40 protein-coding genes are annotated in these 52,516 nt (G+C 46.6%); 29 read left to right on the top strand and 11 right to left on the bottom strand.

The window, feature by feature from the left end:
• The first annotated feature begins 255 nt into the window (after positions 1 to 255).
• From HXW94_RS08560 to HXW94_RS08505, 12 genes are all read left to right on the top strand, one after another.
• The gene (locus HXW94_RS08560; protein ID WP_246293805.1) at positions 256 to 1,671 is read left to right on the top strand and encodes a TonB-dependent receptor plug domain-containing protein; all 1,416 of its coding nucleotides are present in this window, start codon (positions 256 to 258) and stop codon (positions 1,669 to 1,671) included.
• 38 nt (positions 1,672 to 1,709) lie between these two features.
• Positions 1,710 to 2,300 carry a YfiR family protein gene (locus HXW94_RS08555; RefSeq protein ID WP_178366478.1) on the top strand — a complete coding sequence of 197 codons (591 nt, stop codon included), beginning with the start codon at positions 1,710 to 1,712 and terminating at the stop codon, positions 2,298 to 2,300.
• Positions 2,297 to 4,366, top strand: a complete 2,070-nt coding sequence (locus tag HXW94_RS08550; protein WP_178366477.1) for an ATP-binding protein — start codon at positions 2,297 to 2,299, stop codon at positions 4,364 to 4,366. The genes HXW94_RS08555 and HXW94_RS08550 overlap by 4 nt, the downstream gene beginning before the upstream one ends.
• A gap of 223 nt (positions 4,367 to 4,589) precedes the next feature.
• Positions 4,590 to 5,078 (top strand): NIL domain-containing protein, encoded by a 489-nt coding sequence (locus tag HXW94_RS08545; protein ID WP_343054563.1) that lies wholly within the window; start codon positions 4,590 to 4,592, stop codon positions 5,076 to 5,078.
• Positions 5,078 to 6,124 (top strand): tRNA 2-thiouridine(34) synthase MnmA, encoded by a 1,047-nt coding sequence (gene mnmA / locus HXW94_RS08540; protein WP_178366475.1) that lies wholly within the window; start codon positions 5,078 to 5,080, stop codon positions 6,122 to 6,124. Before HXW94_RS08545 ends, mnmA begins: the two co-directional genes overlap by 1 nt.
• 4 nt (positions 6,125 to 6,128) lie before the next feature.
• Complete coding sequence (mtaB, locus tag HXW94_RS08535) at positions 6,129 to 7,499, top strand: tRNA (N(6)-L-threonylcarbamoyladenosine(37)-C(2))-methylthiotransferase MtaB (protein WP_178366474.1); 1,371 nt, start codon at positions 6,129 to 6,131, stop codon at positions 7,497 to 7,499.
• A 145-nt stretch (positions 7,500 to 7,644) separates the two neighbouring features.
• Entirely contained in the window at positions 7,645 to 11,199 is a 3,555-nt protein-coding gene (locus HXW94_RS08530; protein WP_178366473.1) for a helicase-related protein, read from the top strand.
• Positions 11,196 to 12,311 carry an AAA family ATPase gene (locus HXW94_RS08525; protein ID WP_178366472.1) on the top strand — a complete coding sequence of 372 codons (1,116 nt, stop codon included), beginning with the start codon at positions 11,196 to 11,198 and terminating at the stop codon, positions 12,309 to 12,311. Before HXW94_RS08530 ends, HXW94_RS08525 begins: the two co-directional genes overlap by 4 nt.
• A 186-nt stretch (positions 12,312 to 12,497) precedes the next feature.
• Positions 12,498 to 15,380, top strand: coding sequence for a DUF1156 domain-containing protein (locus tag HXW94_RS08520; protein ID WP_178366471.1), 2,883 nt, complete (start codon positions 12,498 to 12,500; stop codon positions 15,378 to 15,380).
• A 12-nt stretch (positions 15,381 to 15,392) separates the two neighbouring features.
• A complete protein-coding gene (locus HXW94_RS08515) occupies positions 15,393 to 16,448 on the top strand; it encodes an AAA family ATPase (RefSeq protein WP_218576630.1) in 1,056 nt (351 codons plus the stop codon).
• 1 nt (position 16,449) lies between these two features.
• Positions 16,450 to 16,968, top strand: a complete 519-nt coding sequence (locus tag HXW94_RS08510; protein WP_178366470.1) for a cysteine--tRNA ligase — start codon at positions 16,450 to 16,452, stop codon at positions 16,966 to 16,968.
• Between the two features lies 1 nt (position 16,969).
• Positions 16,970 to 19,828 (top strand): ATP-binding protein, encoded by a 2,859-nt coding sequence (locus HXW94_RS08505; protein ID WP_178366469.1) that lies wholly within the window; start codon positions 16,970 to 16,972, stop codon positions 19,826 to 19,828.
• A 42-nt stretch (positions 19,829 to 19,870) separates the two neighbouring features.
• Here HXW94_RS08505 and djlA read toward each other — a convergent pair whose 3' ends face one another.
• A complete protein-coding gene (gene djlA / locus HXW94_RS08500) occupies positions 19,871 to 20,638 on the bottom strand; it encodes a co-chaperone DjlA (protein WP_178366468.1) in 768 nt (255 codons plus the stop codon).
• A 134-nt stretch (positions 20,639 to 20,772) separates the two neighbouring features.
• Between djlA and HXW94_RS08495 the strand changes: the two genes are divergently transcribed.
• Positions 20,773 to 21,036: a hypothetical protein gene (locus tag HXW94_RS08495; protein WP_178366467.1), complete on the top strand. Its 264-nt coding sequence runs from the start codon at positions 20,773 to 20,775 to the stop codon at positions 21,034 to 21,036.
• Positions 21,037 to 21,076: 40 nt separating this feature from the next.
• Positions 21,077 to 21,478 (top strand): BON domain-containing protein, encoded by a 402-nt coding sequence (locus HXW94_RS08490; protein WP_178366466.1) that lies wholly within the window; start codon positions 21,077 to 21,079, stop codon positions 21,476 to 21,478.
• Here the strand turns inward: HXW94_RS08490 and dnaE are convergent.
• Together dnaE and guaB are read right to left on the bottom strand one after the other, a co-directional pair.
• On the bottom strand, positions 21,471 to 25,001 hold the full coding sequence (dnaE, locus tag HXW94_RS08485) for a DNA polymerase III subunit alpha (protein WP_178366465.1): 3,531 nt from the start codon (positions 24,999 to 25,001) through the stop codon (positions 21,471 to 21,473). The genes HXW94_RS08490 and dnaE overlap by 8 nt on opposite strands.
• A 6-nt stretch (positions 25,002 to 25,007) precedes the next feature.
• Positions 25,008 to 26,477: an IMP dehydrogenase gene (gene guaB, locus HXW94_RS08480; protein ID WP_178366464.1), complete on the bottom strand. Its 1,470-nt coding sequence runs from the start codon at positions 26,475 to 26,477 to the stop codon at positions 25,008 to 25,010.
• A gap of 248 nt (positions 26,478 to 26,725) precedes the next feature.
• Here guaB and HXW94_RS08475 point away from each other — a divergent pair, with 248 nt between their 5' ends.
• Together HXW94_RS08475 and HXW94_RS08470 are read left to right on the top strand one after the other, a co-directional pair.
• The gene (locus HXW94_RS08475) at positions 26,726 to 27,808 is read left to right on the top strand and encodes a 6-phosphofructokinase (protein WP_178366463.1); all 1,083 of its coding nucleotides are present in this window, start codon (positions 26,726 to 26,728) and stop codon (positions 27,806 to 27,808) included.
• Between the two features lie 27 nt (positions 27,809 to 27,835).
• Positions 27,836 to 28,444 carry an L-threonylcarbamoyladenylate synthase gene (locus tag HXW94_RS08470; RefSeq protein WP_178366462.1) on the top strand — a complete coding sequence of 203 codons (609 nt, stop codon included), beginning with the start codon at positions 27,836 to 27,838 and terminating at the stop codon, positions 28,442 to 28,444.
• A gap of 295 nt (positions 28,445 to 28,739) precedes the next feature.
• Here HXW94_RS08470 and HXW94_RS08465 read toward each other — a convergent pair whose 3' ends face one another.
• From HXW94_RS08465 to HXW94_RS08430, 8 genes are all read right to left on the bottom strand, one after another.
• Positions 28,740 to 29,027 carry a type II toxin-antitoxin system RelE family toxin gene (locus HXW94_RS08465; protein ID WP_178366461.1) on the bottom strand — a complete coding sequence of 96 codons (288 nt, stop codon included), beginning with the start codon at positions 29,025 to 29,027 and terminating at the stop codon, positions 28,740 to 28,742.
• Positions 29,017 to 29,265 carry a type II toxin-antitoxin system Phd/YefM family antitoxin gene (locus HXW94_RS08460; RefSeq protein ID WP_178366460.1) on the bottom strand — a complete coding sequence of 83 codons (249 nt, stop codon included), beginning with the start codon at positions 29,263 to 29,265 and terminating at the stop codon, positions 29,017 to 29,019. The genes HXW94_RS08465 and HXW94_RS08460 overlap by 11 nt, the downstream gene beginning before the upstream one ends.
• A 368-nt stretch (positions 29,266 to 29,633) precedes the next feature.
• Positions 29,634 to 30,536, bottom strand: a complete 903-nt coding sequence (sppA, locus tag HXW94_RS08455) for a signal peptide peptidase SppA (RefSeq protein ID WP_178366459.1) — start codon at positions 30,534 to 30,536, stop codon at positions 29,634 to 29,636.
• Positions 30,537 to 30,710: 174 nt separating this feature from the next.
• Positions 30,711 to 32,495: a 30S ribosomal protein S1 gene (locus HXW94_RS08450; RefSeq protein WP_178366458.1), complete on the bottom strand. Its 1,785-nt coding sequence runs from the start codon at positions 32,493 to 32,495 to the stop codon at positions 30,711 to 30,713.
• Between the two features lie 127 nt (positions 32,496 to 32,622).
• Positions 32,623 to 33,282: a (d)CMP kinase gene (gene cmk / locus HXW94_RS08445; protein ID WP_178366457.1), complete on the bottom strand. Its 660-nt coding sequence runs from the start codon at positions 33,280 to 33,282 to the stop codon at positions 32,623 to 32,625.
• Between the two features lie 4 nt (positions 33,283 to 33,286).
• The gene (gene hisC, locus HXW94_RS08440) at positions 33,287 to 34,378 is read right to left on the bottom strand and encodes a histidinol-phosphate transaminase (RefSeq protein ID WP_178366479.1); all 1,092 of its coding nucleotides are present in this window, start codon (positions 34,376 to 34,378) and stop codon (positions 33,287 to 33,289) included.
• 251 nt (positions 34,379 to 34,629) lie between these two features.
• On the bottom strand, positions 34,630 to 35,433 hold the full coding sequence (locus tag HXW94_RS08435; RefSeq protein WP_178366456.1) for an ABC transporter permease: 804 nt from the start codon (positions 35,431 to 35,433) through the stop codon (positions 34,630 to 34,632).
• Between the two features lie 14 nt (positions 35,434 to 35,447).
• Entirely contained in the window at positions 35,448 to 36,098 is a 651-nt protein-coding gene (locus tag HXW94_RS08430) for an ABC transporter ATP-binding protein (RefSeq protein WP_178366455.1), read from the bottom strand.
• Between the two features lie 305 nt (positions 36,099 to 36,403).
• Here HXW94_RS08430 and HXW94_RS08425 point away from each other — a divergent pair, with 305 nt between their 5' ends.
• The 13 genes from HXW94_RS08425 to HXW94_RS08370 all read left to right on the top strand — a co-directional run bounded on the left by HXW94_RS08425 (position 36,404) and on the right by HXW94_RS08370 (position 52,134).
• Positions 36,404 to 36,724 carry a hypothetical protein gene (locus HXW94_RS08425; RefSeq protein WP_178366454.1) on the top strand — a complete coding sequence of 107 codons (321 nt, stop codon included), beginning with the start codon at positions 36,404 to 36,406 and terminating at the stop codon, positions 36,722 to 36,724.
• Positions 36,725 to 36,816: 92 nt separating this feature from the next.
• Positions 36,817 to 37,902: a hypothetical protein gene (locus HXW94_RS08420; RefSeq protein ID WP_178366453.1), complete on the top strand. Its 1,086-nt coding sequence runs from the start codon at positions 36,817 to 36,819 to the stop codon at positions 37,900 to 37,902.
• 148 nt (positions 37,903 to 38,050) lie between these two features.
• Positions 38,051 to 38,230 carry a hypothetical protein gene (locus HXW94_RS08415; RefSeq protein WP_178366452.1) on the top strand — a complete coding sequence of 60 codons (180 nt, stop codon included), beginning with the start codon at positions 38,051 to 38,053 and terminating at the stop codon, positions 38,228 to 38,230.
• A 38-nt stretch (positions 38,231 to 38,268) separates the two neighbouring features.
• Positions 38,269 to 39,105, top strand: a complete 837-nt coding sequence (locus HXW94_RS08410; protein WP_178366451.1) for a hypothetical protein — start codon at positions 38,269 to 38,271, stop codon at positions 39,103 to 39,105.
• Positions 39,106 to 39,888 (top strand): S1 family peptidase, encoded by a 783-nt coding sequence (locus HXW94_RS08405; protein ID WP_178366450.1) that lies wholly within the window; start codon positions 39,106 to 39,108, stop codon positions 39,886 to 39,888. It begins immediately after the preceding gene.
• Positions 39,889 to 39,946: 58 nt separating this feature from the next.
• Positions 39,947 to 41,866: a hypothetical protein gene (locus tag HXW94_RS08400; protein WP_178366449.1), complete on the top strand. Its 1,920-nt coding sequence runs from the start codon at positions 39,947 to 39,949 to the stop codon at positions 41,864 to 41,866.
• A 17-nt stretch (positions 41,867 to 41,883) separates the two neighbouring features.
• Positions 41,884 to 45,021, top strand: a complete 3,138-nt coding sequence (locus tag HXW94_RS08395; RefSeq protein ID WP_178366448.1) for a CHAT domain-containing protein — start codon at positions 41,884 to 41,886, stop codon at positions 45,019 to 45,021.
• A 202-nt stretch (positions 45,022 to 45,223) separates the two neighbouring features.
• Complete coding sequence (locus tag HXW94_RS19845) at positions 45,224 to 45,346, top strand: hypothetical protein (RefSeq protein ID WP_281357824.1); 123 nt, start codon at positions 45,224 to 45,226, stop codon at positions 45,344 to 45,346.
• 7 nt (positions 45,347 to 45,353) lie between these two features.
• A complete protein-coding gene (locus tag HXW94_RS08390) occupies positions 45,354 to 45,608 on the top strand; it encodes a hypothetical protein (protein WP_178366447.1) in 255 nt (84 codons plus the stop codon).
• 17 nt (positions 45,609 to 45,625) lie between these two features.
• On the top strand, positions 45,626 to 48,901 hold the full coding sequence (locus tag HXW94_RS08385) for a CHAT domain-containing protein (protein WP_178366446.1): 3,276 nt from the start codon (positions 45,626 to 45,628) through the stop codon (positions 48,899 to 48,901).
• Positions 48,902 to 49,481: 580 nt separating this feature from the next.
• Complete coding sequence (locus HXW94_RS08380; RefSeq protein ID WP_178366445.1) at positions 49,482 to 51,032, top strand: hypothetical protein; 1,551 nt, start codon at positions 49,482 to 49,484, stop codon at positions 51,030 to 51,032.
• 168 nt (positions 51,033 to 51,200) lie between these two features.
• Positions 51,201 to 51,848 carry a cohesin domain-containing protein gene (locus HXW94_RS08375; RefSeq protein WP_218576629.1) on the top strand — a complete coding sequence of 216 codons (648 nt, stop codon included), beginning with the start codon at positions 51,201 to 51,203 and terminating at the stop codon, positions 51,846 to 51,848.
• Positions 51,820 to 52,134 (top strand): hypothetical protein, encoded by a 315-nt coding sequence (locus tag HXW94_RS08370; protein ID WP_178366443.1) that lies wholly within the window; start codon positions 51,820 to 51,822, stop codon positions 52,132 to 52,134. The genes HXW94_RS08375 and HXW94_RS08370 overlap by 29 nt, the downstream gene beginning before the upstream one ends.
• The last annotated feature ends 382 nt before the right edge of the window (positions 52,135 to 52,516 follow it).

Below are 52,516 nucleotides of genomic sequence, written 5' to 3'. Positions count from 1 at the left end.
AGCGATCGGCGAGTTCAACCGCCTTTTCAAACAAAGGAAGATGGGCCACATCCTGGACATACGCCCTACATAGAGCCTACCCTAATCGCTGGTTTATCAACGGATTAGGGCAGGTGATAAGATCAACCGACAAGATGAAGCATTGGTTTAGCCTTCGTCAATGGATAAAAGTCACATGAGGAGCCGTGTACGGACCCGTACGCACGGTTCTGTGGGCAGACGGGAGTCAATGGACTCCCTCTGACCCGATGCGCCATGGGTAAAGACAAATTTTGGCGGATTTATGCCAAACACCACGCTATAGAAAATTTTCAGCGTCTTTCCGGAGAAAATGCAGGGGATGACTGGCAGATCAATCAGGCCGGTTTTCGCATGGATACCCAATTATCTTTGGCTGACAATTTAACTCTCCAAGGAGATTTCTACGATGGTCGTATCCATCAAGATCTCTATCTTTACAGTCAGGCGTCACCATACATGGATGAATTTCCCGTAAAAACCGATGTATCCGGGGGCAATATTATCGGCCGGTGGACAAAAATCCTTTCCGGTTCATCGGAAATGTTTGTGCAGATGTATTACGATGGCATGCAACGTTCCGAGGATATCCTCAACGAAGACCGGCACAACGTTGATGTGGAATTCCAGCACCGCTTTGGAGTCGGTTTTGGGAACGATATTATCTGGGGACTTAGGCTGCGTCATTCACATGATGATTATTCAGGCTCAAAAGTTGCGTTTATGGATCCGGTCAGCACAAATGACCTGCTGTACTCGGCCTTTATCCAGGATGAGATATCTTTACTTGAGGATAAAATCAAACTGACCTTTGGTTCAAAATTTGATCACAACGATTATACCGGCCTTGAAATTCAGCCCTCCACAAGGCTGTTGTGGGCACCTGGTAAACACCACAGATTATGGACGGCCATTTCCCGGGCCACCCGGATTCCCTCCCGGGTAGAGGCCAATGCCATGGTCTATCTCTCAGGAACAGATATCGCCGGCAACCCGTTGTATAGCAGATTCGTAAATAATGAGGATCAAATGGCAGAAACACTATGGGCCTGGGAAGCAGGATACCGGTTTATTCCGCAACAAAACCTTTCCATTGATCTGGCACTGTTTTTTAATGATTATGAAAATCTAAGGATATATACACCGCAGGATTCCGCCTATTTTGACGCCGATAGCCAAGTACTTGTCCAGGACATTGTGCTAAGCAACATGTCCAATGCCCGGTCCTGGGGAGCAGAGATTGCCGTGGATCTGGCCACAGGCAGGAAAGTCAAATGGACCCTGGCCTATTCACTGGCATACCATGATTATGACAATGACCACAATTTTGAAATCGACTTTGGATTTACAAAACATCTGGTATCCTTGAAGAGCCGGTTTGATTTGACGGAAAACCTGACCCTGGACGCCTGGTTTAGATATGTGGGCAAAACAAATGCAACTTACGCCTTTTCTGAAACCGTCATCTATGAAATTGACGATTACGCAACCCTGGACCTGCGCCTGGGATGGTGGATTCGGCCGGATCTGGAATTTTTTCTGACCGGGCAGAACCTGCTCCAGGACAGGCATCTTGAGTTTGTCCAGGAAGCATTCAGCCATCCTGTGGAAGTCCCCCGTAGCGCCTATGCCGGCCTGACCTATAAATTCTGAATGATGCTGTATTCTCCATGGCAAAAAAAACAAGGTAGATGCAACCTTTAACGTATAAAATAATAAAATTATTCATCCAGGCCTGTATCTGCCAGATTCTGCTATGTATTATTGCCACAGGAACAGTTCAATCGCAAAACCTTGAAGAGTATAGAGTCAAAGCAGCCTTTATTTATAATTTTACCAAACTCATTCAATGGCCCCAAACTGCATTTGACAGTGACGGGGAAGATTTTAAACTGGTGGTGTTCGGCGATGAATATCTTAAAGAATCTTTTCAGAGCATTGATGGAAAAATCAGTACCGGACGCCGCATATCCATCCAATACTCTTACTCTGACCCCAAAGCCGACAATTATAAAAAAACGCTGGCAAAAAGTCATATTATATTCATCAGCAGGCATATACGCTTGGCGCAGGTCTTGGAAGTTTTAAGCAGTATTGGGAACAGACCGGTTCTCACGATTGGTGAAGACAAAAATTTCAGCCGGGCCGGAGGCATCATTCAATTCTTCACAAAAAATGATCAACTCCATTTTGAAGTCAATATGAAAGAAGCCGAGGCACATCAGCTCAAATTCAGTTCCAGGCTGCTTAAACTGGCTGTCATCGTAAATGAAAAAGAATGAAACCCAAAAAACAATTAAACCATAGCGCCGTTTCCATCAGGACAAAACTGTTCCTGACCTTTGGATTTACGGCATTGCTGGCCCTTTTTATGATGGCCGCTTCCATGGTGACCTATGAAACCTATAATGCCAGAAAAAATCTGGTTGATGAACTTGTATCCATGGCCAACCTGATCGCGCTGAACGCTTCGGTTGCCATGATGTTCAATGACCGGAATGCGGCATTGGAAGATCTAAGCGCTCTTTCTGCAAAACAGGGCATTATCGGCGCGGTTCTTTACGACCCCCATGGCACAATTTACGCTGATTTTTCAAGGGGTGGCATTTCCATTAACACCCTGGCGCATGAAGTCAGACAGGTATGCAAGCCGGGTCTGTCCCCAATTGAAATGACTGCCGCCCAGAAAAGTCTCAGCGGCTTCACAAACGGCCATGCACATGTGATCCTGCCGGTCAATTTTAAAGACAATTTTTTAGGTGCCATTCACCTGATTGATGATATGCAGCAACAGAAAAAAAGACTGTTTGCCTATTATCTGATTGTTGCGGGCATTGTCATCATCTCTTTAGCAGTGGTCCTGATTCTGTCTTCCAAAATGCAATCCATCTTCACCCGACCATTATTTGATGTTATTGATTCCATGAGGCAAGTCACCCGGAAAAAAGATTATCAGGTCAGGGTAAAAAAATGCAGCAACGATGAGTTCGGTGTACTTGTGGAGCAGTTTAACCAGATGATCGAAGAGATCCAGGCCAGGGACGAAGCCCTGAATTCATACAGTTCAACCCTTGAATCCAGGGTCAAACAAAGAACCTTGGACCTGACCCAGGCCAAGGAAGAACTCGAATCCACGGTCATTCATCTGGAAAAGGCCCAGAAAAAAGCAGAAGAAGCAAGCCAGGTAAAATCCCGGTTCCTTGCCAACATGAGCCATGAAATCAGAACGCCCATGAACGGCATTATCGGTATGACGGAAATATTGCTTTCGTCCAAACTTTCCAGTGACCAGGAAACATTTGCAATCAATATTCAAAAATCTTCCCATGCCCTGCTTGCAATCATCAATGATATTTTAGATTTTTCTAAAATTGAAGCGGGCAAACTTGAAGTTGAATCCATTGCCTTTGATTTAGGCAGCCTGTTGACGGACATCACATCACTTTTGATGCCTGTGGCCAAGGATAAAAACCTTAATCTAACCGTTGATATCCAAAAAGGAACACACCTTTTCCTGTTGGGAGACCCGACAAGAATCAGACAGGTGCTGATCAATCTTGTGGGCAATGCCATAAAATTTACAGAAAAAGGCGGGGTAACCATCATGGTTTCTACATCTCTGCATAGGGCGCGTGAATTTAAAGGCATTGGAAGCCGGAGAGGCCGGGTTGACCTGACCATCGCCATAAAAGATACCGGTATCGGTATTCCACCTGAAAAGCAACAATTTTTATTTACAGCATTTTCCCAGACAGACACCTCTTTTACACGCAAATATGGAGGCACCGGACTCGGCCTTGCCATTTCATCAAACCTGGTGTCACTTATGGAAGGCACCATCCGGTGCATCAGCAAACCGGGACAGGGAAGCATATTCTCTTTTGTTCTTCCTTTGCGACAGGCAGAACAAGATGTGAACGAAATTTCTTTGGCCGCACGTCCCCGGACCCCAAAGACGGATAAGATCAATCTTCATGTGCTGGTGGCCGAAGATAATATCACCAATCAGGATGTTTTTTCAGCCATGCTCAAAAAATTTGGATGCAGGGTCGATATTGCAGACACGGGTGTTGATGCCGTAGATAAATTTATTTCTTTAAAACCGGACATCATCCTCATGGACTGCCAGATGCCGAAAATGGACGGTTATCAGGCCACCCGGAAAATCAGAAAACATGAAGAAACCCTTGGCATCCATACCCCCATCATCGCCATCACCGCCCATGCCATGGCGGATGAACAGGAGAATTGCCGGGATGCGGGCATGGACGATTTTTTGACAAAACCCTTCATGATGGCAGATCTTTTGAAAATATTAAAAAAATGGGACTTTAGGAATGGGTCTTAAATACTTGCCCATTTTTATATATCCAGGAGCGCGAGCGGGCGTCCCGCTCGCAGCAACGATGCAGGCGGGACGTCTGCGCTCCCAGGTTAAATTAGCGCCCTTTGGGCGGGCTGTTAGGTGCTGGGTGCTGGGTGCTGGGTACTGGGAAATGGAAATTCCTATACTCTTAAATTAATCAACTGCCGCTTCGAAGGACATTGGACTTTCATATAAACCATAATAAATGATATATGGTACAGGATTCGGTTTCGACCTAACAAAAGAAATGGAGGTTAGTGCGTTGTATTCAAAAATTGTAATTTTAGATTTTCCATCGCAATCGGCCCAACGGCCTATTGTCTGTCAGCTGGTTAAACAATATGACCTGATGTTTAATATCTTAAAGGCACGAATATCTTCAAAAAAAGAAGGGCATATGGTGCTTGAAATCTCTTCTGCCGGGAGAGCGGCATTTAATAAGGGAATCACTTATTTAAAGGAGCAGGGGGTCCGTGTATCCACGCCCGAGCATAAAATTTACAAAGATGAAGAAAAATGCACCCATTGCGGCGCATGTACGGCGGTTTGTCCCACAGACGCCCTGTACATTAAACGCCCTGAAATGGAAGTGATATTTGATCTGAATAAATGCAGTCTGTGTGAGCGCTGTCTTCTGACCTGCCCTGTCCGGGCCATGGGTCTGTTCAGTGACGATTTAAAAGAAACGGCCTGATGTCTGATTCTCCGGTTGTGGCTGTAGCCCTGAGCGGCGGCATAGATTCCCTGGTAGCAGGGGTGCTTATTAAACAGCGTTTTAAAAAGGTTTTCGGTGTTCATTTCACCACCGGCTATGAAAAAAATGTGCAGGACGTATCTGCCCTGGCATCTGTTTTGGGGTTTCCCATGCACACCATAGACCTGTCCCGGGAATTTGAAACCAGGGTGGTTGATTATTTTGTGTCAACCTACATGGCCGGAAAAACCCCCAATCCATGTCTTATCTGTAATATGCAGATAAAATTCAAGGCGTTGTTTGACCATGTAAAAACGCTTGGCGCGGATTTGATGGCAACCGGCCATTATGCAACGGTGGTTAACAGGTACACCCCCGGCAGAGAAAAGCTCACAGCGGCATGGCTTGAACGGGGGAGTGACCTGAACAAAGACCAGTCATATTTTCTATCCATGCTTTCCCCTGACATTTTAGACAAATTGGTCTTTCCCCTGGCCGGTTTTACAAAAACCCAGGTCCGGGCATTTGCCGGGCAACACAACCTTGTGCCGGTTGTGCCGGGGGAAAGCCAGGATATCTGTTTTTTGCCGGATAAACATCACGGGGCGTTTATTATCGCCAAAACCAACGCTCCCCCTAAGCCCGGGCCGGTGGTTGACAGCCGGGACAACATTGTGGGGTCCCATCAGGGGCTTCACACATTTACGGTTGGCCAGCGCAGGGGGATCAATATTCCGGGCCCGGCACCCTATTATGTAAAAAAAATTAATATGAATACCAATACACTTCATGTGTGTTTTAAATCCGATCTTGCCCAAAAACGGATGACGGTTGAACAGATGACCTGGAATTATCCTGAAAAGGAACACATCAGGAATCTGACCGTTCAAATCCGGTACGGCCACACGGCAGCCCCTGCCCGCCTTGACTGGGATAAAACACTTGGCATTGTCACATTTGACACGCCTCAAAATGCGATAACGCCTGGACAGGCAGCCGTATTCTATCACGGCAACCGCGTATTAGGTGCAGGCTTGATTCAGTAATCCAATGAAGAAAAAAACATTTTATATCGAAAGTCTTGGCTGTAAAGTCAATCAATATGAATCAGACGGTATTGCCGCCCAGCTTGAAGCCCATGGATTTTCAAGGGCGGGCAAGGGCAGTCCCGCTGATATTTGTATTGTCAACACCTGTGCAGTGACCGCCAGGGCCGGCATGCAGTCCCGCCAGGAAACCAGAAAACTGATCCGTGAACATCCCGATGCAACAGTGATTGTCACCGGGTGCCATGCACAGACAGATCCCGAACAGTTCAAAAAAATTTCAGGGGTGGATCACATTGTCTGTCACCAGGATAAAATATTGATCCCCGCATATCTCACCCGGGAACCGCCTGAAAAAAATTTATTTGAATTTGAATTCAGAAAACCTGAATATGGTAACGCATCACGCTTTTTGGGGTTTGACCGGCCCGTATACGGAAAAATGACCCGGGCCTATCTGAAAATCCAGGATGGCTGCAATCAGTTCTGCACCTACTGCATTATCCCCTATGCCAGGGGCGCATCCGTATCCATGCCCTTTGACCAGGTCATGGCCCATGTTTCAGGCCTGAACAGGCAGGGATTCAAAGAGGTGATTTTGACAGGCATTCACACAGGGTTATATGGTCTTGATTTAACGCCTGAAACCTCCTTGACTGAACTTGTAAAAACCCTTGATGAAAAACAGCCGGTGGATCAGATAAGGATTTCCTCCATAGAGCCCCATGAAATAACAGATGATCTTATTCATCTGGCACGTCCCGGGCATATTTTGTGCGATCATTTCCATATTCCTCTCCAGGCAGGGGACAATGGGATTTTATCCCGTATGAAGCGGCCTTACTCAGTTGAACAGTTTTCAGAAGTCATCCACAGCATCCATGGGACCCTGCCCCATGCCGGTATCGGCCTTGATGTGATCATGGGTTTTCCCGGTGAAACCGACAAGGCATTTGAAAATACATACAAGCTTGTGGCAGACCTGCCTGTATCTTACCTGCATGTATTCCCCTATTCACCAAGAAAAGGGACGCCGGCATGGCATTTCACCCCAAAGGTGCCGTCGGGTACGGCAAAAAAAAGAGCGGCACTGATGCGCGAGCTTGGCGCGCAGAAACATCAAGATTTTATTACGTCAAATCAGGGTCGGATACTTAAAGGCCTGATCCAGAATCAACGGGACCGGCGCACCGGTCTGTTAAAGGCGGTGACCACCAACTACCTGACCGTCCTGATTAAGAATGAAAAGGATGCACATGGCAATCCCGACAGCCTTAAAGGACAAATCGTTAATCTTAAATATGATCAATGCAGCGACGGCAACGGCCTTATCGGCAACATTGTTCTGCCCCCCCTTGAGCATAAAGATTCCTGACCGCATCAAGAATTTCGTTGGCCACGGCCTGCGCTTGACGCTTGGAATGTTGGTATATTGGGGCTTGATTCTATTGTCAGCCATTTTTCGTAGGGGCAATCCCCCTGTGGTTGCCCTTGTTATGAAATTTTAGAAAGTTCGTCCGATGCTTAAACTTGAAGAGATTAAAAAAAACGCCCAAATTTGTGGCATTCAATCAGAAGATATTGTTCGGATTATCCAAGTCGAGCCGGTAGGGGATGCCGCAGTTACCGTCTATTACAAGGATAGCCAGGGAAATCTTGGCGAACAAATGCTGTTTCGATCCGATGAGATGCGCCTGGCGCTTGCTCAAGCTGGACGTCCGTGGGCATTTGATGCCCCAGGAGCCGACTTCAAACTGGGACTTGAAGCCTATCGAATCTCCCAGGCAGCCTTGTTCGATCCTATGATGGCGGTTCACACGTCCAATGTCGACCCCCTGCCCCATCAAATTTCAGCAGTGTATGAATCCATGATTCCCAAGCAGCCTTTGCGGTTTGTTCTGGCGGACGATCCCGGTGCCGGAAAAACCATTATGGCAGGGCTTCTTATTAGAGAACTACTCATGAGAGCCGATGCCAAGCGGATTTTAATCGTCTCTCCCGGATCTTTGACGGAGCAATGGCAAGACGAGATGCTGGAGAAGTTCGGTATCCAATTTGAAATTTTCAGTCGGGAAAAGCAGGAACAGTGTGCCACAGGAAATTATTTTGAAGAGACCGACCAACTGATTTGCCGTCTGGATCAGCTCGCTCGAAACGATGCGTACAAAGAGAAACTGAAAAATACGGATTGGGACCTGATCATCGTTGATGAGGCGCACAAACTTTCCGCAAGCTATTATGGCAACACCATCAAAGAGACAAAGCGATTCAAGCTGGGCAAACTTCTCGGCCGTATTACCCGTCATTTCTTACTCATGACGGCAACGCCCCACAATGGAAAAGAGGAAGATTTTCAAATCTGGCTCTCTTTGCTGGATGGGGATCGATTCTATGGCAAATTCCGGGAAGGTGCGCATAAGGTCGATGTGTCGGACATGATGCGTCGCATGGTCAAAGAAGAACTCTACAAGTTCGATGGCACCAAACTTTTTCCAGAGAGATGTGCATACACCACCAACTATAAACTTTCCGAACTTGAAGCCGCGCTCTATGCGCAGGTAACCACATATGTGTGCGAAGAGATGAACAGGGCCGACAGATTAACGGGAAACAAAAAAAATACCGTTGGTTTTGCATTGACTCAACTGCAGCGTCGCCTGGCATCCAGTCCAGAGGCGATTTTTCAATCGTTAAAACGTCGTCGGAAGCGGTTGGAAGCCAAGCTGGAAGAAACGAAATTAATGGCCCGTGGTGAAGCGGTTCTGCGTGATGGTGTTGCAGAAACCATGGGGGAGTATACCGTTAAAAAGAAATTCGACATCCCTGAAAATTTTGATGAGCTGGATGAAGAACTCAATGCCGAAGAGTATGAAAACTATGCAGAACAGGTGGTAGATCAGGCCACGGCAGCGGAAACCGTTCCAGAGTTGGAAACAGAAATCCGTATATTGAAGCAAATCGAGCTGCAAGCCAAGCATGTGGTGCAGTCCGGCAATGACAAAAAATGGGAAGAGCTGTCAGCCCTTCTTCAGGACACACCGGAAATGTTCACCCAGAGCGGCAGTCGGCGGAAACTGATCATCTTTACGGAACATAAGGATACGCTGAACTATCTATCCTGCCGTATTGAAGACATGCTGGGCAATCCCAATGCCGTCCGCATCATCTACGGCGGCACCAACCGGGATGATCGAAGAAAAATCCAGGAAGAGTTCCGAAACGATCCGGAAGTGATTGTGCTCATTGCAACCGATGCCGCGGGTGAAGGTGTCAACCTGCAAAATGCCAATCTGATGGTCAATTATGATCTTCCCTGGAACCCCAACCGCCTGGAGCAGCGGTTCGGTCGAATTCATCGTATCGGTCAGGCGGAAGTCTGTCATCTCTGGAATATTGTGGCCAATGAAACACGAGAAGGCGAGGTGTTTCAAAAACTGTTCAGCAAAATCGAAGTGGAAAGAAAAGCGCTGGGCGGCAAGGTGTTCGATGTATTGGGAGAAGCCTTTGACAATGTGTCGTTAAAGGATCTCCTGGTGGAGGCCATTCGATTCGGTGAAGATCCGGCAACCAAAGCCAGGATGACGGAAAAGATTGAAGGGGCACTGGATACCGATCGTTTGAAGGAAATCATCCGGCGTAACGCCTTGGTTGAAGAACATATGGGGCTTGAAGAACTATATGCCATCAAAGATGAGATGGAAAAGGCAGAGGCCCGAAAGCTCCAGCCCTACTTCATCCGTGCATTTTTTACAGAAGCCTTCCAGAACCTTGGCGGAGAGATGCGCTCCCGTGAAAGCGGTCGTTTCGAAATCCGGCATGTGCCGGCAATGATTCGGGAGCGGGACCGGATAATTGGAGAGCGTCGGACACCGGTGGTCAGACATTATGAACGGATCTGCTTTGAAAAACACGCCATCCGGCAATATGGAAAACCCATGGCAGAGATGATTCATCCCGCGCATCCCCTCATGCATGCCACCACGGATCTGGTGTTGCAAGCACACCGGCAGAAGCTGAAACAAGGGGCTGTCATGGTGGACCCAACCGATAGCGGGGTGAACCCCAAAGTCCTTTTTATGATCGATCATACCATCCGGGAAGCATCCCAAAGCCAATCCATTAAAGAAAAGCAGGTGGCTTCCCGTCGGTTGCAATTCGTGGAAATTGATGAAGCAAACAACGCCTTCAATGCCGGATGGGCACCGCATCTGGATTTGGAACCCATTGATGACTATGATCGACAGCTGGTCGGTGATATTTTGGATGCTCCCTGGTTAACAAACAACCTGGAAAACCTAGCACTGACATATGCCTCCAGGCAATTGGTTCCTAATCATTACAATGAAGTAAAAACACGCAGAGTACGCCATGCCGACAAGGTGCTTTCTGCTGTGAATGATCGACTGATCAAAGAGATCAACTACTGGTCGGATCGATATATCAAGCTCCAGGATGATGTCAGTGCCGGAAAGCAGCCGCGCATGCAGCCGGAGAATGCCCGTCGCCGGGTCGATGAGTTGACCGCCCGTCTTGAGCAGAGAAAATCGGAATTGACCGCATCGAAAAATGTGGTCTCCAGCACCCCGGTGGTGATTGGGGGTGTCTTGGTGATCCCGCAAGGGCTTTTGGACTATCGAAAAGGGAAAACAACAGTTTGTGCTGATGCCGATCATCGGGCGCATGTAGAGCGGATTGCCATGGATGCTGTCATGGATGTCGAAAAAAGTTTCGGGCATACCGTCAAAGATGTGGGGGCAGAAAAATGTGGATGGGATATCACGGCCCGTCCAGCGCTGAATGCAGATGGTTCCATGACACCGGATCGACACATTGAGGTAAAGGGGCGCTCCAAAGGCCAGACCACCATCACCGTCAGTCGGAATGAGATCATCTATGGCTTGAATCAGGCTGAAAAATTCATTCTTGCCATTGTCATCGTTGATGGCGATACCCATGAAGGGCCGTTTTATATTAGAAATCCATTTCAAAACGAACCGGAGTTTGGTATTGCCGGGGTGAACTATGAATTGAACACACTGCTGTCAAAGGCAGTATCACCGGAGCATACAGTATGATGAAACTGTCAAGTATCACCGTTGAAAATTTCAGATGTTTTGAGAAACTGATTTTGGATCTCCATCCCGAACTTACCGTTCTTATTGCCCCTAATGGTGCCGGTAAAACGACAATGCTGGATGCCGCCCGGATTGCCGTTTGGCCTTTTGTCAAAGCATTTGATCTCAGTGGACAGGTAGGAAAGTCTGCGACCATACAGACCGAAGATGTCAGAATGGTTCCTCATCCCAAAAGCATTATGGAGCCGGTAATGCCCTCAAAGGTTATCGCAACAGGCACCTGGTTTGACAATGGACCGAAAGAAACGTGGGTACAAACCAGAAAAAAGATTAAACGCGGCACTAACACGCTTTATGATTCAGAAAGTCGGAAATTAATCAAATTCGGTGAAACCCTTCAAAATCAGGTAAGAGATCTTGAAAGCAAAATTCCTGTGAATCTTCCCCTGATGGCATATTTTGGATCTGGACGTCTTTGGTATCAGGGACGTCATTCATCTATTGCAAAAGATAAAATGCTTGACCGGGGAACTTTCTCTCGAACTTGGGGCTACAGAAACTGCATTTCCGCTACATCCAACTACAAACAATTTGAAGAGTGGTATGCATGGGTGTACCGGAGTTACTGGGAAGAACAAATCAGCCATAATGAAAAGGGCACTCCCCTTGGACCGGAAGGACAAGGTTTTTTAAATGCGATTACGGTTATTAAAAACGCAGTTAATGAAATAGTTGAAAAAGAGACCGGATGGAAAGATATCGCTTATAGTGCAAGCCTCCAACAACAATTGGTCCTCTCCCATCCCAAAGATGGGAAAATTCCTTTGAGTTTACTGAGTGACGGTCTACGCAACAGCATTGTCACTGCTGCTGATATTGCCTTTCGTTGTATCAAACTCAATCCGCATTTTGGAATTAAAGCAGCCCAAAAAACAAGCGGTATTGTCATGATCGATGAGGTGGATATGTTTCTTCATCCAGCATGGCAGCAGACCATTATTCCTTCATTTCAAAGGGCTTTTCCTAAAATTCAATTCATTATGACCACCCACAGCCCCTCAGGTACTATCTACAGTAAAAAGCGAATGTATCCGGATTTTGAAAGATGGTAATGTTTATAAAGCCCCGAAAGGCACCAAGGGTGCAGAGGCCTCAAGGATTCTCAAGCGAGTTCAAAATGTAGATGTTCGTCCTCGTGCCGATGAAAACACACGCTTACTGCTTTTACAACCCGAAGGCTTTTATTGAGAGAACATGCAGAAGCCTATCTTGAACAGATGAACTACAACGGATAACCCATGTCAAACATCAAAGCCCCCAAAAAACTGATTGAAGTTGCCCTGCCGCTGGATGACATCAACGCCGCTGCCGCCAGAGAAAAATCCATCCGTCACGGTCACCCATCCACACTTCATCTCTGGTGGGCACGTCGTCCATTGGCCGCTGCCCGGGCGGTGCTCTTTGCCCAGATGGTTAACGATCCCGGTGGAGAGCGGGGCTGGACATCCACCAAAACCAAAGAGCAGGCTGCCAAAGAGCGGGAAGAGTTGTTTGACATTATCCGTGATCTCGTCAAATGGGAGAACACCACCAATGAAGAGGTCCTTGAACGGGCAAGAAAAGCGATTCGAAAAAGCTGGCGGGAGACCTGTGAGCTCAACAAGGGGAAACCCGGATTTGATCCGGATAAGCTCCCCGCTTTTCACGATCCCTTTGCGGGTGGTGGTGCTATTCCCCTGGAAGCCCAGCGTCTTGGGCTCGAAAGCTATGCCAGCGATCTCAATCCCGTGGCTGTGATGATCAACAAAGCCATGATCGAAATTCCGCCCAAATTTGCAGGCCGCCCTCCGGTCGGACCGCTTCCCCCTGGAGAAACGAACCTTGATTTAAAGGAAACATGGCCTGGAGCCACCGGTCTTGCCGAAGATGTCCGGCGGTATGGGCACTGGATGCGTGAAGAGGCGTTCAAACGCATTGGTCATCTGTATCCCAAAGTAAAAATCACCGAAGATATGGCGATTGATCGGGATGATCTAAAGCCTTATGTGGGCAAGGAACTTACTGTGATTGCTTGGCTTTGGGCACGCACGGTCAAAAGCTCAAACCCGGCTTTTAGTCATGTGGATGTTCCGTTGGTTCGTTCTTTTGTGATTTCTAGTAAAAAGGGAAAAGAAGCATGGGTTGAACCCATCATTGAAAATGATAAGTATCATTTTGAAGTTAGAATAGGAAAACAGCCATCAGATGCTATCAAAGGAACTATTGTAAGAGGTGGTGCTACTTGTATTTTTTCTAAAACCCATATGCCATTCAAGTACATACGTGAAGAAGGTAAAGCTGGGGGAATGAATGAAAAACTTATGGCACTCGTCCTTGAGGGAAGTAAAGGCAAAATTTTCCTATCTCCAACCAGTGAAATGAAAGAAATAGTCTCAAAATCTGTCCCGCAAAATGTCCCTGAAACACAATTACCAGAGAAAGCTCTTGGGTTTCGAATTCAAGAATATGGAATGTTAAAATTTAGAGACCTATTCACTACACGCCAATTGACAGCACTTAGCACATTTTCCGATTTAATTCAGGAAGCTCGAAACAAAGCCATTGAAGATGCCAAAAATCAGGGAATGAAAGATGATGATTTGGGGATCGATGCCGGTGGGGTTAACGCAACGGCTTACGGAGAGGCTGTGGCAGTATTTCTTGGTTGTGCTATGGGTCGAGCTTGTGATTATTGGAATTCACTTGCAACTTGGGAATCAAGTGGCTCATTTATTGCGCATGCATTTACAAAACATGCCATTCCAATGATATGGGATTTTGCGGAAGGTTCTCCATTCTCATGCTCGAGTGGTAACTGGTTACAAACATGCTTAAACTGGGTAATTAGAGTTATCTCATTTTTTCCAGCAATATCTAATGGATATGCAATTCAACAAGCAGCTCAAAGCCAATCAATTTCCAAAAATAAAATCATATCTTCCGATCCACCTTATTATGATAACATTGCTTATGCTGATTTATCCGATTTTTTTTATATGTGGATGCGTCGTTCTTTAGGTTCAATCTTTCCTGATTTATTTTCAACTTTGGCAACTCCCAAAAAAGAAGAGTTAGTTGCCACACCATATAGGCATGGAAATAAAAAAAAAGCGGAAAATTTTTTTATTGCTGAAATGACGAAAGCTATTCAACAAATGGCAAAAAACAGTCATTCAGCGTTTCCTGTTTCAATTTATTATGCCTTTAAACAATCAGAAACAAATAAAGATTCTACTTCAAGTACAGGTTGGGAAACTTTTATAGAGGCCGTTATTAGCGCAGGTTTTTCAATTAATGGTACATGGCCAATTAGAACTGAACGAGCAAATAGAGGTCGGGCAATCGGAGCAAATGCCCTTGCCTCATCCATCGTCCTTATCTGCAAAAAGCTTACAAGTACTGTAGAATCCATCTCTCGTCGTCAATTTCAAAGAGAACTCCGCGAAACCATGCCTGAAGCTCTGGAAGCCATGATCGGCGGCAGTAATGGTGTTTCCCCAATTGCACCAGTGGATCTGGCACAATCAGCCATCGGGCCAGGCATGGCAATTTATTCCAAATATGAGGCGGTACTCAATCAGGACGGCAGCAAAATGAGCGTCCACGACGCCCTGATCATGATCAACCGGGCCATTACTGATCATCTTCATCCGGACAGCGGTAATTTTGATGCCGATACCCTGTTCTGTGATGACTGGTTTGATCAATACGGATGGAAAGAAGGCCCCTTTGGAGAGGCCAATGTGTTGGCACAGGCTAAAGGCACGACCGTAGATGGGGTGGCTACTGCCGGTGCGGTAACATCGGGTGGTGGCAAAGTACGGCTTTTGAAATGGAGTGAGTATCCGGAAGATTGGGACCCCAAAAAGGACAAACGAACGCCGGTGTGGGAAGCATGCCATCAGTTGATCCGGGAGCTGAACCAAAAGGGAGAGACAGACACCGGCAGACTGCTTTCCCGTATGACGGACAAGGGTGAGGCGATCCGTCAACTGGCTTATCATCTCTACACCCTGTGCGAACGTAAAAAATGGGCGGAAGATGCCCGTGCCTACAATGAGCTGATCAGTTCATGGCATGCCATTGTAGATGCTGCGGGGCGTGTGGATCAAGGTGGTGAGCAATTGGAATTTGAATTTTGATTTTCGGGAGGTATGATGCTTAACCAGATGACCATAAAAAATTTGACGGCTTTCCCGGAAGCAACACTCAACTTTTCCGATGGCTTAAATGTAATCATCGGAGAAAATGGATCCGGGAAATCCCATATATTAAAAGCAGCCTATTCCGTGATTGCAGCAAGTGCTGAAGAGGGAAGAAAGGGAAAAGCGAGTCCCCCTACAAAAGGATTGTTACAGAAGCTGTTTGCAGCCAAACTGATGAGTGTCTTTCGTCCGGATTCCCTTGGACGTCTGGCACGCAGGAAGAAAGGAAGAGAGCAATGTGAACTGGGATTTGTTTTCTCTCAGCAAAAGCTCAATACTAAATTTAGCTTTTCCCCATCCAGTAAAACCGATGTGCAAATCGATCAACTCCCTGTCGTATGGGGGTACCATTCACCGGTATTTCTTCCCACCAGAGAGCTGCTGACCATCTATCCCGGATTTATTTCCATGTATGAAAATCGTTATTTAGAGTTTGAGGAAACCTACCGAGATACTTGCCTGCTATTGGGTGCCCCTGCACTAAAAGGCCTACGGGAGAAAGAGATCGTATCGCTGTTGAAACCCCTTGAAAAGGCAATGGGTGGCACCATTTTTTTGAGTAAATCCGGACGATTCTATCTCTCTATCCCAGGCCAGGTAACAATGGAGATGTTTCTTGTGGCTGAAGGTTTGCGTAAACTGGCCATGCTGGCACGTCTCATCAGTACGGGATCTCTTCTGGATAAAGGCTACCTGTTTTGGGACGAACCTGAAGCCAATCTAAACCCCAAATTGGTCAAAGTCATTGCAGAGGTCATTCTCCATCTTTGTAAAAACGGAATCCAGGTGTTTATTGCCACCCATTCACTGTTTTTACTCCGGGAGCTCGAAATTCTTTCATACAAGGAGCCATTTAAGGGTGTTGCCTGTCGATATTTTGCGTTGCCCCTGAAAGAGAGTGGTGTTGAGGTGGAGCAGGGAAATGCCGTTGATGATCTTCAATCTTTAATCCTGCTGGATGAAGAACTGGAACAATCCGATCGTTTCATGAGTGCGGGAGAATAAGATGCGGGAAATTGATGAGGGGCAACTGCGTTTTTTCTTCCCTGATAATACTCTGGCATCCAAATATGATGACTGGTCGTTTTATCGAAATCAATTCAGCAAGGCTTTTGACGGAATTAAAGCCATGGATTTTATCCACGTCGATAACGGGCATACATGGTTGATCGAAGTAAAGGATTACCGGGTAAACAGGCGAACAAAACCCATTGATATCGGAGATGAAATCGCTTTAAAAGCGAGAGACACCTTAGCGGGGCTGGTGGCAGCGAAGTTAAATGCAACCGATGCCCAAGAACAAACCATAGCAGAAAATGCATTGCGCAAAAATCGACTCAGAATTATTTTGCATCTGGAGCAACCGAAAAAACATTCCAAACTCTTTCCCAAAGCGATTGACCCGTCAAAAGTAAAACAAAAGTTAAAGCAACGCCTAAAATCAATAGATCCACATCCGCGTGTTGTTGACAAATCAGACCTGGAAAAATGGGATGACATGAATTGGAGCGTGAAAGGAATCTGATATGAGCTTGAAACCCTGGCGTGAAGTGGCCCGCCCCCACAAGGATGTGCTGGAAGGTACATTCAAGCAATCTGAATTTGCAGCAGACATCTCACAGGTGGTATCCGGCGTTGCCCCGCCCGAATATCAGGATGCAGAGAAGTTTTTTTCCCGGACCTTTATCACCGAAGGGATGCGGCTGTTACTGATCTCTGTGGCCAGACGATTGGCCGGTCAGGGGGGAGATCCTGTCATTCAGCTCCAGACCGCTTTTGGTGGCGGTAAAACCCATACCCTGCTGGCGGTGATGCATCTGGCACAGCAGGAGGTCGGTACCGATCGGATGGAAGGCATCCCTCCCATTCTGGATGAGGCTGGGATTCAAGATATGCCCGGGGCCAAAGTGGCCGTGCTGGATGGAATTCGACTCTCTCCAAGTCAATCCATCGATCATGACGGTGTAACGATTCACACGCTATGGGGCGAACTGGCATGGCAGCTTCTTGGCGAAGCGGGTTATGCGCTGGTGGCTGACAGCGATGCTGACGGTACATCCCCTGGTAAGGCGATACTTCAGAAATTGATTGAGAAGGCGTCCCCTTGCGTTATCCTGATGGATGAGCTCTTGGCGTTTGTCCGTCAGTTGGAAGTTGGTAAAGCGTTTAAGGCGGGGACGTTTGACAGCAATATCTCGTTTATTCAGGCGTTGACGGAAGCCATGAAACTGGTTCCAGATGCCATTTTGCTGGCCTCTCTACCGGAATCGGAGCTGGAGGCAGGCGGCAGCATGGGACAGCGGGTGCTGAATGCTCTGGAGACCTATTTTGCCAGGGTGGAGTCTGTCTGGAAGCCGGTGGCCAGCATCGAAGCGTTTGAAATTGTTCGCCGACGACTCTTTGAACATGCAGGATCCCCTTCGGAGGTGGATGGCATTTGTCGTCAATTCAGTGAATTTTATAGAGAACATGGAAACAAGTTTCCCCAGGACACCCAGTCCAACAATTATTTTGAGCGACTCTGCCAATCCTATCCCATTCACCCGGAGGTCTTTGACCGCTTATATGAAGATTGGTCCACGCTGGATAAGTTCCAGAGAACCAGGGGTGTGTTGCAGTATATGGCCATTGTGATCCATAGACTGTGGAAAGATGGCAATAGTGATATTTTGATCATGCCGGGTTCTCTACCGCTCTATGACAGCAATGTGCGGAATAAAAGCATTCACTACCTGCCCCAGGGATGGGAGCCGGTTTTGGAGCGAGAGGTGGACGGCAAACGGTCGGAGCCGGACAGCATCGACGGCAACGATACCCGATTCGGGGCGGTGCAGGCGGCACGCCGCGCCATGCGAACCATTTTTTTGGGCAGTGCGCCCACAGTGTCCAATCAGAATGCCAAAGGGCTTCGGGTGGACCAGATTTTACTTGGGTCGGTGCAACCGGGACAGACCATTCAGCTATTCGAAGATGTGTTGAGACGCCTCCATGATCGGCTCCAATACCTCTATTTTGATGACAATCGCTTTTGGCTGGATACCAAGCCGAACCTGCGTCGAGAAATGGAAAGCCGGAAAAGGCAGATCGATACGCAAACAAAACTGATTCCGTTCCTGAAAGATCGAACCGGGCATCTATTTGGTAAACGTAATACCCACTGTTTTGCAGGAATTCATATTTTTACGTCTTCCGTAGATATCCCGGATGATACCGGTGCCGGACCAAGACTTGTGTTACTGTCACCGGATCCTTTGTATGCCTTCAGCAAGGGCGACGCAAAAAATGCGTGTGCGGCTGCTGAAGAGATACTGCGTAAAAGGGGGGATCAGCCCAGACAAAAACAAAACCGACTTATTTTCATGGTTCCGGACTTTGATGCATTGAGTCGATTGAAGGACCATGCAAAAACATATCTGGCATGGAATGAAATCCTGTCGGACATCGATGAGGGAAAGCTCAATCTGGATCTGTTTCAAATTAATCAGGCCAAAAAGTATAGAGACAATTCCGATCGTAGTTTAAACCCAATGATCAGAGAGACGTACAAATGGATTCTCTGTCCGCTCGAAGAAATTGTGAACGGCAAACCCACATTGACCTGGGAATCGATCTCAATTTCAACAACGTCTTCCAATTTTTCTTCTAACATTGAAAGCACGTTAACTGAGGAAGAGTGGCTGATTTCTCAGTGGAGCCCCATTCATTTGAAAGGGCTCCTGGATCAATGGTATTTCAAGGAAGATCAGCAAGCGATCAATGCATTGAAAGTGTGGCAGGATAGCTGCAATTACCTCTACTTTCCCCGGTTGTTAAACGATGGGGTGTTTAAGGATGCCCTCAAAAAGGGGCTTGAGTCCACAGCGTACTTTGGCTTTGCATCAGGTAAAGAAGGAGATGACTATCTGGACTTTTGTTTCGGAGACGGTGCGGGTGCCGATATCACACTGGATGATCATTGTGTCATCATCTCTTCTGACGCGGCGCAGGTCTATCAAAAACATATCACCGCATCTTCCGACGCAGATACTGACGGCACTGGTGCTACCGACATCGATACTGATAGTGGAGATGGTGGACAGGTAGACCCTAAGCCCACTGAATCTAAAAGAACAACAAGTGACGGCGGTAGGTTAGACCCAGATCCTTCTGTCCAGTTGAAACAATTCTATGGAATGGTTGATCTGGATCCGGTAAAAGCCAAAATAGATTTTGCAACGATTGTCGATGAGGTTATCCAGCAATTTACGTCAAAACATGATGTTAACGTATCAATCTCCATTGAAGTCCAAGCTGAATCACCGAAAGGGTTTGATGAGGGCCTACAGCGAACCATCAAAGAAAATTGCACTATCTTGAAATTTAAGAATGCTGAATTTGAAGCATAGACGCCTGATCTGGTGTTTTATTTAATTGTTGGGACGGCCGAATCAGAATCCCCGGCTTTTTCTGATGTGCTCGTAAGCCTCCTGGATTTCAGTAAATTTATCCGCGGCAAACTTAACAAATTCTTCGGGCAGTCCTTTGGCCTGGATCTTATCCGGGTGATACTCCTGAACCAGGGACCTGTATTTCTTTTTTATCTCTTCATTGCTCGCATTTTTATCGCATTTAAGGACCGCATAATAAGGATCCGATTTTTTCACATACCTGGATTTAAGCCGCTCATATTCCGACCGGGAAAAACTGAAAATCCGGGAAGCGGACAACATCATGCGTTCCTCAATATCAGATATATTGCCGTCAGCCGAAGATACCCTGAGCAGCACATCCATCATCAACTCAATGATATTGGTCTGGTATTTAAACACCGAATAAAATTGCCGGGCAAAATCCTCAAACGTCTGGGACGATGTCACGGCATTTCTGAAAATATTTTGGGCCGTCTCACGAGCCGCTTCATCAAGTTGAAGATCGTTGACCATAAACCGTTCAACGACTTTTATCTCCGCTTCACTGATCCGGCCGTCTGCTTTGCTGATTTTAGCCAGCATGGAAAATGCCGCAGTAAAAAAAACAAGCTGGGCCTCCTCATTAGAAGACAACCCCGGCTGTTTACGGCCCGGAATGGAACGTAAATATTCATCCTCTCTTTTGTCCACAAATGCGTGGCCAAATGCAGCCCCGGCCACAGCACCCAATGGACCGCCCAGGGCCAGTCCGATGGTGCCGCCAATCACTTTTCCAAGCCAACTCATACAAAAAACCTTTGAATTCCTTACGCTGTCACGCAATGATCAAGTTTCAGGAGATTTCCCCTTGCTACAAGATTAAAGATTATATATAAACACTTGAGTCCCTATCGTCAAACATTAAAGGGAAAAATTAAAGCGTGGTAATTAAAAACATTGTGGGAGCCATTATCGTTCTTCTGAATATGGCGGGTCTTGGATACCTGTTTTTCATTGGGGTTGCAGGATTTTTCGAAGATCGCGACGCAGATGAACAAGACGGATTACACAAGATTGCCCAACCCGAGATCAATAAAGGACAACCTGCTGTCATCAATGAAGATATTGCTCCAGAGGAGGATGACCTGTTAAAGGATATGGACCTTTCTGATCTTGATGACTTGAATCTCGACGATTTTGATTAACCCCGGTCTATCAACAGCCGGATTCACCCTGCAACAAAACATGAAATTTGATAATCAAGTGCTTATATTTTGTATCTTGTATATGATCTGTTGTTTTATAATACCGGGCTGTGCTTACCATGAAACAAATACCGGGTCCCCGGTATACTATCAATCCATCACAGAACAAAGTCCCCGTTCACCGGCAACCTTTGTCAGCGACACTGTACTCATGGCCCGGGTAAAATCAAAATTCATGTCCGATGACATGGTGAATGATACGAACATCCACGTAGACGTCCGCCATGGCGTGGTTTATCTGGATGGCTGGGTTGCTGATACATACCAGCACCGCATGGCCCGGGATCTGGCCCAAAGTATTGAGGGGGTGGCCCGGGTGGTAAGCCGCCTTCATATCGCTAACCCGGGCACTGTATTATTTATCAATCCGGAGATCAGGTAAGCTGTTTTTTGGACCAATGCTTTTTCTTTTTCACCTTGTCTTTGACCGGGGCGCATCTGGTTTCGATGGTACCGGGACCAAGAATGGTTTCAATTTCCTGAAAAAAGCCGGGACAGGCATCAGACTTGTAATCATCCGATAACTTAACCATCACATCAGGGTGTTCTGAATCAATGTGGATATTGAACAAGGAGACACAATTGCCGGGATATCGCTCAATCACAGGTTTGAGCTGATCAAACACATCCGTTTTATGGTGCTGCGCATCCACCTGCATGACAATGCCGGCAGCCCAAAGGGTTTCAGCCTGGGTTGCCGGCACAATGGCCTCACCGATCAGTTTGACCGTATTCTCATTTTTTTGGACTTGTGCTTCAACAATGACAACCTGCTCCCGGGATAAAAACGTATGGGTTACGGCATACAGATCCGGAAACACGACCAGTTCCACGGTTGAATACTGATCTTCAATGTTGCAGAACGCCATCAGGTCCCCTTTCTTAGTCGTGTGGACTTTCTGCACCTTCAGATGTCCCGCAATGCGCACCATCTTGTCATCTTTGACGTCTTGGAGACCGACTGTGTTGACACTGGCAAATTTGCGTATGATATCCGCATAATCATCCATGGGGTGTCCTGTAATATAAAACCCCAAAGCTTCTTTTTCCAGCTCCAGCAACACCTTGCCCTCCCATTCATCAATATCAGGCATTTGGGGAATATTGGAGGGAAGGCAAAGGCCCACACCGGAATCCGCAAACAAATCCAGCTGGGCATCTGCTTTTTCTTTCTGGATTCTGGCACCATGATCCAGGGCATCTTGAAGCACCGCCATCATCTGGGCACGTTTGTCGCCGGTGGTGTCAAACGCCCCGCATTTAATCAGGGCCTCAAGCACTTTTTTATTGGCTTTGCTCAAATTGACCCGCTCACAAAAATTATAAAGGCTGGTATACGCCCCTTCCTTTTCACGGTTTTGAACAATCGATTCAATGGCAGCCTCTCCCACACCTTTAATGGCAGCCAGACCAAAACGAATACAATTATCATCCACAGTGAAAAAGGCGTCACTCTGGTTGACATCCGGCGGCAGTACTTTGATGTTATGGCCTTTGCACTCATCCATGTATTTAAGCACGGCATCGGAACTGCTGCGTTCGGAGGTCATCAGGGCGGCAATGAATTCAACAGGGAAGTGGGCTTTAAGAAAAGCGGTCTGAAACGCAATCAGGGCATAGGCGGCCGAATGGGATTTGTTGAAGCCGTAGCCGCCGAATTTTTCCATCAGGTCAAAAAGTGCTTCAGCCTTTTTGGGATCATGACCGTTTTCCTGTGCCCCCTTCATAAAAAGGGCCCGGTGCTCCTCCATCATGGCGGCAATCTTTTTACCCATGGCTTTTCGAAGCCCGTCTGCCTGAGCCATGCTGTAATTGGCAAGGACCCCGGCAATTTTCATGACCTGCTCCTGGTACAGGATTACCCCATAGGTCTCTTCAAGCACGGGCTCAAGTTCGGAAAACAGATATTCCACAGGCTCCCGGCCGTGTTTGCGCTCCACATAGTGATCTGCCATGCCCGAATCCAAAGGGCCGGGCCGGTAAAGGGCCACAAGGGCCACAATATCTGAAAAGCCGGCCGGTTTTAACCGGGAGATCAGCTCCTTCATACCGGAACTTTCAAGCTGGAACACCCCTGTGGTATCGGATTTTTGCAAAAGCGCAAAGGTCTTTTGATCTGAATAATCAAGGTGCAGAAGGTCCGGCGGCGTTTTGCCCTGTTTTTCAATCAAGGCAATACAATTTTTAATGACGGTCAGGTTACGCAGCCCTAAGAAATCAAATTTAACCAGCCCCTGTTTTTCAGTGAAGTTCATGTCAAACTGGGTAATGGTTTCACCATCTTTGCCCTTGAACAGCGGCAGATATTCGCACAGGGGTTTGTCGGATACCACAACACCGGCCGCATGGGTGGATGCGTGCCGGGGCAACCCTTCGAGCAGCATGGCAATATCCAGCATCTGGGTTTTAACGTCTGTTTCCCCGCATTTATCTTTAATGGCCGGTACCTCTTCCAATGCCTTTTTCAAATTTTTGGCAGTGTCAGGGATCATTTTGGCCACTTGGTCCACTTCGGAAAGGGGGACACCCAGGGCCCGTCCCACATCCCGGATTACAGCCTTGGCTTTGAGCTTTCCAAAGGTGATAATCTGGCATACATATTCCGGCCCACCGTACCGCTTAACCGTATAATCATAGACTTGTTCTCGACCCTCAATACAGAAATCCACGTCAATATCCGGCATGGAAATACGGGCCGGATTTAAAAACCGCTCAAAAATCAGCCCGTGCTCAATGGGATCAAGGGCTGTAATCCCCATGGCATAGGCCACCATGGAACCGGCCGCAGACCCCCTGCCCGGCCCCACCGGCACCCCGATTTTCCGTGCATGGCTGATAAAGTCGGCCACAATGAGAAAATAGCCGGGGAACCCCATTTCAAGGATAATATCAATCTCGTATTTAATCCGGTCCCTGTAAGCCTGTTCATCAATGTCGGGATTTTTTGCCTTGATTTTGGCAAGACGTTCTTCAAAGCCCTCCATGGCAAGCTTTTTAAACAGATCGTCCTCGGACAGGCCATCGCCAAGGTCATACCGGGGGAAATGATAGGTTTTACTGCCGAAATCCACCTCGCACATATCTGCGATCCGCTTTGTATTGGCAATGGCATCGGGAAAATGGCCAAGGGAATCGGCCATCTCCTGTCTGGATTTAAAATAGAGCTGATCCGAATCAAATTTAAAACGGTCGGCATTGTCAAAGGTATCACCGGTCTGAATGCACAAAAGAATTTCATGGGCTTTGGCATCGCCGTTGGACAGGTAATGGCAGTCATTGGTGGCCACCATGGGAATGGAAAGGCGCTTGCTCATATCCAGCAGACCGGTATTCAAACGACGCTGGATCTCCATGCCGTTTTCCTGGACTTCAAGAAAAAAATTCCCCTCGCCCAGGGTATCAAGGTAAAACCGTGCCAGTTCATCTGCTTTTGCCTGGTTCCCTGCCAGAATGGCCTGGGGGATATCGCCTTTCAGGCAGGCGGAAAGCCCCACAAGGCCCTTGGCGTGTTCCGCCAGAAGGTCTTTGTCGATTCTGGGCTTAAAATAAAACCCCTTGAGCTGGGCCACGGAAACCATCTTGCAAAGATTGGTGTACCCTTCCCTGTCTTTGGCTAAAAGCACCAGATGACTTAATCCTTTTCGATCCAGCGGGGTCCGGTCATTCAACGTTCTGGGGGCCACATAGACTTCGCAGCCCAGTATGGGTTTAATGCCGGCTTTCCGGGCTTTTTCATAAAACTCGGCCACCCCGAACATGGTGCCGTGGTCTGTAATAGACACGGCATCCATGCCGTATTCCGTACATCTTGTCATCAAATCGTTCAGCCGGATGGCCCCGTCAAGCAGGGAGTACTCGGTGTGAACATGCAGGTGATAAAAGGGGATATCCTGATTATCGGTCATGGGATTTTAGTTGCTCTCTACTCTATAATTGGGGGCTTCCTTGGTAATGGCAACGTCATGGACATGACTTTCCTTTAATCCGGCCGCGGTGATTTGGATAAATTTTGCCTTTTGGTGCAGCTCTTCAATGGTCGCTGCGCCAAGATATCCCATGCCGGCCTTGAGACCGCCGATCATCTGAACAATATTCTCGCGAATGGTTCCCCGGTAGGGAATCCGGCCCACAATACCTTCGGGAACCAGCTCTTCATCGGCACCGGTATCTTTCTGATAATATCTGTCGGAGCTGCCTTTTTTCATGGCTTCCACAGACCCCATGCCCCGGTAGGCTTTATACGAACGCCCCTGGTAAATAACGATTTCACCCGGGCTCTCTTTGGTGCCGGCCAGCATGCTGCCCAGCATAACGGAATGGGCGCCGGCCCCCAGGGCTTTGGAGACATCTCCGGAATACTTGATCCCGCCGTCGGCAATCAGGGGCACGCCGGTTTTCTTTGAGATATCGGCACAGTTCATCACAGCGGTGAGCTGGGGCACGCCAACCCCTGCAACAATACGGGTGGTGCATATGGAGCCGGGACCTATACCGATTTTAACGGCATCAACACCGGCATCAATCAACGCTTTTGCCCCGGCCTCCATGGCCACATTGCCGGCAATAAGCTGACAGGTGGGAAACGCCGCCTTGATACGCTGAATCGCCGTGATCACATTTTGGGAATGGCCATGGGAGGTGTCAATAACCAGGGCATCGGCCCCGGCACCCAGGAGCGCTTGCACACGCTCCATCATATCGGCCCCCACACCAATGGCGGCCCCTGCTCTCAGGCGTCCCAGGGAATCCTTGCAGGAATTGGGATATTTTTTTATCTTCTCAATATCCTTGATGGTGATCAGGCCCTTGAGTTTACCCTGGGGATCCACCACTAAAAGTTTTTCAATCCTGTGTTTATGCAGCATAATTTTGGATTCTTCCAGGGTGCATTTTTCAGGCACGGTCACCAGATTTTCACTGGTCATGACCTCCCTGGCCGGTTTATCCAGCTGGGTTTCAAAACGAAGATCCCTGTTGGTCACAATACCAACCAGCTTATCGCCTTCCACAACCGGAATACCTGAAATCCGGTATTTGGCCATAATGCCCAGCACATCGGAGATCGTGGCATCAGGATGGACAGTCACAGGATCGACAATCATGCCGCTTTCGCTTTTTTTAACCCGGTCCACCTCAACCACCTGCTCGGCAATGCTCAGGTTTCTGTGGATAAATCCCAAACCGCCGGCCCGGGCCATGCTGATGGCGGTATCTGATTCAGTCACCGTGTCCATGGCCGCACTGACAATGGGAATATTGAGTTCAAGTTCTTTGGTCAAACGGGTGCGGGTGACCACTTGGTCAGGCAGGATGGCTGAATAGTTGGGAAGCAGGAGCACATCATCAAAAGAGAGCCCCTGCTCTGATAATACATTGGACATAATAAAAGGCCTCCAGAAAGGAAAGGTGTTTATTTATACTTTAAAGGCCAGCCGTCACGTTAAAAAAAGGGAGGTGAAAGGCTGGCCGATAATTATTTAAAGCAAAGTATATAAACAAGCCCTTCTACCAAAACCATGAACTTTTTACAAGATCATTCCGACTAATATTTGTTTCATTATTGATTATCTGATATAGCAGCTGGAGAAAAATTCAACCAGCTGAATTCAACGATGGAGTAATATCAAAAATGGGGAAAAAAATTGGTGTGGTAACAGGAGGTGGGGACTGCCCCGGACTTAATGCCGTGATCCGGGCCATTGTAAAAGCCGGTGACATGCAGGGGTTTACGACCATAGGCATTCGGGGCGGTTTTGACGGGCTTTTAACGCCGGTTCGGGCTGATCCGCTCACCGTCCGGGATATGGACGGACTTCTTATTCGTGGCGGTACCATTCTAGGTACGGCAAATTCCGGCAGATTTTCATCAAAAACCGGCCAGGGTGAAACACGAAAAATATCAGCGGATCTGATGACCCAGGTGCAACAAACCATAGAAGCATTGGGCCTGAACGCACTTGTGGTTATCGGTGGAGACGGCACCTTGACCACTGCCCTGCAGATGTATGAATCAGGACTGCCTGTTATTGGTGTGCCCAAAACCATTGACAATGATCTGGATGCCACCCAGCAGACATTTGGATTTGACACCGCCGTGGCCTGTGCCGTGGATGCCCTTGACCGGCTGCATTCAACCGCCCAGAGCCATAACCGGGTTATGGTGCTTGAGGTCATGGGCCGCTATGCCGGCTGGATTGCCGCATATGCCGGTCTTGCCGGTGGCGCGGATATTATTCTGATTCCTGAAATAAAATTTAACATGCCCGCCATTGAGAAAAAAATCAGGGCCCGGGAAGCCACAGGCAAATTATTTACCATCGTCATTGTGGCTGAAGGCGCAAAACTTGACGACACGATGGTGGTGTCCGACGATGATAAAACAGACAGAGAAATTCGTCTTGGCGGCATTGGGTACGCAATTGCCGAAAAAATTCAGGAAAATACCGGCAAAGAGAGCCGGTGCGTGGTCCTTGGTCATCTCCAGCGCGGGGGACCGCCAACTCACTGGGACAGGCAGTTATGCACCCGGTTCGGGGTTCAGGCGGTGGATATGGCGGCAAACGGAAATTTCGGCAAAATGGTGGCACTTAAGCCCAGCGGAATGATGGGAAGTGTGCATTTAAAAGATGCCGTAAACAGGATACGCACCGTTGATCCTGACGGAGAATTGATCCTGACGGCCAGAACACTTGGCATCTGCTTTGGTGATTAAATAGTTTACATTACAGGAGTTCACCCAATGTTATATAATGTCAATCCCCAGACACCCCAGGCACGAATTATATCCATGGCTGTGGCATGTCTCAAAAAAGGCGGTATTATTGCCTATCCCACAGATACATTTTATGGTATCGGCTGTGATATCATGAATAAAAAGGCCATTGAAAAAATATACCGGATCAAACAGCGGAATAAAACCAAACCGTTCAGCTTTATCTGTCCGGACCTGAAAGATATTTCCAAATATGCCAAAGTATCCAACATCGCCTACCGCCACATGAAACGCTTGCTGCCGGGTCCGTATACCTTTATTCTGCCCGGATCAAAAATGGTGCCCAAGATTATGCTGACCAAAAGAAAAACCGCAGGTATCAGGGTTCCTGCCAATCAAATCGCCATAAGCCTTGCCCGGGAACTGGGAAACCCCATTATTTCAACCTCGGCCACGGACCCTGACGGCCAAGTATTTGAAGATGCATCCCTGCTCAGTGACTATTTCGATGAAAGGCTGGACATGGTCCTGGATGGCGGACCTGTGGCCAACACCCCCTCTTCGGTCATCGCCCTGGTTGGGGATGAACCCGAGGTCATCCGGCATGGCGCAGGTGAGGTTGATATTTTTGAATAACTATTCCCGGAAAAAAATGCTGACAACCTGGCAGGCCCTTCGTAATGGAGACAAAATCCATGGGTAAATGCCAGCAAGGTATTAAACAAAATCCCGTCTGAGCATAGCTGGTAAAAAGAACGGAAAAATATCAATGCCCCTCCTGCAGGGCACATCCGGGCCTTGTTAAAGCCTCCTTTTGTTAAATCAAAATACTTGTCGGCAGCGTTTTTCCCTGATACCGGCTAAAAATATTTCATCCTGACTTAGATGCACATCGGCCTTGCGATGGGGTTGGATGATCAAGGCCAAAATTTTATTGCAATCGATCAGCCGCTATTCGATACACCAACCCTTTGTCTCTTTTGCTAACGGCGATAACGGAAACTTCAATGGTTAAATCATATACTTTATAAACCAACCTATAACCGGAGTTACGGAGTTTAATCTTATAACAATCTTTCATATTGCTCAATTCCGCACGCTTCACACGAGGATCCTTTAACCTCTCTTTTAATTTTTTCTTCAGAAGATTTTGAATAAACGCATCTAATTTATCCCATTCTTTTTTTGCCTGCTTTTTAAAGGTCAATTTATAAGTCATCAATATCAACCTCAATCACAGGATCGTTTTCTCTCTCCTTGATGATTAAAGCCAATTCTATATCTTCCAAACGGTCCAATATTTTCTCATACATATCTGCTGGGATCGCATAAAAAACAGGTCTATTTCGATTCAAAATTGCCACAGGTCCACCTTCACCTTGCTGAAGAACAGACATCGGATTTTTTTTAAGTTCAGAAATTCCAGCACTGATATCTGATAAAATTCGGTGAGCCATTATTAATACCTCCTAAATTAATATTATTAATACCTCTTTAATATATACATTATATATCTTTTAAAAGACCTGTTCAAGAAAGTCTTATTATAGGCAGTGCTGACGCATATATAATGAACACAGAAATTTGAAAAACCGGCACACACAGCGAAAGGAGAGACCAATGAACCAGATCCAATAATTTCTGACGGGCAGAACAATGTTACAGGCGTTATCGTGCCCATTGATCTGTGGAAAGAGATTGAATCGGAAAAAGAAACAGCTTACCTGCTCAAAAGCACAGCAATGAAAAAATAGCTGATAGACGCTAAAAAACGCTCGGAAGGAATCCCCTTTGATAAAGCCTGCGAAGAGCTTGGAATTTGATCCTAATTGAAAACATACCGAAATTGTTTGGACAACCTGCTGCTTAGGTTAACATCCCGGAACAGGGTTTCAGCCAGTCTTCTAAACAGCGTTATTTTATCCGCTTTGGGATAAACCAGGATCAGATCTTCTTCAATGCCGGCCATCTGTCCGGCCCACTGCACGGCATCATCCATGTTGCCGATACGATCGACAAGTTTAAGATTCATGGCCGTCTGCCCGGTATAAACCCTGCCGTCAGCCAGTTTGGTCATGACATCGGTCTCCATATTCCTGGCATCAGCGGCATCGGACACAAACTGGGCATGCAGTTCATCTACAAGATTTTGAAATAGCTGTTTCTCACTGTCTTTAAGTGGTCTCATGGGGGAGCCCATGTCCTTATACTCACCGCTTTTTATTACCACAGGGGCAATCCCGATTTTTCTAGCGATCTGTTCAATATTGACATATTCCATGATCACACCGATGGATCCCGTGATGGTACCCGGATTTGCAACGATACCCTGGGTTGCACATGCGATATAATACCCCCCGGAGGCTGCAACAGACCCCATGGAGGCGATCACGGTTTTTGTATCGCGGGTCTTCATCAGTTCCCGGTAAATTTCCTGGGACGGCCCGATTCCGCCGCCGGGACTGTCAACCCTTAAAACAATCGCCTTAATGGCGTCATCATCCATGAATCCTTTAAGATCCTTGATAATTTTTTTTGAAGATAGAATCGGTCCTGTCACCTCAACCACACCGATATTGCCGCGTGGGGAGGCTATGCCCCCGCTGATCTTGCTGTTCACTGCAAAAGCCCCTAATACGGCAATGCCGGACACGGCAACGATACCAAAGGTAACGCAGGCACAGATAATACAAAGAAAAAACAAAAAAGGATGGCGTCTAGCAAACATAAGATAATCTTCCTTTAAAACAAACGACCTCGATTATCCTTTCGGTCATGTATTGGGTAAACGATGATCAAGGCCAAACAAACTACAAAAAAGGCCGGATGCCCTGTTAAGGATCAATCCGGCCCTGAAAATTTCAAAAAGTGCACACCTGTTGCTTGTTAAACAGGGATGAAATTAACTTTCTTTTTTCTCCGCTTCCAATTTTTCCTGAATGTTGTTTCTCAGCATCTCTCCAAATGCAGATGCTGCAGGTTTGGAACTTTTTGCAATTTCTTCAAGATATCTATCATCATCATCTTCGTCCAGACGTTTGATGGACAGGCCGATCCGTCTTTCATCGGAATTAATATTCATTACCTTGGCAGTAATGGTTTCGCCGATCTGATAATGCTCTTTGGGGCTCTTGATGTTTTCCTTACTGATTTCAGAGACATGAACCAGCCCTTCAATGCCCTCTTCAAGCTCTACAAATACACCGAAATCGGTGAGGTTAGTGATGACACCGGAAATTTCCTTACCCACGTCATAGCGTTCGGCAACTGTTTCCCAGGGATCGACCTGGGTCTGTTTGATACCTAAAGAGAATCTTTCATTGGCCTTGTCAATGTCGAGTACTACTGCCTGGATCGTATCGTTTTTCTTATAAATTTCAGACGGATGCTTGATCCGTTTGGTCCAGGAAATATCAGAGATATGAACCAGACCGTCAATGTCGTCATCAATACCGATAAAAAGGCCAAATTCAGTAATATTCTTGATTTTTCCTTCAATGATGGTACCCACGGGATATTTTTGTGAAATAACTTCCCAGGGATTCTCGACGGTCTGTTTGATGCCGAGAGAAATCCTGCGGTTTTCAGGTTTAATATCCAGAACAACGGCTTCAACCTGTTCACCCACAGCAACCATCTGAGAAGGATGGCGGATTTTACGGGTCCAGGACATTTCAGAAACATGGATAAGCCCTTCAACACCCTCTTCAAGCTCAATAAATGCCCCATAATCCGTCAGGCTGACCACCCGGCCTTCGATCTTGGAACCGATGGGATATTTTTCAGCAGCCGTTGTCCAGGGATCGGGTGTCAGCTGTTTCATGCCCAGGGATACCCGTTCCTTCTCAAAATCAAAGGAGAGAATTTTCACCTTGATCTGATCGCCGACGGAGAACAGTTCAGAGGGGTGTTTAACGCGTCCCCAGGAAATATCGGTAATATGAAGAAGTCCGTCAACACCACCCAGATCAACAAAGACACCGTATTCGGTAATATTCTTGACAATACCGTCCATGACTTTGTCATTTTCAATGGCAGACAGGGTGGCACTGCGCATTTTTTCTCTTTCGGTTTCAAGCAGTACCCGGCGTGACAGAACAATATTATTTCTTTTCTTGTTGTACTTGAGAATCTTAAAGGTATACGTCTGGCCGACCATTTCATCCATGTTGCGGATGGGCCGCAGATCAGCCTGGGAGCCCGGTAAAAAGGCCTGCAGTCCGATATCAACGGAGAAACCGCCTTTAACCCGACTGGTGATGACACCTTCAATGGTACCGTCTTCGTCGTAGATATCTTTAATGGCGTCCCATACTTTAACCTTTTTGGCTTTGTCACGGGACAGAAGAACCGTCTCTTCCTCTTCATCCCATACTTCAATCATTACCTCAAATTCGTCGCCGACGTTGACGCTGACATTGCCGTCCTCATCAATGAATTCATGAATTGAGATCTGTCCCTCAGATTTATATCCCACATCCACAAGGACTGTTTCCTTGCCGACGGAGATCACTGTTCCGGTGACAACCTGTCCCTCTTCAAATTTACTAAGGCTGGAATCATAGATATCCAGCAGTTCTTCCATTGTCTCTTCTCCGGTGAGTTCGATTTCGGACTCTTTTACCTCTTGGGTCTCTAATTCTTGATTCATGGTTTGGTTTTCGTTTTCTTCAGCAATGTTGTTCATTAATGTTTATTCCCCCCTAATCGATGATGTTACCCGCCTTTGACTCATAAGGAAATGACGGCGAAGGCGGGTACAATTGGATCTTATACCAACGAAAAAAGGAAAAATCAAGAAATTCCAGAACTTTTTAAATAGCCATGATGATGCGTTTCATTTTTTCCACCACCTGGAAAACATCTAATTCGGTGGCATCAATAAGAACCGCATCCGCGGCCTGTTTTAAAGGGGATATCACACGCTGGGTATCATTCCTGTCTCGCTTAACCATATCTTCGAGAATTTTTTCAAATGAAATCCCGGAGGCGTTTGATTCCTTAAATCGCCGTCGGGCACGTACGTTAACATCAGCGGTCAGGAAAAACTTATATGACGCCTTGGGAAAAACAGCCGTCCCCATATCCCGGCCTTCGAACACGGCATCCCTCTCCCCGGCAATGGCTCTTTGAATACCCAGCAATGCCTTTCGCACCTGGGGAACGGCCGATGTGGCCGAGGCCAGCATACTGATTTCATTGGTTCGAATATATGCGCTGATATCCCGGCCTGATGATATCAGCACAGGCTCCCGGCCTTGCATGACAAAATCAAGTTCAAGACCGGCAAGAAACTGTTCAAGCAGCGTACTGTCTTGCCAATTGACCTGCCGGTACTTAATTTCAAACGCAACAGCTCTGTATAAAGCACCGGTATCCACATAGACACAGCCCAGTTCCCTTGCAAGGGCCCTTGAAACGGTTGTTTTACCGGCCCCGGCCGGCCCGTCGATGGTAATAATACGCCTGTTCATTATTTTATTTACCGGCAACATTGATCAGTGCATCCACACACGTTTGATTCTCCTGTTCCGTGCCGGCATTGATGCGAACAAAGGTGTCATATCCATAGGATGCCATAGAACGCACGACCACACCTTTTCGGAGCAGCTTCTCACAAATATCCCGGGAATCGGTCTTTACGTCGACCATAAGAAAATTGGCCTGGGTGGGCAGTACCTCAAACCCGGCGTCCGTAAATTTTTGGGTTAAAAAATCAATACCCCGGTGGGTGCCGGAAATGGTTTTGGACAGAAAATCCGTATCTTCCAGGGCGGCCTGGGCCGCAGCCTGGGCAAGCGTGTTCACATTAAAAGGCTGACGTATCCGGTTTAAAATTTCAGCGACGGTTTTATGCATCACCCCGTAACCAATGCGGAACCCGGCAAGGCCGTATGCTTTGGAAAACGTTCTTAAAGTTACAATTCTTGGATCCGTCAACGGCACAGCCAAGGCATTGTAGACCGAATCGTCGCGGACAAATTCAATATACGCTTCATCTACGATAATCAGCACGTTATCCGGCAGTTGATCTGCAAATCGTAAAAATTCATCCTTGGTAATCGCAGCCCCGGTGGGATTGAAGGGGTTGGTCACAAATACCAGTTTTGTTTCAGGCGTAACAGCCTTGACAAGCCCCTCAAGATTGGTGGAAAAATCCTTTAAGGGCACCATAACCGGAACACCCTTTGCGGTTTTTACACTGATTTCATACATGAGAAAGGAAGGCAGCGGCATCACGGCTTCCTGCCCGGTATCCAGAAATCCATGGGCAAGCAGGGCAATGATATCATCGGAACCGTTTCCAATGACCAGATTTTCCATCCGCACATGGTATTTTTCAGCAAGTTTTTGACATAATGTAAAAGGAACCGGCTCGGGATAGCGGTGCATGCCGGGTAATTTTGATAAAACAGCGTCGGCTACTTTGGGGGAACACCCAAAAGGGTTTTCATTAGAGGCAAGTTTGACCGCATTGGTAATACCATACTCCCGCTCTACTTCGCTTAATGGTTTGCCTGCCTCATAGGGTTTTATAGTCTTTACGGACTCACTGACTGAAAATATCATCAAAGATCTGCTCCATTGATTTGCGGTTTGGATAAGGCCATATTAATTAGTTAGGATTTTAATTTTTGTCAATACCTTAGGAATGAGTACGAAATAAGATGCCCAATTAAAATTTTAGGCCATACGGATTTCCGGTAGGTTGGGTTGAAGAACGAAACCCAACGCCGATAAGTTGTTGGGTTTCACTTCGTTCAACCCAACCTACGCTGTGGCCGATGTTATGACAAAGCCCAAATTTTAAAACATACGGCTTATTGAGACCGGTTGGGCCTGAGCAGGAGCTGCCCGCCGACACCGAAGCAGCGCTGCCTGACAATGCCGAGTACCATGCTCACAGTCAGGGCAGTGGACGCCAGCAGCATGAACATGACCACAATCTGGTAGCGGATGGCAAGCATGGGGTCCTCACCGGAAAGAATCTGGCCGGTCATCATCCCCGGAAGAAAAACAAGCCCCACGCCTGCCAGAGAGTTGACGGAAGGGATCATTCCGGCCTTAAGCGCATCCCTGAAAATATCCTGGGAAGCTTCAACCGGGGTTGCCCCCAGACAAAGCTGCATCTCCACCAAATCCCGCTTTGCTTTCAGATCTGACAACAGCCGGTCCAGTGACAGGCCCAGGGCGGTCATGGAGTTGCCTGCCACCATACCGGCCAAAGGAATAAAATACTGGGGATGCCAGAACGGGCTGACCCCGACAATCAATCCGCTGACGATGCCTGTGACCACTGTATACACCAAAAGCATGGTGACAAAGGAGGGAAAAACAAAAGGGATGCTTTTTTCCGAAACATTTCCCCTGACAATGCGGACGGCAAATGCCACCATGACACAAAAAATCAGGAAAACCAGCCATGGCGATGCGATACCGAATATAAAACTGAGTACATACCCCATGATTGTCAGTTGAAGAACGCATCTCACGGCGCCCATGAGAATGGGTTTACCAAGACCAATACGACCCCACAGGGAAATTGCCCCTGCGGCAACGATAAAAAGGGATGCAAGTGCAAGCTCAGCTGTACTGATATCAAGGGCTCCAATTGTTAACGGCATACAAAAATTCTCCCCTAGTCAATGGTGATTTTCATCACCGGCATGTGCTTTGGTAAAAATGTGTCATGGGTAATCATGACAATGGTAGTGCCCTGCCGGTTGAGTTCTTCGACCAGCTCAAGGACACAGCGCCTGCTATCGCTGTCCAGTGAAGATGTCGGCTCGTCAAGCAGCAGCACGTTTGGACCGGTCAAAAGAGTTCGCACCAGGCTCAGCCGCTGGCGTTGTCCGCCGGAAAGCATCGCACCGGAGTCATCAAGCCCGACATCGTTCATTTGCACCTTATCGAGCAGCTGTTTCAGCGTCGGGTCGGACGGCTTTGCTTTTTCTCTGTTGATGCGAAAAAAAAAGGGTTGGAGCAAAACTTCCCTGACGGATCGATCAGGGATGACCGGTGTCTGCTGAAGATAGGCCACCTGCCGCCGCAACTCAGACGGATTCCAGTCGGTAAGGTTTTGTCCTAAGTAACTGATTTTTCCGGTTTCTACCTCCTCCAGTCGGTTCATCAATCGCAGAAGGGTGGATTTTCCGGCGCCGGACGGCCCTTGAATCAGCGTAAATCCCCCCTGGGGCAGGGTAAAACTCTGACGATCCAGTATGACCCGTTCTCCTTGCCAGGAAAATGAGACATCATGAAACTCAAAGCACGGAATGTGATGCGTCATTGCATTTTGTTCCTTTCTTTTTTGTACCATGGTGCTGCAGATTATCACATCTGATGCAGGTCCTGTATTATTTTTGAGTTATTTTATTCTGGTATAATCTGCCAAATCAGGGGAGATAATAAAATTTATCTCGAATTCTGCCGTTGCTATCTGTTTTTTGAAAAAGCTTTCTTTTAATCTGTCTGCAAGCTCGATCCAAAGTCGATTGTAACCTTAAAATTACGGGGAGGGAAATGGATCATAAATTTTGAATTTAGTAATGATTAAATAAGTTGTAATCACCAGAAACAGAAAGGGGTTTGAACATGAATCGAAAGATTAAAATGGCTATCATCGGAATGTTTGCAACAGTTACTTTCGCCTCTCAGGCTGGGGCGGTTGGGTATAATGTCAAAATTCAGACAAAAAATGACACATTAGAAAACAGTGGGGAGATTATTGCAATTCAGAAAACAATGGGAGGCGCGGCGACCCAAAAAGTCGGGTTACGGGTCCACAGCAACGCATCTTGTAATTACGACTACCAATCCAAAGGAAACATTTACAGGAATTCCGGCACGATTAAAGCGACCCAAACGGTAAGCGCGGGTGTCGCAATTCAGGCTGTCGGACTTGAGGTCAATTAGCATTAACCGAATTTTCCCATGGATCTTGTGCAGATTTCGGCCCTGATCCATGGGGTATAAGGTAAAAACATCATCAGGGAAAGAGGTAACAATTGAAAAGAATATTGCTGATCGGGTTACTTCCGTTAATTACTATCGGCTGCCTGCCCGTGCCTAAAAGAATTATTCCGAATACCCCAAAGCCCGGCTTATACGATTCAAGAACCGATTCAACAGCCTGGTTGGATTGCCTCTCTAATGAACTGGGCACCATAAATTTTAAAAAAGAGATCCGTTTAGTTATTGCCGAAGTTCGGAATGAATTTAGAACTGATGTGTCAGAGATTTTGCTGCCCACCCGGCTAAACGCCTTTGTTGAAAACGCTTTGGCCAGAATTACAAACGTTTACACGGTTTACGAATTCCAAAACCAAGGGACGACGCATATTACACCGGACTATATTATCGCCGGCGGCCTATACAATGGCCAGGAAAACAAGGCGATTGTAAGCAGGGCTGAACTTGTAAACCTAGGGATTGAAGGTCGTGTCAAAGCGTATGATTTATCAATGTACCTGAAGGCCATAGATGCAGAGACGAAACGTAAAGTGGTCATGAAGTCATTAACGGTTCGACTTTATTCAGGCGAACAGGGCGGAGATGCTATGCTTGTTATCGGCGGGGATAATAAATTCATCACCGGCGGCAGATTAACAGGCACACGCGCGGCGGGTGTGACTACGGCAATCCAAGCGCTATCAGACTATCTTGTTGCATCATTAATCCGGGAACTGTCAACGACCGCTTTGGGATTGTCCTTTTCGGCATGTGATCGTGAAATTGATGGTTTAGATAAATCACGTATTCCGAACCAGTCCAAGCTCTCATCAACCCAGCAACCGATACACTTCAGGTTGGTCAAGAATTCGGCTGGTTTAGTTTGTACAGAGGCAAACGTATTTGAAAATTTTAATTTAACTCAAAACGACCGTTTGCTTTTTCGATGGCGGCAGTATTCCAGCTCTATTTCCTTTAGTGTTCCCCTGGGACACGACCTATACGATTCGGTAAATGCATCTTCGTTAAAAAGGAGGAGAGTTTGCCTGCCTGCTGAAAAAATTTTTAACCACACACGAGCAATTGAACTGGAGATATATCATGAAAAGAGTAAAAATATTTTGGGTGTCGGCGCTCTGTAGCGTCTTTGTTTGTTTGTCTTCAACCAATGCCGACGCGTTTCGTTATAGAACATCCCAAGGCACATGGGTTTTTACAAATCCAGGGGTTACCGTTATTCGTGGACAGACGTTTGTTAACACAAAAAAAATAATGGGAGGTAGCGCAAGCATGGTAGAAGCCCGTGGTAGAAAAATCATCATGACACACAATAGATTCTATAACAATGGATCCATTGTCGGACGGCGCAGGGCCTCAATGGTTACGACCAAACCGGCATTAAAGTCCCATTATCATGTCATATCCTATGACAATAAGTTTTTAAACAACGGCAAAATACTCAGCCGCTAAAAAATAAACCCAGAAATAATTTAAAGGAGAATGCAAAGATGAGCCGATTTGTAAAAGCCATAGGCATTGTTTCAATATTTATGATGATGACGGGTTGTGCATCAATGAATGATATTATCGGTAGCGTATATAATCCACACAACGGCAATCCTGAATATTATCATACGCCACAGAAAAGTGCCGATAATAATGAGTCTCACCTCACTAACGAACCCGACTCCCATCTTGTTGAAGAATCTTATATTACCAGTGCAGAAAAAATTTTAAGCGCATCCGCAGAAAAAATCCGGATGGTTTATGAAAAGGAGTACGCTCACGCGTATCCAAATTCGGATTTAAACATTCAATATAAGGAATCATCAGACGGGGTTGTTCTGAATATGAAATGGGAATCTCCGAAAGCCTTTTTTGATATGGGACGCTATGATATTGTAGCGACCAAAACCTTTAACGGTCGCGAGCCTGTCTCTTTTATTGACCTGCTTGCCAGATCCCTCGTTGATATTGTGGGCCAACTAGATGACGCAGGGCTCACTGGAAAGTATAAGATCATTGCCACGCTTGCTGGGCAAGCAGATGCCACGCCCGTAACTGGAAACTTAATTTACCTTGGAGAATATGGCAATCAAATCCTTTTAACAGAGAAAAATACAACCCTGAATGGCGTTCCCCATACATTAGAACTCATCAAAAAACATCGGTCTATCTCAAACGAACAATTGGCAGGCCTTAGAGCATACTCACTTGCACAGTATCTGAGGGGAAGCCTCTACGGCATTCCAATTGACGAGTATTATAACCTGACAGTGGCAAAAAAAAGAGGATTAAGTTTTAGAAGTGCCGGCGTCAAAATCTCTATTGAGGAGACTCAATAAATGCTGAAACGATGGGGGACATTCTTAATTGGTTTTTTTTTGATTGTGAGCTGTAGCCCCGCCGGGGTCCGGGAAAAAATTAAGCGCTTTGGTATAACACAAGCTTTGGCCGAGACTTTGCCTGCTACAGAGAAAGAGGCGAAGGCCTGCACGCAGCCTATCGTATTAAAGCAATGCCCCCCTCTTAAAACAACCTATTTTATTTTTGCAAAAAAATATGATGGAGATACATTGCGGATTGAACGGGGCGTGGGGACAGTTGTGTGGGCAACAAAGAAAGATCAATGGATAATGTTGACGTGTAATCATATCGTTCATGAGGCGACCAGCATCAACGTCTCTCTGTGGTCCGGCAAAAAACAAGAAAACCCCATGCTTCCGGCCAAAGTGATGGCGTCCGATCCCAGGGCAGACCTTGCTTTGCTCTCCTTTACTTCGTCAAAACAGCCCGGAATAGCGAAATTGGACTTCAGCGAGTGTCTACTCGGTGAAGATATTACGGCAATAGGACAGCCCGCGCGTGGTTATGGAGCTATGACCAAAGGCATTATATCCGGTTTTTGGCCCGTTGAAAAAATGGGGCATTTAATCGTCAGTGATGTGTTGATTACAACTGGTTTTTCCGGCAGCGGTGCCTTTTTGAATGGAAAAATGATAGGCATTATCACTGGAAAAACAGCCGATGCGCGTCGCGGTTTTGCTTATATTTTACCAATTGCAAGGGCTATCCCGTTACTTTATAAAGGACTTGGATGCTATGGACCTCATATCACAGGTCCATAGCATATCAAGCTTCCCAGTTAAATTTAAGTTACATTCCAACCCCAATGGAGAACATAATATGGATATGATGATCGGTTTGTTCAAATGCGAAGCACCGGACTGTAAATCGTCTGACACCCCTGGGTTAACAGTGGTTCTTTTATATGACCTTGAAAAAAGTGGAAAAGAGGCAAGGGGCCGGCAGGACTCGTACAAGGAGTGGAACGACAGCGTTATAGAAGAGTTGAGCCGGGTCTCCTGCCCCCGATGCAAAACCACGAACGGTTTCCGTTTGAAAGCCACCTATCCGATTAGACAAAGTCTGTCAAAACATCCAAAGGTGTTGAAAAAAACATTAGAGAAAATGTTAAAAACCAATACAGAAATCCAAAGGTTCATCCATGCCATGGACGACCTTGACCCCATTACTTTTGATACCATAGAAAAAATTGAAAATTTGCGAAGGTTTTATCTAAGAAATAAAGACATTGATGTGTCAACCCAGTTGTATGTATGGTACGTTCGCTCATGGGCATATTTTAAAGCAAAGAGCATTGCAGACTGGAAAAGTATTGCCGAGGGCACCTGGGATACAAAAAGCGATAATTGGGAAATAGACAGTCATGAATGTAATATACCCGAGGCAGTTCCCTTATTTTTTGGAAAAAAGGAGCACAGAAGGTGGGTAAAGGTCTTGTTCCTGGAAGGGCGCTTCTTAATACAATTGTGGCTCCAAGGCGGATATAAAGCCCTGTTGCTTCATACCGGTTTTAACGACGTCTTCCCGGAAATGGATCGGACCGGCTTGAAGATCATCCGGAATGAACCATCCCAAAAAACGCGGGACGTATATGACAATTACATTGATAAAACATATCAGAAAAATGAACTGGGGACGGGATTCACCCACCACTATTGCGATGGATTTGAACATAAAAAGCCCGATGTTTTACTATCAGAAGATCAGTATGACCTTTTAGCCGTGCGGGGTTATGGGGCCAGCTTGAGAAAAAATCGTAAAAAGGAAAAGGAGCTGAGGCAGGTGTACCGGATTTATGACCGGGAGACCTTTTCTCTTTATCCTAAACCGTTTCTCTTAAAAACAGAGAGTACCCCGATTGCATTAACCACTGTTATCAGCATTCAACAAATATTACATACATTAAAAAATGGAGCAGGTTCAAAAGAGCAGTTTATGAATGACATTGAAGACGATCTAAATCAATTTTTTGAAGACGAAATTGCCCAATACCAGCGGGATACCCTCATTCCATCGGAAAAATTAAGCCGCCAAATCGAAAAAATATCACTGGGAACCCCGATGTCAAAACTCCCGGAGCCGGATCAACAGGAGATAAAGGAATTTGCCCGGAAATCGCCCCGGTTTGCCATGGCGTTAAGAAAGGCACAGTTTGTCTGCCGGGAACAAATCCGCCACAGCAACTGGTCAAAGCTGATGGATATGCTGGAGCAGGAAATGCCTACCGAATATCAGCTTGTGGATCAGATGCAGGCCGCACTTGGAAAAGGAAAGCAAAGCTTTGGCCAAATAATTGAGGCGATATCCGTTTTTACGGAGCAGGTAAAGGAAAACATCTTTGTTGTGCCTGGAGCCGCCTTCAGATCAGCCGAACAATTTTCATGGAAACCGGATCAACTATACAGGATTGACGTCAGTAGTGTCCCGCGGAAACCGGATATGAATTTTATGCATATATTTTTGTACCGGCAAGATAAAGAGGATATGGTGCGGATACAAGTCAACAAACCGATAGAGACCAGCAGCACGAAATTTAATCTGGGTATCCGCCTACATCGTGAGGATGAAGGGTTCAACGTAATTTTGATGGCCTACAGCCAGGGTGAAGTCACCTTGGATGAGGCCTGGTTTAAAAATCATGTACTGACCGAACCTGAGAACATGGCCATGGTCATCGACAGGATTGCAGACCAGGGTGGGTATATTGTTGAGGTGGGTTCTGTTACTGTAACCGTTTAAGAATTAGGAATGACTTTATGGATTTCATTAAAAATATCATACATTATCTGGCACAGATTGAGGACCAGGCCATTGCCGCCGGCTTGGGGGAAGAGACCGGAGAGATATTGGAAATACTCCGGCTTCTTGAAGTCGGTGAGGAAACGGATGAACCGGTTTTGGATAAACTCAACCAGGTTGCCGTTTTTTTCGGACAGCTTTCAATCGGTGATACCCCGGTGAATCAGGAAACAGCTTTAGCATTTTTAAAAATTCTTCTGAATTTTTGTTCTAAGGAAGACAGGCCTGCAGACTGGGCCACGACCCAGCACAACCTGGGTAACCTGTATTCAATAAGAATCCAAGGCGACCCATCGGACAACCAGGAACACGCCCTGGTGTGTTACAAATCGGCGCTGGAAATCTGGACTAAAGAACGGGTACCCATGGACTGGGTCATGACTCAGTACAACCTGGGTAACCTGTATTCAAAAAGAATCCAGGGCGACCCATCGGACAACCAGGAACACGCCCTGGTGTGTTATAAATCGGCGCTGGAAATCTGCACCAGAGGACGGGTGCCCATGAAGTGGGCCATGATCCAGCACAGCCTGGGTAACCTGTATTCAATAAGAATCCAGGGCGACCCATCGGACAACCAGGAACACGCCCTGGCGTATTATACATCGGCGCTGGAAATCAGGATCAGAGAACGGGTGCCTATGAAGTGGGCCATGACCCAGCACAGCCTGGGTGACCTGTATTCAAAAAGAATCCAGGGCGACCCATCGGACAACCAGAAACACGCCTTGGCGTGTTATACATCAGCGCTGGAAATCAGAACCAGAGAACGGGTGTCCATGGAGTGGGCCAGCACCCAGTACAGCCTGGGTAACCTGTATTCAATAAGAATCCAGGGCGACCCATCGGGCAATCAGAAACACGCCCTGGCGTGTTATACATCGGCGCTGGAAATCTGGACCAGAGAACAGGTACCCATGGATTGGGCCATGACCCAGCACAGCCTGGGTATCCTGTATTCTGACAGAATCCAGGGCGACCCATCGGACAACCAGGAACAGGCCCTGGCGTATTATACATCGGCGCTGGAAATCAGAACCAGAGAACAGGTACCCATGGATTGGGCCATGACCCAGCACAGCCTGGGTATCCTGTATTCTGACAGAATCCAGGGCGACCCATCGGAAAACCAGGAACAGGCTCTGGCGTATTATACATCCGCGCTGGAAATCAGAACGAGAGAACGGGTGCCTATGAAGTGGGCCATGACCCAGCACAGCCTGGGTGACCTGTATTCTGACAGAATCCAGGGCGACTCATCGGAAAACCAGGAACACACCTTGGCGTGTTATACATCGGCGCTGGAAATCAGAACCAGAGAACGGGTGCCCATGGAGTGGGCCAGCACCCAGTACAGCCTGGGTAACCTGTATTCAAAAAGAATCCAGGGCGACCCATCGGACAACCAGAAACACGCCCTGGCGTGTTATACATCGGCGCTGGAAATCATCGACCAACTTCTGAAAACATCGGACCCTCTTGCGCAGGAGGGTCTGTGGAGAAAATCCAAAGGATATTTTACTCATTCCATCTCATATTTTTTGACGACGCAACATTATAAAAAAGCCCTTTACTGGATCGAAGTCCTTAAATCCCGCCGGATGCTTATAGAATTGGACCTTTCAAGCATCCCCCTTCCCAAAGGCAAGGCAGGGGAAAAAGCAGAAGATTACTGGAACGTATGCCGGCAAATCACCGCTATCCGGGCAAGGATTGAGCATGATGCCAAGCATTCTCCATCAGAGCCTCCCATGCCGTCTTCCCCGGGTACCAAAGTCGCCCACAGGAGAACACCGGACTCTGTCGTTCGGCAAATTGAACACCGGGTTCTGGAACAATCTGTTAAAGAATTAAAAAAGTGGGATCAGCAAAAAGAGCATCTGTTCAAAGACCTGGCGTTATTGGCACCGGATTATGCGGCATTGATCCGGCCCGAGGTCGCAACATTTGAAGATCTGTCCGGTTTGATTACAGATAAAACAAAAGCCGCAGTGAGTTTCTTTGTTGCAAACGGGGTGATCCATACCATAACCGTCTACAGGGGAAACAGTGGTCAACTTCTGACGGATTACCGGCAATGGACAGAGATTGATCATTTACTGGAATTGTTCCAAGTGTTTTATCCGAAAGCGAGGACCTTAGAGACAATGAAGCAGAAGAAAAAAATTGATACGTTTCTTCCACTCCTGGACCAGCTTCTGTCTGAACTGGGCCGGCTTTTTGGGGCATTGTTTCAGTGGCTTGCCGGCTTAGGCGTTCAACAGGTCTATCTTTGCGCCCATCACTTTTTGGAAAACCTTCCCATTCATGCCGCAATCCTTGAAATAGATGATAAAAAGATTCACGCCAGGGATATACTTGATTTCAGTTATCTGCCGTCCCTTTCTTTGGGCGTGGAAATGTCTAAAACCCCCATCAATGAAAACTTGAATGTTCACGCCCTGTTTTATACCCCCCCTGATCCTAAGCTGAAACTGATGGACGCTCAAAGGGAGTTCAAAAGTTTGGCGGATATTTATGAAAATCTTATCAAAAGGCGCGAGGGCAATGAAGCAACCCTGTCCAACTGGGCCCATGATCTTGAACACCGCCCGGCCCGGATCGTCTTTGTCTCCTGCCATGGAAAAACAGAACCGGACGGATTTTATCTCATGCTGGCAGACGGTCATATCCACCACAGTAAGCTGATCAATAGCCTCAAAGTAAAAGGGTCGTTTGTCATTGCCAGCGCCTGTGAAACCGGCACCAGCCTCTCCTTGACAAAGGCCGATGACGAATACCACGCCCTGGATTACGTGTTTCACCTGATGGGCGCCACTGAATGCGTGAGCAGCTTTTACTCCATCTATGATTTCGCCACCTCCCAAGTAACACAGTTGATGCACGGGAATCTGAGCAAGGGGAAAAAACCGTTTGAAGCCTTCAACCAAGGGGTGGCAGATTATCTTGAAAATAAAGAAGAAATTGAATTAAAAGTGAGATCCAAAAGCCAGAGCGGCAGGGACGATGTTATTCATAGCGAAATCGAATCTATTCAGGTTCCATCGGACCACCCGATATTCTGGGCCTATCTTAAATTCAGCGGGCTGTTCTAAATTATTCGGTGTTGATTTTCTCTTCAAGTTTAGGCATGAGGCCGAAATAACTTAACCCGGGAGCGCGGGCGTTCTGCCCGCATCTTTACCATACTTGCGGGTATGCGGGCGGGACGCCCGCGCTCCCGGATATATCAAAATAGGCTAGTTATTTAAGACCGGTTCCATAAAAAGCCCGAGGTGTTAGTATCAGAAGATCAGTATGACCTTTCAGGAGATAAAGGAATTTGCCCGGAAACCGCCCCGGTTTGCCATGGATTTAAGAAAGGCACAGTTTGCCTGTCGGGAACAAATCCGCCACAGCAACTTTGTACCGGAAAGATAAAGAGGATATGGTGCGGATACAAGTCAACAAACCGATAGAGACCAGCAGCACGGAATTTAATCTGGGTATCCGCCTACATCGTGAGGATGAAGGGTTCAACGTAATTTTGATGGCCTACAGCCAGAGTGAAGTCACCTTGGATGAGGCCTGGTTTAAAAATCATGTATTAACCGAACCTGAGAACATGGCCATGGTCATCGACAGGATTGCAGATCAGGGTGGGTATATTGTTGAGGTGGGTTCTGTTACTGTAACCGTTTAAGAATTAGGAATGACTTCATGGATATTATTAAAAACACCATACATTATCTGGCACAGATTGAGGACCAGGCCATTGCCGCCGGCTTGGGGGAAGAGACCGGAGAGGTATTGGAAATACTTCGGCTTCTTGAAGTCAGTGAGGAACCGGATGAACGAATTTTGGATGAACTGAAACGGATTGCCGTTTTTTTGATACAGCTTTCAATCGGTGATATAACGGTGAACCAGGATACAGCTTTAGCGTTTTTAAAAATTCGTCTGGATTTTTGTTCCAAGGAACACAGGCCTGCGGACTGGGCCGAGACCCAGCACAACCTCGGTGTTCTGTATTCTGACAGAGTTAAGGGAGAGGCGTCGGCTAACCAGGAACAAGCCTTGGCGTACTATCGATCGGCTCTGGAAGTCTGGAATAGAGAAACGGCACCCATGGAATGGGCCATGACCCAGTACAACCTTGGTGACCTGTACTCTGACAGAGTCAAGGGAGAGGCGTCGGCCAACCAGGAACAAGCCTTGGCGTACTATCGATCGGCTTTGGAGATCTGGACCAGAGAAACCTCACCCATGGACTGGGCCATGATCCGGCACAACCTTGGTAACCTGTATTCTGACAGAGTCAAGGGAGAGGCGTCGGCTAACCAGGAACAAGCCTTGGCGTACTATCGATCGGCTCTGGAAATCTGGACCAGAGAAACGGCACCCATGGAATGGGAAATGACCCAACACAACCTCGGTGTTCTGTATTCTGACAGGGTCAAGGGAGAGGCGTCGGTCAACCAGGAACAAGCCTTGGCGTACTATCGATCGGCTCTGGAAACCAGGAATAGAGAAACGGCACCCATGGAATGGGCCATGACCCAGTACAACCTTGGTAACCTGTACTCTGACAGAGTCAAGGGAGAGGCGTCGGCCAACCAGGAACAAGCCTTGGCGTATTATAGATCGGCTTTGGAAATTTGGACCAGAGAAACGGCACCCATGGACTGGGCCAAGATTCGACATAACCTTGGTAACCTGTATTGTAAAAGAATCCAGGGAGAGCCGTCGGCCAATCAGGAACAAGCTTTGGTGTATTATAGATCAGCTCTGGAAATCAGGAATAAAGAAACGGTACCCATGGACTGGGCCATGACCCGGCACAATCTCGGTCACTTGTATTTTGACAGATTCAAGGGAGAGCCGTCGGCCAACCAGGAACAAGCCCTGGCGTACTATAGATCGGCTCTGGAAGTCTGGACAAAAGAAACAGCACCAATGGACTGGGCCACGACCCAGCACAGCCTTGGTCACCTGTATTCTAATAGAGTCAAAGGAGAGCTGTCGGCTAACCAGGAACAAGCCCTGGCGTACTATAGATCGGCTCTGGAAGTCTGGACAAAAGAAACAGCACCAATGGACTGGGCCACGACCCAGCACAGTCTCGGTTTCTTGTATTCTGACAGAGTCAAGGGAGAGCTGTCGGCTAACCAGGAACAAGCCTTGGCGTATTATAAATCGGCTCTGGAAATCTGGACCAAAGAAACAGCACCCATGGACTGCGCCATGATCCGGCATAACCTTGGTTATTTTTATTCTGACAGATTCAAGGGAGAGCCGTCGGCCAACCAGGAACAAGCCCTGGCCTTTTATACATCAGCAAATGAAACCATTAACGACCTTCTGCAAACCTCGGACCCTCTTGCGCAGGAGGGTCTGTGGAAGGAGTTCAGAGTTTTTTTTACAAATTCCATCCCATATTTCTTGGCTACTCAGCATTATAAAAAAGCCCTTTACTGGATCGAAGTCCTTAAATCCCGCCGGATGCTTATAGAGCTGGACCTTTCAAGCATCCCCCTTCCCAAAGGCAAGGCAGGGGAAAAAGCAGAAGATTACTGGAACGTATGCCGGCAAATCACCGCTATCCGGGCAAGGCTTGAGTATGAGGCCAAGCATTCTTCATCAGAGCCTCTCATGCCGTCTTCCCCGGGTACCAAAGTCGCTCACAGGAGAACACCGGACTCTGTCGTTCGGCAAATTGAACACCGGGTTCTGGAACAATCTGTTAAAGAATTAAAAAAGTTGGATCAGCAAAAAGAGCATCTGTTTAAAAACCTGGCGTTATTGGCACCGGATTATGCGGCATTGATCCGGCCCGAGGTTGCAACATTTGAAGATCTGGCCGGTCTGATTACAGATAAAACAAAAGCCGCAGTGAGTTTCTTTGTTGCAAACGGGGTGATCCATACCATAACCGTCTACAGGGGAAAGAATGGGCAGCTTCTGACGGATTACCGGCAATGGACAGAGATTGATCATTTACTGGAATTGTTTAACGTATTTTATCCGAAAGCGAGGACCTTAGAGGCAATGGAGCAGAAGAAAAAAAATGATGCGTTTCTTCCACTCCTGGACCAGCTTCTGTCTGAACTGGGCCGGCTTTTTGGGGCATTGTTTCAGTGGCTTGCCGGCTTAGGCGTTCAACAGGTCTATCTTTGCGCCCATCAGTTTTTGGAAAACCTTCCCATCCATGCCGCAATCCTTGAAATAGATGATAAAAAGATTCACGCCAGGGATATACTTGATTTCAGTTATCTGCCGTCTTTTTCTTTGGGCGTGGAAATGTCTAAAACCCCCATCAATGAAAACTTGAATGTTCACGCCCTGTTTTATACCCCCCCTGATCCTAAGCTGAAACTGGTGAACGCTCAAAGGGAGTTCAAAAGTTTGGCGGATATTTATGAAAATCTTATCAAAAGGCGCGAGGGCAATGAAGCAACCCTGTCCAACTGGGCCCATGATCTTGAACACCGTCCGGCCCGGATCGTCTTTGTCTCCTGCCATGGAAAAACAGAACCGGACGGGTTTTATCTCATGCTGGCAGACGGTCATATCCACCACAGTAAGCTGATCGATAGCCTCAAAGTAAAAGGGGCGTTTGTCATTGCCAGCGCCTGTGAAACCGGCACCAGCCTCTCCTTGACAAAGGCCGATGACGAATACCACGCCCTGGATTACGTGTTTCACCTGATGGGCGCCACTGAATGCGTGAGCAGCTTTTACTCCATCCATGATTTCGCCACCTCCCAAGTAACACAGTTGATGCACGGGAATCTGAGTAAGGGAAAAAAACCGTTTGAAGCCTTCAACCAAGGGGTCGCAGCTTATCTTGAGAATAAAAAAGAAATTACATTAACAGTGAGCTCCAAAAGCCAGAGCGGCAGGGACGATGTTCTTTATAGCGAAATCGAATCTATTCAGGTTCCATCGGACCACCCGATATTCTGGGCCTATCTTAAATTCAGCGGGCTGTTCTAAATGATTCGGTGTTGATTTTCTCTTCAAGTTTAGGCATGAGGCCGAAATAACTTAACCTGGGAGCGCGGGCGTCCTGCCCGCATCTTTACCATACTTGGGGGGATGCGGGCGGGACGCCCGCGCTCCCGGATATATCAAAATAGGCTAGTTATTTAAGACCCGTTCCTATAGAATCAATTTCACACACCTGAATTAAACGCGATCAACTGGGAAGACGCCCTGTTTTCCCAATTTTTTTGCCTGTGACCTTCTTAATCTGTCCCTGCCTCTGCTTCTTTGCAAATCAAAACCCATTCCCCTTAATCATATTCCGTACCGGATTCAGCTTCACCCGCACGTCAAACTCCCTCATGGACTGGGTGAACTGAATAAAACGTCTGCTTCTTCCCGAATGATGTAAGGCGTTGACCCGATTTCCGTATGTTAATGCTCGTTTATTAACAAAAAAGGGGGGAATAGTTAAAATTTAGTCCAATTCTGCCGCTACTGAGTTTTGTTGAAAAAAAAGTTTTTGTAATCTGTTTTCAAGCTTGAGCTTAAGTTGACTTGTAACCTTAAAAAAAGCAAAAAGGGGGAGCGTATGAAAAAAATAATGGGAGTTATCTGTGCGTTAATGGTATTGATGCCGGCGGCGGTAATGGCATCAACACCTTGGTTTGACTGTGATTTTGAAGAGTTTTCAGTTGTTTCAAAACGATTTCATGAAGCTGACTTTACTGACGGCAATAATCTTCAGCTAAAAGGTTGGTATGATGCTTCGTATAACCCAAAAATAAAACTTTACAGCGCCTATGGCTTTATATTGGGCAGTGCTGTGCTGAATCCCACATCAGAAGAATGGGCCTGTACCTTTGGGTTAGATAATGGTTTAAATTCATTAGAAATTCATACTAAATGCAACATTGATGGATGCGCTCGGGAGTATACTGTTGAAACATTGGAGATCGTGTACCTTAAACAGCCTGACCTAGGGGTCTTGAATACTTCGAATGGGGCTGATGGCATTGAAATCTCAATAAACGAAGGCTTTTTACCCTTGGTTCCAAACGTTGAAACGGAGTATTACGCCTTATTCAAAGCCTCTACCCCAGACCCTGATGAGAGTGAACTGACACAGTTACAACCCTGGTCAGAAAGCTTAGTTGAGTTTATTGATACAGATGTCGTCCCGGGAGAAAAACAGTATTATTTCCTGGGCATTACAGTAGACGAAAATGGTCAAGTGTACGAATTGAGCCCAGCCCATGCGTGTGAAACCCTTGTACATGGTAAACTCGAACTGATCCTTCCAACCTCTACCATAGAGGCTGGATCAACGATTACTGGCGACCTGGACATTCAAGTATCAGAGCCTGTTTGGGCGCTGTCTGTGGATATTTCAACGGATTTGCTTGACGTGGTTTCCTCAGGGGAGTATGCAGACTTTTTCCCACCAGAGCTTAGGTTTGAAATTGAGCCGCCTACCGAGCAGCTATTATATAACCTTAGCCTAAGATACCCAGCAGAGGGGCAATCAGGCAGCGGTTCTCTCGTTAGAAATATTGTTCTCAAAGCACCTGAAGAAACGTTTGGACCCACTGTCCTGTCTGGGGAAATAACCACAAGCAATAGAGCCGGAAGCAGCGACATCACACTAAGTTTCCAGGAGTTACCAATTTTTGTTTATGACAATGTTCGAGCCAGCCAGAATGGCCTGGTGGGGTCGAATGTTGTGACTGGCCGGATTACGTACATTGACGGAACGGTTGCAGCCAATTGCGAAATGATATTGTCACTAAACGGTAACGAGATCTCCGTATTTACGGATCATAACGGTTATTATCGGTTTGACAACATCTTGCCCATTGAAGCGGATGATATGTTGATCGTCAAAGCCTGGAATGACGCATTTTCAGCCGAAAAAGAACTGGATGGACTTGATGGCACAATGACAGTGGAATTAGAGCTGTTAAATACGTCACTGGCGGATTTGAATCAGGATTTTGAGATTAACTACGCAGATTTTGCTATTCTGGCTGCTTCCTTTGGTTGCCACCAAGGCGAGTTGGACTATGACGCCAGGGCAGACCTGATAAAAAACGATAAGATAGATATCCACGACTTGGGTTTGTTTGGATCACACTGGCGATAAAAAAATGCTAAAAAAGGCAGTGTAAATGCACTGCCTTTTTTTATAAAAAACAGGGTTTGATCATATATTAGGCCATACGGATTTCCGGTAGGTTGGGTTGAGGAGCAAAACTCAACCTACGCTGTGGCCAATGTTATGACCAAGCCCAAAAAACAGATAGGACAAAAAATGAAAAACTATTTTTGCATATTTATACTTATTTGTTCTTTTTTGGTAATCATAAGCCCATCCTTGGCAAGTGGGTCAAACAATTCTAAATTTTTCATAGAAACCAGCGAAAATAAAATAAATATTGATGATACTTTATCTGCTTCTTTAGAAATTGAATCCATTCAGCCCGTCTATGGGTTGGAGTTCATTGTTACCTATGACCCAAAACATTTGAGACCAATTGATGCAGATCCTAAAAAAAGCGGGTTTCAAATTACCCCGGGTAGTTTTTTTGATTTAGACAGAAAGGATTGGCTTTACCCATTGCAAAATCGTGTGGATGTTAACGCAGGTGAAATCTTTTTTGCAACCAGCAGGTTAAACCCCGCCCCATCAGCATCTGGTGATGGGATTATCGCGAATATTAATTTCCAAGCCATAAAAAAAGGTAAGACGCAATTAACCATAGAGAAGGTGGTATTTGGCACCAAAAAGGGAGAAGCGGTTAAGCCCGAGACACAAAACAAAATGATCCTGATAACCCCTCAATATTTTTCAACGCTTCATTTCGGCCTGATTATTGGATTGACGATTTTGGCTATATTGATTCTAATGCGTTATAGAAAAAGGATTCAACGTGATTTTGATGGCCTGCAGCCAGGGTAAAGAGACTTTGGATGAGGCCTGGTTTAAAAATCATGTTTTGTTTCCACTTACAGGGCCAATTCTGACAAACACTTCGTATATATACGATGAAGGTAACCTATCTTCATCCGGACAATCAAACGAAGATGAAAAACAAGGATTATCTAAAATAGTCGCTTTTGTTGACACAAAAATTTGGAAAAAAATCGAAACTTTCCATAGACATCCTTCATATGATCCCAAAAGTACTTTACACTTTTTGAATGAAGGTTCCCGAAAAATGGGAGTCGGCATCTGGAAAGTGTAAAGCGGGAAATGAAGGACGCCTTTCCATAATACCTTCGCCAAATTACATTTTTTATGTTTTGGGTTCAAAATATAATTGTTTCGATACAATAAAATCAATAGGTTATGTTTTGAGGTTTAAGCAATTTTAATCCTTTTTTGAGATTGGCGAAGGTATTGTTCCATGGCTGTTGTTTTTAATATAAAACTAACAAAATTCCGGCATTATAAATAAACCAATGCCACTGTTTAAGTATGGAGATCGAATATTCATAGCCAATACCTTCGCCAAATTGATTGACCTATATGAATAAAATGATCACATTCTCTGATAAAATAATATTTGAGCAAACATCAACCATAGTCAGAGGGGTAGTCATCATGGGAATTAGTACTTTATTTTC

The sequence above is a fragment of the Desulfobacter latus genome (assembly GCF_013389365.1).
Classification (GTDB): Bacteria; Desulfobacterota; Desulfobacteria; order Desulfobacterales; family Desulfobacteraceae; genus Desulfobacter; species Desulfobacter latus.
Note: the sequence above shows the minus strand (reverse complement) of the source record. Positions and strands in the feature narration are given on the sequence as shown.

Bases quoted from the DNA above. Each gene is read 5' to 3' on its own strand.
- HXW94_RS08435 (WP_178366456.1), bottom strand. From the start codon at position 35,433: ATGCCGTTAACAATTGGAGCCCTTGATATCAGTACAGCTGAGCTTGCA.
- HXW94_RS08385 (WP_178366446.1), top strand. From the start codon at position 45,626: ATGGATATTATTAAAAACACCATACATTATCTGGCACAGATTGAGGAC.
- HXW94_RS08465 (WP_178366461.1), bottom strand. From the start codon at position 29,027: ATGACTTATAAATTGACCTTTAAAAAGCAGGCAAAAAAAGAATGGGAT.
- HXW94_RS08505 (WP_178366469.1), top strand. From the start codon at position 16,970: ATGAGCTTGAAACCCTGGCGTGAAGTGGCCCGCCCCCACAAGGATGTG.
- HXW94_RS08470 (WP_178366462.1), top strand. From the start codon at position 27,836: ATGTTATATAATGTCAATCCCCAGACACCCCAGGCACGAATTATATCC.
- HXW94_RS08530 (WP_178366473.1), top strand. From the start codon at position 7,645: ATGCTTAAACTTGAAGAGATTAAAAAAAACGCCCAAATTTGTGGCATT.
- cmk (WP_178366457.1), bottom strand. From the start codon at position 33,282: ATGAACAGGCGTATTATTACCATCGACGGGCCGGCCGGGGCCGGTAAA.
- HXW94_RS08375 (WP_218576629.1), top strand. From the start codon at position 51,201: ATGAAAAACTATTTTTGCATATTTATACTTATTTGTTCTTTTTTGGTA.
- HXW94_RS08510 (WP_178366470.1), top strand. From the start codon at position 16,450: ATGCGGGAAATTGATGAGGGGCAACTGCGTTTTTTCTTCCCTGATAAT.
- djlA (WP_178366468.1), bottom strand. From the start codon at position 20,638: ATGAGTTGGCTTGGAAAAGTGATTGGCGGCACCATCGGACTGGCCCTG.
- HXW94_RS08460 (WP_178366460.1), bottom strand. From the start codon at position 29,265: ATGGCTCACCGAATTTTATCAGATATCAGTGCTGGAATTTCTGAACTT.
- HXW94_RS08390 (WP_178366447.1), top strand. From the start codon at position 45,354: ATGGTGCGGATACAAGTCAACAAACCGATAGAGACCAGCAGCACGGAA.
- HXW94_RS08515 (WP_218576630.1), top strand. From the start codon at position 15,393: ATGATGCTTAACCAGATGACCATAAAAAATTTGACGGCTTTCCCGGAA.
- dnaE (WP_178366465.1), bottom strand. From the start codon at position 25,001: ATGACCGATAATCAGGATATCCCCTTTTATCACCTGCATGTTCACACC.
- HXW94_RS08405 (WP_178366450.1), top strand. From the start codon at position 39,106: ATGCTGAAACGATGGGGGACATTCTTAATTGGTTTTTTTTTGATTGTG.
- HXW94_RS08380 (WP_178366445.1), top strand. From the start codon at position 49,482: ATGAAAAAAATAATGGGAGTTATCTGTGCGTTAATGGTATTGATGCCG.
- HXW94_RS08525 (WP_178366472.1), top strand. From the start codon at position 11,196: ATGATGAAACTGTCAAGTATCACCGTTGAAAATTTCAGATGTTTTGAG.
- HXW94_RS08545 (WP_343054563.1), top strand. From the start codon at position 4,590: ATGATATATGGTACAGGATTCGGTTTCGACCTAACAAAAGAAATGGAG.
- mnmA (WP_178366475.1), top strand. From the start codon at position 5,078: ATGTCTGATTCTCCGGTTGTGGCTGTAGCCCTGAGCGGCGGCATAGAT.
- HXW94_RS08415 (WP_178366452.1), top strand. From the start codon at position 38,051: ATGGTAGAAGCCCGTGGTAGAAAAATCATCATGACACACAATAGATTC.
- guaB (WP_178366464.1), bottom strand. From the start codon at position 26,477: ATGTCCAATGTATTATCAGAGCAGGGGCTCTCTTTTGATGATGTGCTC.
- sppA (WP_178366459.1), bottom strand. From the start codon at position 30,536: ATGTTTGCTAGACGCCATCCTTTTTTGTTTTTTCTTTGTATTATCTGT.
- mtaB (WP_178366474.1), top strand. From the start codon at position 6,129: ATGAAGAAAAAAACATTTTATATCGAAAGTCTTGGCTGTAAAGTCAAT.
- HXW94_RS08520 (WP_178366471.1), top strand. From the start codon at position 12,498: ATGTCAAACATCAAAGCCCCCAAAAAACTGATTGAAGTTGCCCTGCCG.
- HXW94_RS08400 (WP_178366449.1), top strand. From the start codon at position 39,947: ATGGATATGATGATCGGTTTGTTCAAATGCGAAGCACCGGACTGTAAA.
- HXW94_RS08430 (WP_178366455.1), bottom strand. From the start codon at position 36,098: ATGACGCATCACATTCCGTGCTTTGAGTTTCATGATGTCTCATTTTCC.
- HXW94_RS08550 (WP_178366477.1), top strand. From the start codon at position 2,297: ATGAAACCCAAAAAACAATTAAACCATAGCGCCGTTTCCATCAGGACA.
- HXW94_RS08490 (WP_178366466.1), top strand. From the start codon at position 21,077: ATGAAATTTGATAATCAAGTGCTTATATTTTGTATCTTGTATATGATC.
- HXW94_RS08555 (WP_178366478.1), top strand. From the start codon at position 1,710: ATGCAACCTTTAACGTATAAAATAATAAAATTATTCATCCAGGCCTGT.
- HXW94_RS08450 (WP_178366458.1), bottom strand. From the start codon at position 32,495: ATGAACAACATTGCTGAAGAAAACGAAAACCAAACCATGAATCAAGAA.
- HXW94_RS08395 (WP_178366448.1), top strand. From the start codon at position 41,884: ATGGATTTCATTAAAAATATCATACATTATCTGGCACAGATTGAGGAC.
- hisC (WP_178366479.1), bottom strand. From the start codon at position 34,378: ATGATATTTTCAGTCAGTGAGTCCGTAAAGACTATAAAACCCTATGAG.
- HXW94_RS19845 (WP_281357824.1), top strand. From the start codon at position 45,224: ATGACCTTTCAGGAGATAAAGGAATTTGCCCGGAAACCGCCCCGGTTT.
- HXW94_RS08560 (WP_246293805.1), top strand. From the start codon at position 256: ATGGGTAAAGACAAATTTTGGCGGATTTATGCCAAACACCACGCTATA.
- HXW94_RS08425 (WP_178366454.1), top strand. From the start codon at position 36,404: ATGAATCGAAAGATTAAAATGGCTATCATCGGAATGTTTGCAACAGTT.
- HXW94_RS08475 (WP_178366463.1), top strand. From the start codon at position 26,726: ATGGGGAAAAAAATTGGTGTGGTAACAGGAGGTGGGGACTGCCCCGGA.
- HXW94_RS08410 (WP_178366451.1), top strand. From the start codon at position 38,269: ATGAGCCGATTTGTAAAAGCCATAGGCATTGTTTCAATATTTATGATG.